General features: G+C 62.6%; 48 protein-coding genes, 1 pseudogene and 1 riboswitch (1 of these 50 running past the window's edge). Of the genes and pseudogenes, 17 read left to right on the forward strand and 32 right to left on the reverse strand.

The window, feature by feature from the left end; genetic code table 11:
- Positions 1 to 696 precede the first annotated feature (696 nt).
- The 7 genes from thiH to aerA all read right to left on the reverse strand — a co-directional run bounded on the left by thiH (position 697) and on the right by aerA (position 9,357).
- The gene (thiH, locus tag PG881_RS16980; protein WP_378011348.1) at positions 697 to 1,932 is read right to left on the reverse strand and encodes a 2-iminoacetate synthase ThiH; all 1,236 of its coding nucleotides are present in this window, start codon (positions 1,930 to 1,932) and stop codon (positions 697 to 699) included.
- Positions 1,933 to 1,952: 20 nt separating this feature from the next.
- A complete protein-coding gene (locus PG881_RS16985) occupies positions 1,953 to 2,720 on the reverse strand; it encodes a thiazole synthase (RefSeq protein ID WP_123173902.1) in 768 nt (255 codons plus the stop codon).
- Between the two features lie 85 nt (positions 2,721 to 2,805).
- On the reverse strand, positions 2,806 to 3,012 hold the full coding sequence (thiS, locus tag PG881_RS16990; RefSeq protein WP_270801550.1) for a sulfur carrier protein ThiS: 207 nt from the start codon (positions 3,010 to 3,012) through the stop codon (positions 2,806 to 2,808).
- Entirely contained in the window at positions 3,009 to 3,785 is a 777-nt protein-coding gene (locus tag PG881_RS16995; RefSeq protein WP_270801551.1) for a HesA/MoeB/ThiF family protein, read from the reverse strand. Before PG881_RS16995 ends, thiS begins: the two co-directional genes overlap by 4 nt.
- Entirely contained in the window at positions 3,775 to 5,391 is a 1,617-nt protein-coding gene (gene thiE, locus PG881_RS17000; protein WP_270801553.1) for a thiamine phosphate synthase, read from the reverse strand. The genes PG881_RS16995 and thiE overlap by 11 nt, the downstream gene beginning before the upstream one ends.
- Entirely contained in the window at positions 5,388 to 7,379 is a 1,992-nt protein-coding gene (gene thiC / locus PG881_RS17005; RefSeq protein ID WP_270801555.1) for a phosphomethylpyrimidine synthase ThiC, read from the reverse strand. Before thiC ends, thiE begins: the two co-directional genes overlap by 4 nt.
- 277 nt (positions 7,380 to 7,656) lie before the next feature.
- A riboswitch (TPP riboswitch) is annotated at positions 7,657 to 7,770 on the reverse strand.
- 105 nt (positions 7,771 to 7,875) lie between these two features.
- Positions 7,876 to 9,357, reverse strand: a complete 1,482-nt coding sequence (aerA, locus tag PG881_RS17010) for a beta-barrel pore-forming toxin aerolysin (RefSeq protein WP_270801559.1) — start codon at positions 9,355 to 9,357, stop codon at positions 7,876 to 7,878.
- Positions 9,358 to 9,943: 586 nt separating this feature from the next.
- On the opposite strand from aerA, the gene PG881_RS17015 reads away from it, so the two are divergent.
- A protein-coding gene (locus tag PG881_RS17015) for an IS5 family transposase (RefSeq protein ID WP_270801561.1) occupies positions 9,944 to 10,797 on the forward strand; the annotation gives its coding sequence in 2 pieces (ribosomal slippage) (positions 9,944 to 10,286 and positions 10,286 to 10,797; 855 coding nt in all).
- Positions 10,798 to 10,814: 17 nt separating this feature from the next.
- Here PG881_RS17015 and PG881_RS17020 read toward each other — a convergent pair.
- Positions 10,815 to 11,700 (reverse strand): annotated as a pseudogene (locus PG881_RS17020) (IS481 family transposase).
- A 248-nt stretch (positions 11,701 to 11,948) separates the two neighbouring features.
- Here PG881_RS17020 and PG881_RS17025 point away from each other — a divergent pair.
- A complete protein-coding gene (locus tag PG881_RS17025) occupies positions 11,949 to 13,481 on the forward strand; it encodes an aryl-sulfate sulfotransferase (protein WP_270801563.1) in 1,533 nt (510 codons plus the stop codon).
- 32 nt (positions 13,482 to 13,513) lie between these two features.
- On the opposite strand, the gene PG881_RS17030 is transcribed toward PG881_RS17025, so the two are convergent.
- The gene (locus tag PG881_RS17030) at positions 13,514 to 13,987 is read right to left on the reverse strand and encodes a hypothetical protein (protein WP_270801564.1); all 474 of its coding nucleotides are present in this window, start codon (positions 13,985 to 13,987) and stop codon (positions 13,514 to 13,516) included.
- 85 nt (positions 13,988 to 14,072) lie between these two features.
- The gene (locus PG881_RS17035) at positions 14,073 to 14,489 is read right to left on the reverse strand and encodes a hypothetical protein (RefSeq protein WP_010635345.1); all 417 of its coding nucleotides are present in this window, start codon (positions 14,487 to 14,489) and stop codon (positions 14,073 to 14,075) included.
- Positions 14,490 to 14,579: 90 nt separating this feature from the next.
- Here PG881_RS17035 and PG881_RS17040 point away from each other — a divergent pair, with 90 nt between their 5' ends.
- Positions 14,580 to 15,248, forward strand: a complete 669-nt coding sequence (locus PG881_RS17040; RefSeq protein ID WP_016349215.1) for a response regulator transcription factor — start codon at positions 14,580 to 14,582, stop codon at positions 15,246 to 15,248.
- A gap of 43 nt (positions 15,249 to 15,291) precedes the next feature.
- Positions 15,292 to 16,068, forward strand: a complete 777-nt coding sequence (locus tag PG881_RS17045; RefSeq protein WP_270801566.1) for a sensor histidine kinase — start codon at positions 15,292 to 15,294, stop codon at positions 16,066 to 16,068.
- 74 nt (positions 16,069 to 16,142) lie between these two features.
- Here the strand turns inward: PG881_RS17045 and brnQ are convergent, their stop codons facing one another.
- From brnQ to metH, 3 genes are all read right to left on the reverse strand, one after another.
- On the reverse strand, positions 16,143 to 17,477 hold the full coding sequence (gene brnQ, locus PG881_RS17050; RefSeq protein ID WP_011704408.1) for a branched-chain amino acid transport system II carrier protein: 1,335 nt from the start codon (positions 17,475 to 17,477) through the stop codon (positions 16,143 to 16,145).
- A 399-nt stretch (positions 17,478 to 17,876) separates the two neighbouring features.
- Positions 17,877 to 18,773, reverse strand: a complete 897-nt coding sequence (gene rimK / locus PG881_RS17055) for a 30S ribosomal protein S6--L-glutamate ligase (protein ID WP_016349212.1) — start codon at positions 18,771 to 18,773, stop codon at positions 17,877 to 17,879.
- Positions 18,774 to 19,012: 239 nt separating this feature from the next.
- Positions 19,013 to 22,696: a methionine synthase gene (metH, locus tag PG881_RS17060; protein ID WP_270801569.1), complete on the reverse strand. Its 3,684-nt coding sequence runs from the start codon at positions 22,694 to 22,696 to the stop codon at positions 19,013 to 19,015.
- 203 nt (positions 22,697 to 22,899) lie between these two features.
- Here metH and PG881_RS17065 point away from each other — a divergent pair, with 203 nt between their 5' ends.
- Positions 22,900 to 24,177 carry a cation:proton antiporter gene (locus tag PG881_RS17065; protein WP_024945658.1) on the forward strand — a complete coding sequence of 426 codons (1,278 nt, stop codon included), beginning with the start codon at positions 22,900 to 22,902 and terminating at the stop codon, positions 24,175 to 24,177.
- Between the two features lie 471 nt (positions 24,178 to 24,648).
- Positions 24,649 to 24,825, forward strand: coding sequence for a hypothetical protein (locus tag PG881_RS17070; protein ID WP_017408838.1), 177 nt, complete (start codon positions 24,649 to 24,651; stop codon positions 24,823 to 24,825).
- 123 nt (positions 24,826 to 24,948) lie between these two features.
- Here PG881_RS17070 and PG881_RS17075 read toward each other — a convergent pair whose 3' ends face one another.
- Positions 24,949 to 25,470 (reverse strand): GNAT family N-acetyltransferase, encoded by a 522-nt coding sequence (locus PG881_RS17075; RefSeq protein ID WP_024945657.1) that lies wholly within the window; start codon positions 25,468 to 25,470, stop codon positions 24,949 to 24,951.
- 117 nt (positions 25,471 to 25,587) lie between these two features.
- Positions 25,588 to 26,409: an HDOD domain-containing protein gene (locus tag PG881_RS17080; protein ID WP_024945656.1), complete on the reverse strand. Its 822-nt coding sequence runs from the start codon at positions 26,407 to 26,409 to the stop codon at positions 25,588 to 25,590.
- 174 nt (positions 26,410 to 26,583) lie between these two features.
- On the opposite strand from PG881_RS17080, the gene PG881_RS17085 reads away from it, so the two are divergent.
- Positions 26,584 to 26,847, forward strand: a complete 264-nt coding sequence (locus tag PG881_RS17085; protein ID WP_005308154.1) for a hypothetical protein — start codon at positions 26,584 to 26,586, stop codon at positions 26,845 to 26,847.
- 107 nt (positions 26,848 to 26,954) lie between these two features.
- Positions 26,955 to 27,800 carry a KPN_02809 family neutral zinc metallopeptidase gene (gene ypfJ, locus PG881_RS17090; RefSeq protein ID WP_270801571.1) on the forward strand — a complete coding sequence of 282 codons (846 nt, stop codon included), beginning with the start codon at positions 26,955 to 26,957 and terminating at the stop codon, positions 27,798 to 27,800.
- A gap of 61 nt (positions 27,801 to 27,861) precedes the next feature.
- Here the strand turns inward: ypfJ and aphA are convergent, their stop codons facing one another.
- Positions 27,862 to 28,572, reverse strand: a complete 711-nt coding sequence (aphA, locus tag PG881_RS17095; RefSeq protein WP_270801572.1) for an acid phosphatase AphA — start codon at positions 28,570 to 28,572, stop codon at positions 27,862 to 27,864.
- 215 nt (positions 28,573 to 28,787) lie between these two features.
- Between aphA and PG881_RS17100 the strand changes: the two genes are divergently transcribed.
- On the forward strand, positions 28,788 to 29,207 hold the full coding sequence (locus tag PG881_RS17100) for a nuclear transport factor 2 family protein (protein ID WP_202003457.1): 420 nt from the start codon (positions 28,788 to 28,790) through the stop codon (positions 29,205 to 29,207).
- Here PG881_RS17100 and PG881_RS17105 read toward each other — a convergent pair.
- On the reverse strand, positions 29,173 to 29,865 hold the full coding sequence (locus PG881_RS17105) for an AraC family transcriptional regulator (RefSeq protein ID WP_270801577.1): 693 nt from the start codon (positions 29,863 to 29,865) through the stop codon (positions 29,173 to 29,175). The two genes, PG881_RS17100 and PG881_RS17105, sit on opposite strands and share 35 nt — an antisense overlap.
- Positions 29,866 to 30,006: 141 nt before the next feature.
- Between PG881_RS17105 and PG881_RS17110 the strand changes: the two genes are divergently transcribed.
- From PG881_RS17110 to PG881_RS17130, 5 genes are read left to right on the forward strand one after another with little or no spacing between them, the layout of a single operon-like run.
- Positions 30,007 to 31,227, forward strand: a complete 1,221-nt coding sequence (locus tag PG881_RS17110) for a PAS domain-containing protein (protein WP_180345490.1) — start codon at positions 30,007 to 30,009, stop codon at positions 31,225 to 31,227.
- 9 nt (positions 31,228 to 31,236) lie between these two features.
- A complete protein-coding gene (locus PG881_RS17115) occupies positions 31,237 to 31,611 on the forward strand; it encodes a sigma-B regulator RsbS (RefSeq protein WP_011704395.1) in 375 nt (124 codons plus the stop codon).
- Positions 31,612 to 31,617: 6 nt separating this feature from the next.
- Complete coding sequence (locus PG881_RS17120) at positions 31,618 to 32,688, forward strand: ATP-binding SpoIIE family protein phosphatase (protein ID WP_270801584.1); 1,071 nt, start codon at positions 31,618 to 31,620, stop codon at positions 32,686 to 32,688.
- Positions 32,689 to 35,355 carry a response regulator gene (locus PG881_RS17125; protein ID WP_270801585.1) on the forward strand — a complete coding sequence of 889 codons (2,667 nt, stop codon included), beginning with the start codon at positions 32,689 to 32,691 and terminating at the stop codon, positions 35,353 to 35,355.
- Positions 35,294 to 36,496 (forward strand): HD-GYP domain-containing protein, encoded by a 1,203-nt coding sequence (locus PG881_RS17130; protein WP_270801588.1) that lies wholly within the window; start codon positions 35,294 to 35,296, stop codon positions 36,494 to 36,496. The genes PG881_RS17125 and PG881_RS17130 overlap by 62 nt, the downstream gene beginning before the upstream one ends.
- Here PG881_RS17130 and PG881_RS17135 read toward each other — a convergent pair.
- Entirely contained in the window at positions 36,493 to 37,164 is a 672-nt protein-coding gene (locus PG881_RS17135) for an ATP-binding protein (RefSeq protein WP_270801590.1), read from the reverse strand. The two genes, PG881_RS17130 and PG881_RS17135, sit on opposite strands and share 4 nt — an antisense overlap.
- A gap of 248 nt (positions 37,165 to 37,412) precedes the next feature.
- Here PG881_RS17135 and PG881_RS17140 point away from each other — a divergent pair, with 248 nt between their 5' ends.
- The 3 genes from PG881_RS17140 to PG881_RS17150 all read left to right on the forward strand — a co-directional run bounded on the left by PG881_RS17140 (position 37,413) and on the right by PG881_RS17150 (position 39,945).
- Complete coding sequence (locus PG881_RS17140; RefSeq protein ID WP_270801592.1) at positions 37,413 to 38,729, forward strand: MFS transporter; 1,317 nt, start codon at positions 37,413 to 37,415, stop codon at positions 38,727 to 38,729.
- A gap of 135 nt (positions 38,730 to 38,864) precedes the next feature.
- Positions 38,865 to 39,581 (forward strand): MarC family NAAT transporter, encoded by a 717-nt coding sequence (locus PG881_RS17145; protein ID WP_016349179.1) that lies wholly within the window; start codon positions 38,865 to 38,867, stop codon positions 39,579 to 39,581.
- Positions 39,582 to 39,741: 160 nt separating this feature from the next.
- A complete protein-coding gene (locus tag PG881_RS17150; RefSeq protein ID WP_005308127.1) occupies positions 39,742 to 39,945 on the forward strand; it encodes a hypothetical protein in 204 nt (67 codons plus the stop codon).
- Between the two features lie 120 nt (positions 39,946 to 40,065).
- On the opposite strand, the gene tldD is transcribed toward PG881_RS17150, so the two are convergent.
- The 14 genes from tldD to mshD form a co-directional block, all read right to left on the reverse strand.
- The gene (gene tldD / locus PG881_RS17155) at positions 40,066 to 41,514 is read right to left on the reverse strand and encodes a metalloprotease TldD (RefSeq protein WP_016349174.1); all 1,449 of its coding nucleotides are present in this window, start codon (positions 41,512 to 41,514) and stop codon (positions 40,066 to 40,068) included.
- Positions 41,515 to 41,664: 150 nt separating this feature from the next.
- Positions 41,665 to 42,471, reverse strand: a complete 807-nt coding sequence (locus PG881_RS17160) for a carbon-nitrogen hydrolase family protein (RefSeq protein ID WP_270801595.1) — start codon at positions 42,469 to 42,471, stop codon at positions 41,665 to 41,667.
- A 19-nt stretch (positions 42,472 to 42,490) separates the two neighbouring features.
- Positions 42,491 to 43,078, reverse strand: coding sequence for a nucleotidyltransferase domain-containing protein (locus PG881_RS17165; RefSeq protein ID WP_227290270.1), 588 nt, complete (start codon positions 43,076 to 43,078; stop codon positions 42,491 to 42,493).
- Entirely contained in the window at positions 43,075 to 43,407 is a 333-nt protein-coding gene (locus tag PG881_RS17170) for a Dabb family protein (protein WP_270801600.1), read from the reverse strand. The genes PG881_RS17165 and PG881_RS17170 overlap by 4 nt, the downstream gene beginning before the upstream one ends.
- Positions 43,408 to 43,441: 34 nt before the next feature.
- Positions 43,442 to 47,341 carry a YhdP family protein gene (locus PG881_RS17175; protein ID WP_270801602.1) on the reverse strand — a complete coding sequence of 1,300 codons (3,900 nt, stop codon included), beginning with the start codon at positions 47,339 to 47,341 and terminating at the stop codon, positions 43,442 to 43,444.
- On the reverse strand, positions 47,342 to 48,811 hold the full coding sequence (gene rng / locus PG881_RS17180) for a ribonuclease G (RefSeq protein WP_011704378.1): 1,470 nt from the start codon (positions 48,809 to 48,811) through the stop codon (positions 47,342 to 47,344).
- A 186-nt stretch (positions 48,812 to 48,997) separates the two neighbouring features.
- Positions 48,998 to 49,585 carry a Maf family protein gene (locus tag PG881_RS17185; RefSeq protein ID WP_045790829.1) on the reverse strand — a complete coding sequence of 196 codons (588 nt, stop codon included), beginning with the start codon at positions 49,583 to 49,585 and terminating at the stop codon, positions 48,998 to 49,000.
- Positions 49,586 to 49,636: 51 nt separating this feature from the next.
- Positions 49,637 to 50,122: a rod shape-determining protein MreD gene (mreD, locus tag PG881_RS17190; RefSeq protein WP_005308115.1), complete on the reverse strand. Its 486-nt coding sequence runs from the start codon at positions 50,120 to 50,122 to the stop codon at positions 49,637 to 49,639.
- A complete protein-coding gene (mreC, locus tag PG881_RS17195) occupies positions 50,122 to 51,027 on the reverse strand; it encodes a rod shape-determining protein MreC (RefSeq protein ID WP_011704376.1) in 906 nt (301 codons plus the stop codon). Before mreC ends, mreD begins: the two co-directional genes overlap by 1 nt.
- 42 nt (positions 51,028 to 51,069) lie before the next feature.
- Positions 51,070 to 52,110, reverse strand: coding sequence for a rod shape-determining protein (locus PG881_RS17200; protein ID WP_005308111.1), 1,041 nt, complete (start codon positions 52,108 to 52,110; stop codon positions 51,070 to 51,072).
- A gap of 204 nt (positions 52,111 to 52,314) precedes the next feature.
- Entirely contained in the window at positions 52,315 to 56,028 is a 3,714-nt protein-coding gene (locus PG881_RS17205) for a DUF6701 domain-containing protein (protein ID WP_270801606.1), read from the reverse strand.
- Positions 56,029 to 56,030: 2 nt separating this feature from the next.
- Positions 56,031 to 56,501: a hypothetical protein gene (locus PG881_RS17210; RefSeq protein WP_016349167.1), complete on the reverse strand. Its 471-nt coding sequence runs from the start codon at positions 56,499 to 56,501 to the stop codon at positions 56,031 to 56,033.
- Positions 56,491 to 57,312 (reverse strand): PilW family protein, encoded by an 822-nt coding sequence (locus PG881_RS17215; RefSeq protein WP_016349166.1) that lies wholly within the window; start codon positions 57,310 to 57,312, stop codon positions 56,491 to 56,493. Before PG881_RS17215 ends, PG881_RS17210 begins: the two co-directional genes overlap by 11 nt.
- On the reverse strand, positions 57,312 to 57,671 hold the 3' portion of the coding sequence (mshD, locus tag PG881_RS17220) for an MSHA fimbrial minor subunit MshD (RefSeq protein WP_270801609.1). It continues 204 nt past the right edge of the window; 360 of the gene's 564 nt are visible here — the last part of the coding sequence; its start codon lies beyond the right edge, outside the window — the gene reads right to left on this strand; its stop codon occupies positions 57,312 to 57,314. Before mshD ends, PG881_RS17215 begins: the two co-directional genes overlap by 1 nt.

Here is a 57,671-nt window from a genome sequence, read left to right on the forward strand (position 1 = left end):
AAATCGGCTCAAACATGAAGAAATGAAATGACTGAGTCAGCCGAGAAGAATTTCCCCGCTTATTCGCACCTTCCCTAACAATAATCATGCAGAGCTTCCAATTATGTTAAAGCATCTTCGAATGCAAGTCGAAGACAAGAGACGTGAAATCCTTGCTGAAATGAAGCTAAATATTGATGCAAGAGATGCTTGATAACACAACGTAGGGTGCAATAAGCGGTGCAATGCGCTCCGCTTATTGCACCCTACGACTACTCCCTGAGGTTATGGCGGGCACGGTTTTGGTTCCCCCTCCAATCCGCCGAGGGGAAGGGGCAAGGTCAGGAACGCCATCAGGGATGATGGCGCAGACGCAGCTGGCACAGGGATGTGCCGTCTGCGGCGGTCCGTCCGACCTTGCACCTGACCCGAGGGCAACCGCGTAGCGGCCGGGTTGGCGGGGGAAAAGACCTTTGGTGACTTTGGGTCTTTCCAAAGTCACTCGCCAAAGCCCGAAGGGCGGGCGAAACCCCGTCGAGGCCGGCGGCCTCGCGTCCTGCACGGCAAGGCCGTGCCATTCCCCCATTACACGGAGCGGACGATTACGCCTGACGGCTAATCGACCCTACGATTGCACGGCGAAGCCGTGCCTGCTTGCCACAGGCACGGAGTCTGGCTGAACGCCCGGATGCCACCGGCAAAGGGGCGTGACCGCCCCTATCGGCCCAAGAAGGGTTCCCAGTCCTTGAACACCGGCTGCAACCCGGCCTGCCGCACCGCGGCGGCCACTTCCCCCACCGGGCGGTCGTCGTGGATGGCGAACTGCTCCAGCTCCTCCGCATCCCCCTCGGCATAGCCACCCGGCTGGGTGCGCGACTCGGCCGACATCTGGGTAATGCCAAGACGCACCGCACCGTTGCGAAAGGTGGCCGACTCGCGGGTAGAGAGCGACAAGTCCAGCGTGGGCGAGAAGAGGCGCCAGGCGCAGATAAGCTGGGCCAGCTGGCGATCCGACATGACCACGGCAGGCTCCAACCCGCCGGTGCAGGGGCGCAGGCGCGGGAAGGAGAGCGAATAGCGGCTCTGCCAGTGGTGGCGCTCCAGCCAGGCGAGGTGCTCGGCGACAAAGTAGCTGTCGGCGCGCCAGTCCGAGGAGAGGCCGATCAGCGCCCCCAACCCTATCTTGTCGATACCGGCGCGGCCCAGCCGATCCGGTGTGGCGAGGCGCCATGCGATGTCCCGCTTGTTGCCGCGCAGATGGTGGCGGGCGTAGGTGGGGGCGTGGTAGGTCTCCTGATAGACCATGACGGCATCGAGGCCGAGGCTCTTCAGCTCGGCATAGTCGGCCTGCGAGAGGGGCTGCACCTCCATCCCTACCGTGCTGAAGTGGCGGCGGATGATGGGCATCACCTCGCGAAAATAGGCGAGCCCCACCTTGTGCTCGTGCTCGCCGGTCACCAGCAACACGCTGTCGAAACCGCGCACCTTGATGGCCAGACACTCGCGCTCTATCTCCTCTGCATTCAAGGTCTTGCGCTTGAGGCGGTTGCTCATGGAGAAGCCGCAGTAGGTGCAGTCGTTGGCGCAGAGGTTCGACAGATAGAGCGGTACATAGAAGCCGATGGTGTTACCAAAGCGCTGGCGGGTCAGCCGCTCGGCCTCGGCCGCCATCTGTGGCAGGTACGCTTCGGCGGCAGGGGAGATCAGCGCCATAAAATCGGCCAGGGTGCGGCGGGGTGAACCCAGCGCCCGTGCCACATCGGCGGCGGTCTTGGCGCGGATCTGCATGCCGATATCGTCCCACTCCAGCTCCTGCCAACGGTCGAGGAAGGAAGGAGCGGCATCATGTGATTCCAGATCCCTCCCCCCCGTAGCCCTCACCCCCAGCCCCTCTCCCAGAGGGAGAGGGGGGCAAACCTCTGGCTGCGCTTGGGACAAGGGGGAGATGTTCATGGTCGCCCCTATTTCATGACTCATAACGCCCCCAGAAAATCGGTCAGCGGGCTGGAGGCTTGTGCCTGCAGGGCGCGAGCGCCGAGGCCAGCTTCATAGGCGCTGCGACCGGCGGTGCAGGCCAGCGCAAAGGCGCGGCCCATGGCGACCGGGTCACCACTGACAGCGATGGCGGTGTTGACCAGCACGGCATCGGCGCCCAGCTCAAAGGCGGCCGCCGCGTGGCTTGGCGCACCGATCCCTGCATCCACCACCACAGGCACATTGGCCTGCTCGACGATGATGGAGAGAAACTCCCGGGTCACCAGCCCTTGATTGGAACCGATAGGGGCGCCGAGCGGCATCACGGCGGCGCAGCCCACCTCTTCCAGCCGCTTGCAGAGCACGGGGTCGGCGCCGCAGTAAGGCAGCACCACAAAGCCCTCTTTCACCAGCTGCTCGGCCGCTTTCAACGTCTCGATGGGGTCGGGCAGCAGATAGCGTGGATCGGGGTGGATCTCCAGCTTGAGCCAGTTCGTCCCCAGCGCCTCGCGGGCGAGGTGGGCGGCAAACACCGCCTCGGCGGCGGTCTTGGCGCCGGAGGTGTTGGGCAGCAACTTGACCCCGAGTTGCAGCAAGGGGCTCAGGATATCGTCGTGGGCCTTGCCCGGTTCGAGCCGCTTGATGGCCATGGTGACCAGCCGGGAGCCGCTCGCCTCGATGGCGGCGGCCATCAGATCCGGGCGGGCAAACTTGCCGGTACCGGTAAAGAGGCGCGAAGAGAAGGTGTGATCGGCAATCTTGAGCATGTCAGCCTCCTGCCACTGCGATAAGAAGAGATGAGGCCCCGCCGCAAGGCAGAGCGCTCGAAGATGGGACTGCGAGCATCATGGGTCAGCCTCCGGCAATGGCGGTGAAGAGGTGAAGTTCGTCCCCGTCATTGAGACGGGTCTCGGCCCAGCGGCCTCGGGGCAGCACGGCGCCGTTAAGGGCCACCGCGACCCCTTGGGGATTGACCCCTTGCGCCGCCAGCAGGTCGGCCGCACTCTGCCCTACCGCCAGCGGCTGGGCTTTATCGTTGAGTCGAATGGTCAAGGTCATGGGGTGATCTCCTTATCGTGTGTCGGGCATCGGCGCTGCCCGCAAACCGGGCAATCGGGGTCGGGAGCCAGAGTGAGGGTCTGCCACTGATGGGTCAACGCATCGAAGCGGCGCAGGGTGCCAGCGACCGGGCTCGGCATCCCGAGCAGCAGTTTCAGTGCCTCCAGCGCCTGCAAGGAGCCCATCACCCCCACCAGCGGGCCGGTGACGCCACTGGTCTCGCAGCGCTCGGCGATTTGGGTATCCAGCGGATAGAGGCAGGCGTAACAGGCGTGCTCCGAGCTGGTACGCACCATCAGCTGCCCCTGCCAACCCACTGCGGCGGTGGAGATCCAGGGCTTGCCCTGAGCCACGCAGGCGGCGTTGATGGCCTGGCGGGTGGCGAGGTTGTCGCAGCAGTCGATCACCAGATCTACCTCGGCCACAAACTCCGGCAGGCTGGCGGCATCGAGTCGCTGGTTGATGGCGATCAGCTCCACCAGCGGGTTGTGGGCGGCCAGGCGCTCGCGGGCCAGCTCCGCCTTGGAGTGGTTGACCGCCTCGCTATCGAACAGGATCTGGCGCGGCAAGTTGCTGGAATCGACGGTATCGCCATCGGCCAGCCACAAGGTGCCCACCCCGGCCCCGGCCAGATAGAGGGCGAGCGGCGAGCCAAGCCCACCCAAGCCCACGATCAGCACCGATTTATCCTTGAGCCGCGCCTGACCCGCCTCGCCCACTTCCGCCAGCATCAGCTGGCGGCCGTATCGCAAATACTCAGCATCAGAGAGCATGAGTCGCCTCCTGCAAGTCGGTCATGAGCTGTGCCGAGTGCGGCTCATCCCCCACTCCCACGGCCGCGAGCAGCCGCTCGGTCGCCCCCTGCCAGTCGTCGCTGGCAGTGATGGCCGAGACCAGCGCAATGCTGCCGACCCCGCTCCCCTTGACCGCCGCCACCCGCTCCTCGCTGATGCCGCCGATGGCCACCGTCGGCCAATCGCACATCAGGGCGCGGTAGCGATGCAGCCGCACCAGCCCCTGCGGGCGCGAAGGCATCGCCTTGGTGTTGGTCGGGAAGATATGGCCCAGCGCGATATAGGAGGGGGCCAGCTCGCGGGCCCGCATCAGCTCGAAGTAGCCGTGGGTGGAGATGCCAAGGCGCAGCCCAGCCGCCTGAATGGCGGCGAGATCGGCCGTCTCCATATCCTCCTGCCCCAGATGCACGCCCCAGGCACCCGCCTCGATGGCCTGCTGCCAGTAGTCGTTGATAAAAAGCCGCGCCCCATGACGGCGACCGAGCGCTACCGCATCACGAATGGCCGATGTCGCCTGAGCGGCAGGCAGATTCTTGATCCGCAGCTGGATAGTCTTGACCCCCTGCCCCAGCAGGCGGCGCAGCCACTTGACCGAATCCACCACCGGATAGAGGCCGAGGTTGTGTTCGGTCGGCGCGAAGGGGCCATTCGGCAGGCGGGCACTGCTTGTTTCATAAAGTCCGAAACGGCGATCGAGCGTTGAACCCGCCAATACGGCGCGGGGGAAGTGGGCAAGATCGGCGGGCCAGCCAAGATGGGCGATGGGGCCCGGGCCTGCCCCCACCCCTTGCGCCGCCGCCAACCCCTGTTGCAGGTAGGCACGCGCGAGGGTGATGGCGTCTTCCACCGGATAATCCTGCGCCACCACGGCGGCGATGGCGCTGGCGTAACAGCAGCCGGTGCCGTGGCCGTGGCGGGTATTCAGGCGCGGCGCCGCCAGCCAGAATTCGCGGGTTTCGTCCTGGTAGTAGTCCAGACACAGCTCCCCGCTCCACTCCAGATGGCCGCCCTTGACCAGCACGGCGCGGGCGCCGAGTTCGCGCAGCCGCCGGGCGGCGAGGCGCACCAGTTCGGGGCTGCTGACCGGCAAGCCGGTCAGGGCCTCCAGCTCGGGGCCGTTGGGGGTGATGAGCGACAGACGTGGCAGCAGCTGTTCGCGCACCGCCGCCAGCATATTGGGCTCCGCCATCGGGGTGCCGGTGCTGGCGATGGCCACCGGGTCGTAGACCACGAAGGGAGCCTCGATAGTTACCAGTCGACGGGCCAGTACCTCGACGTGAAGCCGGGTCGGCAGCAGACCGATCTTGATGGCGGCAGGGGGCAGATCGACGCCGAGGGCGTCGATCTGGGCGGTGAAGGTCTGCATCAACACAGGGTCGACCATCTTCACCGCCACCGAGTTCTGGGCGGTGATGGCGGAGATGATCGAACAGCCGTGAACGCCGAGGTCATGCAATGTGTGCAGGTCGGCCTGAATGCCGGCGCCACCGCCGGAATCTGAACCCGCTATGGTCCAGACCACAGGTCGCGAGTCCGTCACGGGCGGCAGGTCGGCGGGGCTGACAGCCCCGCTTGCGTTGCTCACGCCTCCTCCCCTGCGGCCTGTTTCAGCGCCGCCGCCTGATGGTAGATCTCGCCGCCGGTCTCCTTGAAGGTCTCTGCCATGCGGGCCATGCCGCTCTCCACCTGAGCCACCACCTGCTCCTGCTGGCCATCCATGCCGACCAGCTTGATCTCCACCGCCTCCAGCTTGGCGGCGTAGTCACGCACGTCCTGCGTGATCTTCATGGAGCAGAACTTGGGCCCGCACATGGAGCAGAAGTGAGCCACCTTGCCGGACTCCTGCGGCAGGGTTTCGTCGTGGTAGGCACGGGCGGTGTCGGGATCCAGCGCCAGATTGAACTGATCCTCCCAGCGGAACTCGAAGCGCGCCTTGGACATGGCGTTGTCGCGGATCTGGGCGCCCGGGTGCCCCTTGGCCAGATCGGCGGCGTGGGCGGCGATCTTGTAGGTGATCAGCCCCTGCTTCACGTCCTCCTTGTTGGGCAGGCCCAGATGCTCCTTGGGGGTCACGTAGCAGAGCATGGCGCAGCCATACCAGCCGATCATGGCCGCACCGATGCCGGAGGTGAAGTGATCGTACCCCGGCGCGATGTCGGTGGTGAGCGGGCCCAGCGTATAGAACGGCGCCTCGTGACAGTGCTCCAGCTGCTCGGTCATGTTGCGCTCGATCATGTGCATCGGCACGTGGCCCGGCCCCTCGATCATCACCTGCACGTCGTATTCCCAGGCAATTTTGGTGAGCTCGCCCAGGGTGCGCAGCTCGGCGAACTGGGCCTCGTCGTTGGCGTCATAGACGGAACCCGGACGCAGACCATCGCCCAGCGACAGGGCCACATCATAGGCGGCACAGATCTCGCAGATCTCGCGAAAGTGCTGGTAGAGGAAGTTCTCCTTGTGGTGGGACAGGCACCACTTGGCCATGATGCTGCCGCCGCGCGACACGATGCCGGTGAGGCGCTTGGCGGTCATCGGCACGAAGCGCAGCAGGACGCCGGCGTGGATGGTGAAGTAGTCCACCCCCTGCTCGGCCTGCTCCAGCAGGGTGTCGCGGAACAGCTCCCAGGTAAGGTCTTCGGCGATGCCGTTGGTCTTTTCCAGCGCCTGATAGATGGGCACGGTACCGATGGGCACCGGGCTGTTGCGCAGGATCCACTCGCGGGTCTCGTGGATGTAGCGGCCGGTGGAGAGATCCATGACAGTGTCGGCACCCCAGCGGGTGGACCAGACCAGCTTCTCCACTTCCTCTTCGATGCTGGAGGTGACCGCCGAGTTGCCGATGTTGGCGTTGATCTTCACCAGAAAATTGCGCCCGATGATCATCGGCTCCGCTTCCGGGTGGTTGATGTTGCTGGGGATGATGGCACGACCGGCGGCCACCTCATCGCGCACGAATTCGGGGGTGATGTTCTGGGGCAGGCGGGCACCGAAATCGCGGCCCGGATGCTGGGTGCGCAGGAGCTCGGAGCGCACCCGCTCGCGGCCCATGTTCTCGCGAATGGCGATAAATTCCATCTCGGGAGTGACGATACCGGCACGGGCATAGTGCAGCTGGGTAACCCGACGACCCGGCTTGGCGCGGCGCGGCTTTGGCAGATGCTCGAAGCGCAGGTGATCCAGCCCCTCATCGGCCAGCCGCTCCTGAGTGAAGGTGGAGCTGAGCCCCGGCAGTTCGTCGGTATCATCACGCTCCAGCACCCAGTTCTCCCGCAGGCGCGGCAAGCCGCGGCGCACGTCGATGGCGACCCCCTCCTCCCCGTAACGGCCCGAGGTGTCGTAGACCGGCACCGGCTCGTTGGGCTCGAATTGGGGATTTTCTTTGGTGCCGCCGACGAAGGTGTCGGCCAGCTGGATCTCCCGCAGGGGTACCCGGATATCGGCGCGGGAGCCTTCGATAAAGATGCGGCGGGAGTTGGGGTGAGCCATCCCCTTGAGGCTGTCGATAAAGGCCTGAGCGCTGGAGCGCTGCTCGCGGCGGCTGGATTTGGTGGTATCAGATGCTGAAGTAGACATAGCAAAACTCACATTAACTGGTTGAAGTTATGGGTATTTGCTTGTCTGGAGTTCGAGGAGAAGATGAACTTGCGGCGGGGTATGCTCGGGGGAGTGAGTCGGGCATGGATCTTCCCTGCTCTGCCATCCCGCTGTTTCCCTAGTCTGGAAACCCGGCGCCCAATGGACAACCGGACGGGACAGCCTCCCCCTCTGTGCGCCTGAACCATCGCGGGCGGAACCCTTGATGGGTGGGGCTCTGCTCCTGGTGAGCGAGGGTTTGCCCCGGCGCGGTAACCCGCAAGTTACCCTTGTTTCCCTTCGCAGGTCTTAACCTGATCAGGTTCCACGGATCCCGAATTAACGGTCTCAGCTTAGCGTCGTTCGACGGTCAGCACTCCGACAAGATGGCGCCAGTATAAGTGGGGAAATGGAAAGCACAAGCCTTTAACAAGCCCGACCAGTGCAAACGAAAACCGGGCCAGAGGCCCGGTTCCATCACTACAACGCACTGCCGTTATTGATTGGCTGCTGGCGTCACGCTCAGGCTGACATTGCTGAAGCCAAGCCCGGAGAGCTCTTGCGCATTGAGCGGGATCTCCAGTCGCAAGCCCTGTTCTCCCCCTCTCGCACTGAGAGCTCGAGGAGCCTTGCCATCCGCCGCGAGGGGCACGGGCGCACCGATTTCGATATTGCCGGCAAACTGGCTCTCGGCGCTGAAATCACCGGTGATCCCCGCCCGCACCGGGCACAGCACTCTGGCCAGGTTGTTCTGCATGGTAGACAGGCCGTTCTGCTGGATGGTCCAGTTCCAGTCCCACCACTTCACTTCACCCGGGATGTAACGCTTGTCCCACTGATAACGAATGCTGCTCGCCTTGTCCTTGTACGGCCCGATGACGAAGGTGTGGTTCCAGTTCGGGCGGTTGTCAGGATGGGTATACCAGGCATTGCCGCCCCAGCGCAGGAAGCCGCTCAGGGTCAGGTCATAGCTGACATCGGCCTTGAACTCATAGGGGTAGGAGATATCAGCCTTGTAGAGTTCAATCTTCACCGGGATCTTGGAGCGGGCTGGCACCGTCGGCCGCACGGATTGCGACAGGGAGGTGGTGGTAGAGCCCCCGTTCTGGGATGCCCAGGACTGGTTGGCCGCAATCTCGATGGAGAGTTCGGTTTCCCCTACCAGTGGCCACTTGAACTTGTTCTTGGTGGTCACCTTCTCGCTCAAGCCATAGGTATTGGTCTTGGACCAGTTGGTGGCGGTATCGTAACGCAGGGTGACATCATAACCGGATTGCGGGGTGTCGCTGTCGTTGATCGCCCAGCCCACCACCGTCTTGACCAGCTGGCGATCAGACTGGGTCACATCACCATGTTTGAAGCTGTCGGGGTCCAGGTTGTACGCAAAATTGCTGACCTTGATGGCCGTCTTCTCGCCACAACGATAACCCTCGCAACCGCCGTCATTGTTGCCACGGATCACCCAGCCGTCGCCATCACGGGTCACGTCCATGTCTTCACCGACATATTGGCTGTGATTGCCGCCCACCCAGGCATAACCAAGATAATGCGCCAGATAGCTGGTTGGCTTGATGAAATTTGCGCTGTCGTGTACCAGTCGCCACTGCACGTCCACCTCGTCACCGTCTGGAATATCCAGGGCTGACAAGGTTGGTATTTCTCCGATAACAGGATTGACCGGGTAACACCAGGTATTGGACGCCGAGCCAGGCTTTATTTCACCATTATAACCAGGCCCCATTATTACCCAGCCATTGGCCAGACCGCTTATTTGCCACTGCCCCATCATATTGACAATATTACTTTTAACGCTCTGGGCTTCTTCTCGAGTAATAGGGCGATACTTGTCGCCACAAACCTCCTGGCCCAGTGAGAACAGGCGCAACTGGTCTGGATAGACGGGTTCTGCCGCGTGAGCCTGTGCCATCAGCAGGCCGGATATGATCAATGACAAGTCAGTTATTTTTAGTTTTTGCATAGCAACCCCAATATATTGAACATTGACATACATTCACCAGCGCTTATATATCAGCAGGCGACATGTGAGTACGACAATATCAGTCACATTGGCTTCAATATGCGATTCAGGCCACATTTCAATGCATGTATAAAATTAACAAAACAATAAATTGAGGACTTCCTATATTAACAGGAGTAATATCAGAGCGTTCACTCTACTATTCCATTCGTCATTTATTCATCCCCATGAATATACGTAAAAATGATATTCCTAAATTAGTAATATCGATACAATGGTATTAGACGGAGTGATCCTTATTCCCGTTCATCCTTCGGATTGGCGATCAGAACCCGACCAGCTTCCTCACGCCAGAGTGCCAACTCGGTTACAGGTCGGTGGGGTTTGTCGGCAAACTGCTCTTGAGTGCAGATGATACGGAGAGCATCGAGATCTTCTGCGTCACCGGTCCCACCACTCTGGCCTGCCAGCAATGTAACGGTTCAGGTTTTCCGGATTGACGCTCTCAGCCCGGTGTCGCTAGGCTGTGTTCTTAAAGTGATGAAGATCTAATCTCACATCTTCTCAACAGTTTAAGATCTATGCAGTGTCCCGTCGTTACCAGTTGACCGATGCACAATGGGGACTTATCGAGCCCCTTTTTCCATACCACCACATAAGCGGACGTCCTACTCGCGAGCCACGACAAGTGCTCGATGGCATTCTCTGGATACTCCACACCGGTGCGCCTTGGCGAGATCTGCCAGTACGTTTCGGCCCATGGAGTTCGGTCTACAACACCTTTCGACGTTGGCAGAGTACAGGTCACATCGATGCCATCCTTGAAGCGCTGCAACTGCATCTCAATGAAGAAGGGCTTATCGACTTCGACCTGTGGTGTATTGACGGCTCCAATGTCAGGGCATCCAAAGAAGCTGCCGGAGCGCGTAAAAAAACACTCCTGTGAATCAAGCGCTTGGTCGCTCGCGTGGAGGTTTTGGCAGCAAAATTCACTTGGTCACGGATGGTAATGGTTTACCGCTGGGGTTCTGCCTTTCAGCGGGGCAATCAGCGGAAATCAGATATGCGACAAGTGCGTTGGCCATGGCAAGGATACCGACCTCATCAGGCAGTTATCGCACGCGTCCAGCGCATCTTGCCGCAGATAAGGCCTATAGCAGCAGGACTTTGCGGGCCGAACTTCGTCGCAGAAGGATAAAAGCAGTCATTCCGCAGCGCAGCGACCAGCAGCGGCGCCATAAGGGACGTCCACTGGTATTAGACAAAGCTCGTTATCGCCGGCGAAATGTGGTCGAGCGGTGCTTCGGATGGCTGAAGAAGTTTCGCCGATTCTCAACGAGATATGAAAAGCTGGCGGGAAGTTTTGCTGCTTTTATCAAGCTGGCTTTCTGCCTTCGTTACTTACGGGAACTATTGGTAGACAGAAAACCAGCATTTTGAGAACACAGCCTAGACAGCTAGCTGTGTAAACCCACCAGATTGAAGACGACTAATGGGGGGGGCTGGTAGCCCAGACGGGCATGAGGGCGATGCCAGTTGTACTCATGCAGCCACGGTTGTAAGTGTTCTGCCCGTTGCACTGATAAGTCATAACTCCGGGCATAGGCCTATTCACGTAACACAGTCTGAATGAACCGCTCTGCTTTGCCATTCGTTTGGGGTGTGTAAGGTTTGGTGCGCAGGTGCTTGAGTCCCAAGCGACGACACAACTTCTGGAAGCGTGTCGACCGATAACAGGTGCCATTGTCAGTGAGTAGCCGACTGAAACGAATACCGAGCCCGGCGTAATAGCGAAGTGCTTGTAATAGCGCCAGGCAGGCACTGCGCACCGTCTCATCAGGATACAGGGCGCTGAATGCCACACGGGAGTGGTCATCCACCGCCACATCCGCATACTCCCATTCCGCCCCCGGAGAGTCCTAGCGGCGGTCACCGGTCACCCGTCACCCGATGGCCGGGACGATGGAAACGCCCCAACTTTTTGATGTCTAGATGCAACAAGTCTCCCGGTTTCTCATATTCATAGCGTTGTACTGGAGGGGCAGGCTCCAGATTAGCCAGTCGATTCAGGCCTATTCGTTGCAAGATACGCGCGACTGAACTGTGCCCTATGCCTAGAGATTGGCTGATGTGCCGATAGGTCTGTCGCTGTTTGCGCAGTTCGATAATCCTCTGTTGGCGCAGGTCATCAATGGCATGGGGGTAGGATGCGGGTTGAGAAGAGCGATTGTACAGGCCATCGGGCCCCTCCTGGCGATATCGAATGAGCCACTTGTAAGCGGTGCGGGTACTGACGCCGGCAGCGTGAGCGGCCTCTTCTACGCGCAGGCCCTGTTCAAGGATACGCTGGACAAGAAGCTATCGACCAAAGACGGTTAATCGGGCATTTTTATGGTTGTTCACTGGGGCACCTCGGATGATTGGTTTGGTTGGCGCCTCCAATTTTCCGGGAATACCCCGAGTGAACAACCTACAGAGAGATCACAGTTAGCTCTCCGACAAGATAGGCATGCATGTTAGGCCCACTTTCCAGCCCAACCATGAATTCTTCACTACAATGAAAGCAGTTCATTAACACAAGGATGATGTTTATGATGATGAAGAACGTATTTCTGTTAAGCCTCGTCTGCACCGGACTATATGGTTGCAATGGTAGTGGTGGTGACAGCAGTAAAACACTGGCGGAACAACTTGATTATGATCCAACGACACAAGTCATCGAAGATGATATTCATGCTTCCGTGTTTATCTCCGCCTTGGATCTGACAGGCCTGGATACAAGTAAAATAAAAAACATCTCGTTTAATATAAAAACAAAAGAGGGTAATCATGCCAAGTCGGTCTCCGCAACCTATGACTGGAACTACCTGTCAAACAACAGTCTATATGACACGACAAGTAACAGGATACAAATCCCTATATTTGGTCTTTATAGCAACTACCTCAATGAACTGACAATCAACATACAATTCACTGATAACAGTACCTACTCATTTAATAAGACAATCGCAACGGCAGCCTATGTAGACAGCATAGGAATTTATGACGACGTAGGTATCAGCATCAAGCCGAGTGCAACACCGACCTATAGCTACTTTTATCTAAAGGGGTCAAAAAAATCTCCCATCATCATGGATATAGATGGTGAGGTCCGTTGGGATGCAGACATAAACAGAGCTTCAGGATCATCTGTTTTTTTGAACAATACCTTCCTGACTGGCAGTACAAAAAACAAAGCCGTCGATACATTATCCCTCTATGGAAAAATGGATTCATTTACTGTTGATGGAACGGCCATGGGTAGTGATGCCTATTTCCACCATAATATTGATCAAGGAAAAACAGGTGTGTTGATTGAGCTGGATGGCACGACCAGCGGAGCATTGAAAATAGAGTCGTTTTTAAGTGAAATAGACAACAAGGGCAGAATAATCAAAGAATGGGATCTGGGGAAAATATTTTCTGAGTACATGTTGCAAGAGGGAGACGACCCCAGCAACTTTGTCAGAGACGGCGTGGACTGGTTCCACATGAATGCGGCTACCTATGACCCGGCCGATGATACTTTGGTGATCTCCAGCAGGGAGAATTTTATCGTCAAACTGGACTACACCACCGGCAAACTGATCTGGTTGCTGGGAGACGAGACCAAACACTGGTACTCCTACCCTTCCCTGCAAAAGCTTGCGCTGTCACTCTCCTCCGGGCAGACCCCGATAGGACAGCATGCCGTCTCCATGACCAAAGATGGCAAGCTGATGCTGTTCAACAATGGCCGCAGAAGTTTCAACAACCCTGCCGGGACACCGGCTGGCATAGACCTGGCCACCAGCCAGACGGCCATCTTTGCGATCGACAATCAGAATAAAACGGCTCAGGTAACCTGGAGTTTTGACGATGGAATTTACTCCGACATCTGTTCCAGCATTTACGAAGACAAGCTGGCTGCCCAAGGCGATTTTCTCATCAACTATGCGGCAGCCGACAACCGAACCAGGGTTGTCATTCAGGGGATCAACAAGGACAAACAGAAACTGTTCGAGTTTACCTATCCGAGTCCGACTCCCTGCGCCACCTCCTGGAACGCCATCCAGATCCCTCTCGAAAACATCCATTTTCAATAAACAGCAGAGCAGCGCCCCCGTGGCGCTGCTTTTTATTCATCTTCCGGATTGGCAATCAGGATCTCGGTCAGGCAGCCCTGCTCATTACGACTGAGCACCAGCTTGCGGCCCGGTTGCAGGTCGGCCGGGCTGCCGTTCAGCCAGCGGGTATCGTCATCGAAGGCCAGCATGCCGAGCCCCTGCAGCCGCAGGGCGCGGCCCGTGACCGCCAGCAGGGAGGCTTCGGCCCGGCGCCACTGGCTGGTCGGCAAGAATCCGGCGATGGCGTCGGCCATGCCGATCCGCTCGGCGACTCCGTCACGACTGAGGATGGCCAGACGCATGCCGGGTCTGAGCTCATCGCTGCCTGCCACCCCGCTCAGCGCGGCGTTGCCGAGCTCGAGTTCGGCGCCCTGAAACTGCAGGCGCAGGCCATCGTTGTGTTCCAGCTCCACCAGCCAGAGCTCGCCATCGGCGGCCAGAGCGCAGAGCGGCAGTGTCAGCAGCAGCAGGGAAGTGCGTGTCATAGCAAAAGGCCCATGGTCAAACCGTGCGAGGTTTAACTATGGACCCAGCTGTACCATTTTTCCGCCAGCGCCCCGCCGGCCTGGCTCAGTCATCCTCGCGGCAGCGGCTCAGGCGCATGCCGTCAAACTTGCACTCCAGCTCCAGCCAGCGTCCTTCGAACGGGGCCAGGCTGTCGTCCGAGGTGACATAACCCCAGATCCGCCCCTGCTCTACCGGCCCTTCCAGATCCATCTCGTCATCCTCCTCCAGCTTCTCGACCTCCCGAATAAGCCGTAGCTCGCCCTCGACCACCCCTTCCAGATCAACCCAGGTACCGCCGAGATCGTCCTCTCTCAGCCCGTCCTTGAAGCGAGTCTGTTCGTCGAGCACAAAGGGGATGCCGTTGACCATCAGCTGGCCCAGCTGCCAGGTGGTGCGGCCGGTCAATTTGAACTCCGCCGACTGCGCAGCGCCGAAGGGCAGCAAGATCAGCAGCAGGAGAGTGCAGAGAGACTTCTTCATCGGGGATCCTCGGGGTTACACTGCCACACAGGATGCCTCATCCGGTGTGAGATGACCGTGAAATGCCGGTCAAGACCAGGAGATCAAAGCATGAAAATACTGGTGGTGGAAGACAATCCCCAGGTCGCGGAAACCATCATGGATTATCTGGAGCTGGCGGGCCACCGGCTGGACTGCGCCTACCACGGCCAGGCCGCCCTGCAGTTGCTGGCCGAGCAGCGCTTCGACGTCATCATCATGGACGTCATGATGCCGCGCCTCGACGGCCTCAGCACGGTGGCCCGTCTGCGGGAGCAGGGGATCCCGACCCCCGTGCTGTTTCTCACCGCCCGCGACAGCCTGGACGACAAGCTGGCAGGCTTCAAGGCCGGCGGTGACGACTATCTGGTCAAGCCGTTCGCCATGGAGGAGCTGGAAGTGCGGCTGCAGGCGCTGGCCCTGCGCGGCCCGCGCAGCGACATGGGGGCGCTGTGCGTGGGCGAGCTGACCCTGGATCCTGCCAGCGGCCGCGCCACCCGGGCCGGGGTCGAACTCAAGCTCGGCAAGATCCCGTTCCAGATCCTCACCCTGCTGGCCCGTCGGGCCCCCGCCCTGGTCACTCGCCAGGAGGTGCTCGATACCGTCTGGGGCGACGAGGAGCCGGACTCCGACGCCCTGCGCAGCCACATCTATGCCCTGCGCAATGCCCTCGACAAGCCCTTCCCCACCCCCATGCTGGAAACCCTGCACGGTCAGGGTTATCGGCTGGTGACCCCATGATGAGCCGCCAGCGCTGCCTGACTCAGCCCGCAGGGAGGCCATCATGAGCCTGCCCAGCCTGCGCCGTCGGCTGATCCTCACCCTGAGCGGCGCCGGCCTGCTGCTGCTGATCATCATCAGCCTGCTGATGGTGGTGGCCGAGGACAAGATGGAGGAGCTCAGCCTGCGCCACTGGCTGGAGCTCAGAGACATAGAGCTGGCGCTGCTGGCCGGCAAGCAGGAGGTGGCCGCCGTGTTTGCCCGCGAGCAGGAGTTCAGCCGCTTCGCCAGCCACGAGCTGCGTACCCCCAACATGGTGATCCAGGGCTCGGCCGCCCTGCTCGGCAAGGTGAGCGATCTGCCCGCACCCGCCGCCCGTGCCACCACCCGCATTCGTGCCGCCGCCGACGAGATGGCGCTGCTCACCGAAACCTTTCTGCTGCTGGGCCGCAAGGAGCCGGTGGAGCGCCCGCCCCAGCAGGTGGCGCCGCTCATTCGCCAGGAACTGGCCCGCCTCGCCCCGCTGCTGCAGCGAGAGGAGCTGGATATCCGGTTGCAGCTGGACGATGAGAGCGAGGCGCTGGCCCCCCTCTCCCTGCTCGCCATTGCGCTCGGCAACCTGCTGAAGAATGCCCTCAGCTACGCCGAGGGGCACATCGACATCGAGCTGACCGGCCCCGTGCTCACCATCAGCAACCCCACCGCCGCCGCGCCGGATCAGATCCTCGGCTACGGCTGCGGCCTCACCATCATCCAGCGCATCTGCGAGAAGCTGGGCTGGCAGATAGAGACCCGGCTAGAGGGCGGCATCTTCAGTGCCAGACTGGCAATGCGGGAGTAAAAACGACAAGGCGCCCGAGGGCGCCTTGTTCATTGTTTCAGCCACCAAAACCGGCCAGGAGGCCGGTTTTGCATTCAGGCCGCGCTCTTGCTGACAGACGCCACCTGTGGGCGACCCTGCAGGCGATCCCAGAGGGCCGCCAGCAGCAGGGCACACAGCGAGGGCGGCAGCCAGGCCAGCCCCTGCTCGTTCAGGGGCAGGGCGAGGCTCCAGGCCGGCAGCAGGCCGGCCAGGGCCGAGGCCTTGAGTCCGTCTATCAGGCCGAACAGCAGGCTGATCAGCATGACAGGCCCCACCACCCGGGTGCCGTTGCCCCACCAGCGCAGGGTGAAGCTCAGCACCACCAGCACGATGCAGGGGGGATAGATGGCGGTCAGCACCGGCACCGAGAGCTGGATCAGGTGGCTCAGCCCCAGGTTCGAAACCAGCATGGAGAAGCCGCCCAGCAGCAGCACCAGAGTGCGGTAGGAGAGCGGCAGGTACTGGGCGAAGAACTCGGCGCAGGCACAGGTCAGGCCGACGGCCGTCACCAGACAGGCGATGAAGATGAGCAGTGCCAGGAAGCCGCTGCCCATGTTGCCGAAGGTGTGCTGAACGTAAGCGTGCAGGATCTCGGCGCCATTCTGGGCATGGGGCACCAGTTCACCGCTCACCGAGCCCAAGCGGAACAGGCTGAGGTAGACCAGCGTCAGACCCATCCCGGCGATGAGGCCAGCCAGTACGGTATAACGGGTCAGCAACTTGGCGCTGCTCACCCCGCGCGAGCGCGCCGCATTGACGATGACGATGCCAAACACCATGGCTCCCAGGGTGTCCATGGTGAGGTATCCATTGACGAAACCGTTGGAGAAAGGCTGATGCTGGTAGCTTTCGACGGCAGGGATAGCAGAACCGGCAGGCCACAGCAGAACCGCGAGACCCAGCGCCGCCAGCGCCAGGATCTTGATCGGCGCCAGCACGTGGCCCACGGTGTCGAGCAGCCGACCCGGATAGAGGGAGATGCCGATCACCAGGCTGAAGTAGACCAGGCTGTAGATCAGCAGGGCCGAACCATCGTCTCCAAACAGCGGCGCCAGCCCCACCTCGTAGGAGACGGTCGCCGTACGCGGGGTGGCAAACAGCGGCCCCACGGCCAGATAGCAGACGGTGGCCAGCAGCAGCCCGGCCTTGCGGCCGATGGGCGCACTCAGGGCATCCACACCGCCCCCGACCTTGGCCAGCGCGACCACAGTGAGCACTGGCAAGCCGACTGCCGTCAGCAGGAAGCCGGCGGCGGCGCCCCACACCTGCTCGCCGGCCTGCAACCCCACCATGGGCGGGAAGATGATGTTACCGGCACCGACGAAGAGCGCGAAGGTCATGAAGCCCAACGCGACTATGTCTCTGGATGTTAATTTTTGGTTATTCATGCTGCGTAATCTGCCTATGACAATGTCAAATCATGACGGAAGTCGGCACGAATGGTTTATTCGTGCAAAAAATCCGCAGATAGTTTTATTAAATTTTTATGTTTCGCGACCTGCGAAGGGCGACAAGTAGAGCGTTTGTGCCAACTGGAGGCAAGTGCGGCACGGCAATCCAGTCACTTCATCCAGAAAATAATTAAGCAATGGTGTTTGATATTGGTGTGGTGCAATTTTGCAACAGATGATAACGCCGCAGCCAGCGTCATTTGTTACCTGTCTTGCCGTTCGCTGCATCCGCAGGTTCAAGTCTCCTGCTGACCACACGCCCAGCCGAGCGATCAGCCCAAAAACAACAGGGCGCCCGAAGGCGCCCTGTGTGATGGAGTGGCAGCAAGCCCGGCGTCACTCCGCCGGCTTGTGCTTGCGACTCGCCTTGAGCTCGAGAAACTCGATGATCTTGCCGGCCACGTCCTTGCCAGAGGCCGCTTCCACCCCTTGCAGGCCGGGGGAGGAGTTCACCTCCAGCACCAGCGGGCCGCGGGCACTGCGCAGGATATCCACTCCGGCCACGTCCAGCCCCATGATCTTGGCGGCCTGCACCGCGGTGGCCCGCTCCTCCGGGCTTATCTTGATCGCCTCGGCGGTGCCGCCCCGATGCAGGTTGGAGCGAAACTCCCCCGGCTGGGCCTGGCGGCGCATGGCGGCCACCACCTTGCCGTTGACCACCAGACAGCGGATGTCGGCGCCGTTGGCCTCGCGGATGTACTCCTGCACCAGGATGTTGTTGTTGGTCTGGATGAAGGCTTCGATCACGCTCTCGGCAGCCTTCTGGGTCTCGCACAGCACCACGCCGATCCCCTGGGTTCCCTCCAGCAGCTTCACCACCAGCGGCGCGCCGCCCACCATGGTGATGAGGTCAGGCACGTCGTGGGTGCTGTGGGCATAGCCGGTCACCGGCAGGCCGATGCCGTGGCGGGAGAGCAACTGCATGGCCCGCAGCTTGTCGCGGGAGCGGGAGATGGCCACCGAGCTGTTGAGCGCCATGGTGTTCATCATCTCGAACTGGCGCAGCACGGCGGTGCCGTAGAAGGTGATGCTGGCCCCGATGCGCGGGATCACCGCATCATAGCTCTCCAGTTCCCGCCCCTCATAGTGGATGGAGGGATTGTGGGAGGCGATGTTCATGTAACAGCGCAGGGTGTCGAGCACCTCGACCTGATGACCGCGTGCCTGCGCCACCTCGACCAGACGGCGGGTGGAGTAGTTGTTGGGCTCACGGGATAAAATGGCGATCTTCATGACAATTCCGCTAGAAGGCAGTGCCTGGGCAGGATGGGGCGGGAGAGTATAAGGTGCCACAGCGCCAAGACAACGCCAATTGTTTCTCCTGACAACAAGACAAACCACACAGAAATCTGCGCTGCCATCCTGCCGTCACCAGATTGTCAAACGGCGGCACCAGACTGGTCTGTCCCCCAGTACAGGATGCCGCCGTTGTTCATCCAGGAGCAATCGGGATTGACCCGGTTGCCACCCCTTTAATGCAGGTTCGGCCCCAGCCAGCGCTCGGCTTCGGCCAGCGTCATCCCCTTGCGCTGGGCATAATCTTCCACCTGATCCTGCTGGATCTGCGCCACCGCGAAGTACTTGCTGTCGGGGTGGGAGAAATACCAGCCCGACACCGCCGCCCCCGGCCACATGGCGTAGGATTCGGTGAGCTTCATGCCGATGGCCTGCTCCACCCCCAGCAGCTCCCAGATGCCGCCCTTCTCGGTGTGCTCCGGGCAGGCCGGGTAACCCGGTGCCGGGCGGATGCCGCGATAGTTCTCGCGGATCAGCTCCTCGTTGCTGAGGGCTTCGTTGGGGGCATAGCCCCAGTGCACTTTACGCACCTGTTCGTGCAGGTACTCGGCGAAAGCTTCGGCGAGGCGATCGCACACCGCCTGAATGAGGATGGCGTTGTAGTCGTCGTGCTCTGCCTTGTAGGCCTTGGCGATGGCCTCCTCGCCTATGCCGCCGGTCACCGCGAAGGCGCCGATCCAGTCGGGCTTGCCGCTCTCCTTCGGCGCCACATAGTCTGCCAGACAGTAGTTGGGGAAGCCCTGCTTCTCGCTCTGCTGGCGCAGATGGTGCAGTACCTTGCACACCTCGCGGCGCGACTCGTCGGTGTAGACCTCGATGCTGTCGCCCACCGCGTTGGCGGGGAACAGACCTATGATGCCGGCGCAGCGCACGCTCCGATCTTGCTCCAGTTGATCCAGCATGGCGTTGGCGTCGGCGTAGAGGCGCGTGGCCTCCTCCCCCACTACCTCATCTTCCAGGATGCGGGGGAACTTGCCCGCCAGCTCCCAGCTCAGGAAGAACGGCGTCCAGTCGATGTAGGGGCGCAGCACCGAGACCGGCACATCCTCGAAGGTCTGCACGCCGAGTTCCCGGGGCTTGGGTGGCTGATAGCCAACCCAGTCCAGCTGATGACGGTTGGCACGGGCGTGGGCCAGACTGACTGGCTTGGAACGCGGCTGCTTGCGGGCGTGCTGCTCGCGGGCAATCTCGTACTCCTTGTCGATGCGGGCCACGAAGGCGGGCTTGAGCTCCGGGCTCAGCAGACTCTGGGCCACCCCCACCGCGCGCGACGCGTTGGAGACATAGACCACGGGTTCGGAGTAGTTCTGCTCTATCTTCACCGCGGTGTGGGCCTTGGAGGTGGTGGCACCGCCGATGAGCAGCGGCAACTTGAAGCCCTGGCGCTCCATCTCTTTGGCCACGTGCACCATCTCGTCCAACGACGGGGTGATCAGGCCCGACAGGCCGATGATGTCGGCATTGACCTCCCGCGCCGTCTTGAGGATCGTCTCGCAAGAGACCATGACCCCGAGATCGACAATCTCGTAGTTGTTGCACTGCAGCACCACACCAACGATGTTCTTGCCGATGTCGTGCACGTCCCCCTTCACGGTGGCCATCACGATTTTGCCGTTGCTGGAACCGCCGGACTTCTCCGCCTCGATATAGGGCTGCAGGTAGGCCACCGCCCGCTTCATCACCCGCGCCGACTTCACCACCTGGGGCAGGAACATCTTGCCGGCGCCGAACAGATCGCCCACCACGTTCATGCCGTCCATCAGCGGCCCCTCGATCACGTGCAGCGGCTTCTCGGCACCGGCCCGCGCCTCTTCGGTATCCTCCTCGATGAAATCGGTGATCCCCTTGACCAGCGCGTGCTCCAGCCGCTTGCCCACCGGCCAGCTGCGCCACGCCTGATCCCGCGGATCCTCCGCCTGGGCACCGCCACCGCGATAGCGCTCGGCGATGGCCAGCAGCGCCTCGGTGGCGTCCGGATTGAGGTTCAGCACCACCGCCTCGACCTTCTCTTTCAGATCGCTCGGGATGTCTTCGTAGATGGCGAGCTGACCGGCGTTGACGATCCCCATGTCCATGCCGTTCTGGATGGCGTGATAGAGGAACACCGCATGGATCGCCTCACGCACCGGCTCGTTGCCACGAAACGAGAAGGAGACGTTGGAGACGCCGCCGGAGATCATGGCGTGGGGCAGGTTCTGCTTGATGTCCTTCACCGCATCGATGAAGTCCACCGCGTAGTTGTTGTGCTCGTCGATGCCGGTCGCCACCGCGAAGATGTTGGGGTCGAAGATGATGTCTTCCGGCGGGAAGCCCACCCGATCCACCAGAATGCGGTAGGCGCGCTGGCAGATCTCGAACTTGCGCTCCCGGGTATCGGCCTGGCCCACCTCGTCGAACGCCATCACGATGACGGCGGCGCCGTAGCGGCGCAGCAATCTGGCCTGCTGGATGAATTTCTCCTCCCCCTCCTTCATTGAGATGGAGTTGACCACCGGCTTGCCCTGCACGCACTTGAGGCCGGCTTCCAGCACCTCCCACTTGGAGGAGTCGATCATCACGGGCACCCGGGCGATGTCCGGCTCGCCGGCAATCAGGTTCAGGAAGCGCACCATGGCCGCCTCGGCGTCCAGCATCCCCTCGTCCATGTTGATGTCGATGATCTGGGCGCCGCTCTCCACCTGCTGCTTGGCGACGTCGAGGGCCTCGTCGTAGAGCCCCTCCTTGATCAGCCGCTTGAACTTGGCCGAGCCGGTGACGTTGGTGCGCTCCCCCACGTTCACGAACATGGATTCGGGGGTGATGATGAGGGGCTCCAGGCCCGACAGGCGGCAGGCTACCGGCAGCTCGGGCAGGGCGCGCGGCTTGATGCCCGCCACGGCGTCCGCCATGGCGCGAATATGGGTCGGGGTGGTGCCGCAGCAGCCGCCCACCAGATTGAGAAAGCCGCTCGCAGCCCACTCGCGGATATGCTCGGCCATCTCGTGCGCGTCCAGATCGTACTCGCCGAACGCATTGGGCAACCCGGCGTTGGGGTGGGCGCTGACATGGGTCTCGCTGATGCGCGACAGCTCCTCCACGTACTGGCGCAGCTCATCCGGCCCCAGCGCGCAGTTGAGACCGAACGAGACGGGTTTCACGTGGCGCAGCGAGTGATAGAAGGCTTCGGTGGTCTGGCCGGAGAGGGTACGGCCCGAGGCATCCGTGATGGTTCCGGAGATCATCACCGGCAGGCTGTAGCCCAGCGCCTCGAACACCCCTTCCACCGCGAAGGCGGCGGCCTTGGCGTTGAGGGTATCGAAGATGGTCTCGATCAGAATGATGTCGGCGCCACCCTCGATCAGGGCGTGGGTCGATTCGGTGTAGGCGGCCACCAGCTGGTCATAGGTGACGTTGCGCTTGCCGGGATCGTTCACGTCCGGCGAGATGGAGGCGGTGCGGTTGGTCGGGCCCAAGACCCCGGCCACGAAGCGCGGCTTGTGGGGCTCTTTCGCCGTCCACTCGTCTGCCACCGCACGTGCCAGCCGGGCAGCCTCGCGGTTGATCTCGGCCGAGAACTCTTCCATCTCGTAGTCGGCCATGGCGATGCGGGTGGCGTTGAAGGTGTTGGTCTCGAGGATGTCGGCACCGGCGGCGCAGTACTGCTCGTGGATCTCGCGAATCACGGCGGGACGGGTCAGCACCAGCAGGTCATTGTTGCCCTTGATGTCGGTGTGCCAGTCGGCAAAACGCGCGCCGCGATAATCGGCCTCACCGAGCTTGTAGCCCTGGATCATGGTGCCCATGGCGCCATCGATGATCAGGATCCGCTCCTTGAGACAGGCTTCCAGTTTGTTTGTCACATCCGACTTTTTGTTCGACACCGCTCGTTCCTCTTACATCCATGCAACTGCGTAAACAGCATTCTAACAGCAAACAAATCAAATGGAAATCTAGCCGTCTATCTGTCTATACCAGTGACCCATATACTCATAAATAGGTAATGAGTAACATGTGACCCAAGAGTACCCTATGCCCGTCCTCAATCCGGACACGTGCTTGCTGTTTACTAAAGAGAAAAATAACTATGAGCGTCTACTACACACTCTGCTTCCTGGCAGCGCTGGCGATCTTTATCGCCTTTGCCAATCAGTATGTTGTGAAGATCCAGACCACCATCGCCATCACCGCGGGCTCCATGCTGATCTCCGCGCTGCTGGTGCTGTTCGGTAAGCTGGGCTGGTTCAATCTGGAACCCCTGGCCGTCAAGACCATGGAGAGCATCGACTTCCAGAATTTCCTGCTGAAGGGGATCCTGGGCTTCCTGCTGTTCGCCGGCGGTCTCGGGATCAATCTGAAAGCCCTGCGCAGCCAGAAGTGGGAGATCACCATTCTCTCCATCGTGGCGACCCTGCTCTCCACCTTCATGGTCGGCTACGGCTTCTGGTTCATCGCCAAGCTGCTGGGCTGGGAGCTGCCGCTGGTCTATTGCATGCTGTTCGGTGCCCTGATCTCCCCCACCGACCCCATCGCCGTACTGGCCATCGTCAAGAAGATGAAGGCGCCACCCCAGATCGCCATCCAGATCGAAGGGGAATCGCTGTTCAACGACGGTGTCGGTCTGGTGATCTTCGCCACCGTGTTCGCCGTGGCGTTCGGCGGCGTCGAGCCCACCTTCGGCAGCGTGGCCGGCCTGTTCCTGCATGAGGCCCTCGGCGGCATCCTGTTCGGCGCCGTGCTGGGCCTCATCGCCCACGTGATGATCAGCGCCACCGACGACGGTTCGCTGGAGCTGCTGCTGACCCTCTGCATCCCCACCGCCGGCTTCGCCTTCGCCAACATGATCGGCGTCTCTGGCGCCCTGGCCATGGTGGTGACCGGCATCATGATCGGCAACTGGACCCGTCATTCCGGCTTCTCCGAGCAGAGCAGCCATCACCTGGATCACTTCTGGGAGTTGATGGACCAGTTCCTCAACGCCCTGCTGTTCCTGCTGATCGGTCTGGCGCTGGTGCTGCTGGATCTGGCCTGGCGTGACTGGATCCTGCTGGTCATCGCGGTACCGCTCTGCCTCGCCTCCCGCTTCATCAGCGTGTCGCTGCCCTACATGGCTTTCCGCCGCTATCGCAGCTACAACAAGTTCTCGGTGCGGATCCTCACCTGGGGCGGCCTGCGCGGCGGTCTGGCCATGGCCATGGCGCTGGCGCTCCCCTCCGGCGTCATGATGCTGCCGGAACACGGCGTAGACCTGCGGGAAGTGATCCTGGTGATGACCTACTCGGTGGTGATGTTCTCCATCGTGGTACAAGGCATGACCATCACTCCGATGATCACCGCCGCCAAGAAGGCCAGCGGCCACTATTGAGTCACCGGCTGACGTCACCTGGTGATGAAAAAGGGCTCCCTCGGGAGCCCTTTTTGTGGCCGACAGACGACCCTCAAGGAAAAACTGCAAATAATTGTTTGCTTTTTACGCATGTCGAGGAGAGAATGCGCGCCGGCTAGTTAATCAGCCCTGATTATGTTTACCCTGAAATGCTTCACCTCACGATGAATCCTGCCAGTACCCGCATAACCTTCTTCTGATTTACTCGCCTTGAGAACCGTTCAGGCTGTCTGCCTGCGTTGCCCGGCTCTCACGGTGCAGACCCGATCTGCCCACTCCCAAGTAGCATCATGCATCCGCGTGGTCCTTGGCGCATTCCTTGAAAGTGCAGACGCCCCTGAACCGGGCTGGGTATTCCTGCGCGCTCGTCCGCAATCGTGCTGACCGCGCCCATTGACCTGACATTTGCCAATACAAGGAGCAAACACCTAATTGATATAGAGAAATACCATGATGAAAGCAGTACAAACACACAAACCCCTGCGTCGCAGCAAACCCATCAACCTGCCCGTGCAAGAGCACGATGACGATGGGTTCCTGATCCAGTTCAGCACCCGCTTCAGCGGCGGTTTTGCCATCTCCTGTGACGGCATCGCTGGCGAGTTTTCCATCGAAGACCTCAACTGATCCTGCCTGCCCAACGGCAGCGCCCGATGCAGACAGGCCGCAACTCACGGCGGCCTCTTTGTCTCACTCCCGCAAATTTTCCCTACATCGCCTAGCCAACACCCGCACTCTTGGCCGGTACTCTCAGACCCGGCAGGCCTGCGCACCTTGCGCCTCCAGCAGCAGACACTCATCCGCATCCTCGGCCAGCTTGACCAGCCTGCTCTGCACCAGCCCCAGCTTGGCCAGCAGCGCCACCGAGCGCTCGTTGCCCGGAGTAACGATGGCGACCACCCGCTTTATGCCGAGCCGCTCCCGACCATCCTGCAGCGCTGCCTGCGCCGCTTCGATGCCATAACCCTGACCGCGATAGGCGGGCAGGAAGGCGTAGCCGATGTCTTCACAAGGCAGGGTATCGCGCTTGATCAGCCCGCAGATGCCGAGCTTGGCGCCGTCGCTGCGCCGGGCCACCAGATAGAGGCCATGGCCGTGGCGGGCATAGCTGACCGCCGGCCCCTGCTGGATGTAGTTTTCGGCATCCTGCAGAGTGCGGATGCCCCGATCGCCGATGTAGCGGTGAAAGTCGGGGTCGTTGAGCAGTTCGACAATGAAGGGGGCATCGGCAACGGTCAGTTCGCGCAGTTCCAGGCGCTCGGAGAGGATCATGACAAGGGCTCGCATAGAAGAGACAGGCCCCAAGACTGCCCCCGCCACCGGCTATTGGCAAGGCTGTCACCATGAAAAAGGGCCGCAGCGCGGCCCCGGTCAATGAAATCAGCCGCGTCAGGCCGCCAGCAGCCCGGCATAACCGTTGCCCTGCTCGCGCAGCGCCACGAACACCGCCGCACAGTCGGACCAGGAGAGGCCGAGCCGCTCGGCCACCTGGGCGGGCCACTCGGGCGGCGCCTCGTCCCCCACGTCGGATTGCGCCGCCAGGGCGATGGCCAGATGGATGAGGGCAGCCTCGACAGAGAACTCCTTGGCCAGCAAGGGGTTGTAGTGATACTCCACCGCATGGCAGATGCTCAGGGGGAATTGCCAGCGCCTGGCCATCTCGGCCCCGGTCTGGGCATAGTTGAAGCCGACCACCAGCTCCTCGGCCTTGGCGCGCCCCTTGCTGGGCTCCAGATCCTTGATGTGGTTCACCATGTTCTCCGGCAGCCCCACGTGCATGATGAGCCGTCCCATGTCGTAGAGCAGGGCGCAGGTGAACACCTCCTCCCCCTTCATGCCCTTGAGCTTGGCCAGCCGTCTGGCCAGTTCAGCCACGTCGAATACCTTGCCCCAGAAATGTTTGAGATCGATGCCTGGCACCGCATTGATGGAACCTGTCAGGCCGCAGGCGAGCACCATGTTGCGCACCACGTCGACCCCGAGCCGTACCACGGCCTCGTTGACGGTGGCGACCTGGCGACTGCCGCCAAACTTGGCGGAGTTGGCCAGCCGCAGCAGCTTGGCGGAGATCACCGGATCCTTGTTGATCTTCTTGGCGATCAGCAGGATATCCGGCTCTTTCTCGTTGAAGGTCTGCACCAGTTCGCGCATGACTTCCGGCACGTTGGGCAGGTTCTGGGGCTTGGATAACAGCGAGTCTATGGTGGGCATATTGATATCCGTCCATGCGATTTTATGATGGTTGTCGTTTGCCGACAGCAAACCCACATTAATTATGAATAACAAAAACTGCCCATACCGAAATGATTTTATCGAAATATTTCAATGTGTTAATTGCTATCTCGCTATACTGACACCCTTTATGGCATCACTAGGAAGCAGAGCATGAGCGAACCCACCGAATTCTTCGACGAACAAACCCTGCTGGAGATGGTCGACAACCAGCTGAGCGACGGCCACCCGCTGCAGGTCAAGGCGACCCTGATGCGGCTGGTGATGAAGGGCACCCCCCGTGAAGAGGCGCTGCAATATATCGCCTGTGCCCTGGGGGCCGAGCTGATGGCGATGGAAGCGGATCAGGGCCCCTTCAACCTCGAGCGTTACGGCCAGTTTCTGGACTCCCTGCCCGAGATGCCCTGGGCTGAATAAACGCCCGCTACCACCGCCGGCGACCCGGTCGCCGGCCTGCCCCCGTTAGGCAAGCCACCCCGCCAGCCATTATCATTACTGCCACCGGACAGCAGGGGAGCAAGCATATGCGCTGGCAAGATCGCCGTGAGAGCAACAATGTGGAAGACAGGCGCCAGCAGGGCGGCGGGGGCGGCATCCCCATCGGCGGCAAGGGGCGTCTGATCCTGCTGCTGGTGGTCATGGTGGCCGGCTACTACGGGGTGGACCTCTCCCCCCTGCTCAGCGAGCCGACCACCCAGAGCCAGCCCCAGCGTCAGGAGATGTCTCAGCCGGCCAAGGATCCCCTCGCCAGGTTCACCTCGGTGATGCTCGCCTCCACCGAGGATGCCTGGGGCGAAATCTTCCAGCAGAGCGGCAGCCGCTATCAGGCCCCCAAACTGGTGCTCTATCGCGGCGCAACCCGTACCGGCTGCGGACAGGGCCAGTCGGTGATGGGCCCCTTCTACTGCCCGGCGGATCGCACCGTCTACATCGATCTCTCCTTCTATCAGGAGATGCGCGACAAGCTGGGGGCCGACGGCGACTTCGCCCAGGGCTACGTGGTGGCACACGAGGTGGGCCACCACGTGCAGAACCTGCTCGGCATCGAGCGCAAGATGCGTGAACAGCAGCAGGGATTGAGCCGGGCCGAGCAGAACAAGCTGTCGGTCAAACTCGAGTTGCAGGCTGACTGCTTTGCCGGCGTCTGGGGCCACTACATGCAGCGGGAGCAGGTGCTGGAGCATGGCGATCTGGAAGAGGCGCTCAACGCCGCCCAGGCCATCGGCGACGACCGTCTGCAGCAGCAGAGCCAGGGCCGGGTGATCCCGGACAGCTTCACCCACGGCAGTTCGGCCCAGCGCTACGCCTGGTTCAAGCGCGGCTTCGACAGCGGCAAGCCCGCCAGCTGCAATACCTTCGCCGCCCGCTAGACGCCCAAAAGAAGGGCCGGATCCTGACAGGATCCGGCCCTTTTTCCATTCATGGGTGAAGTCAGTACTGGGAGTTGACGATCACCTCCTCCCCCAACGCACCAGCCAGCGGCAGCGGCCGGTAGGTGGAGTTGGCCGAGCGCAGCAGCCGGATGCCGCGAATGCCGAGCTCCTGCGCCGCCTTGATGTCGCCATCGGCATCGCCGTAGAAGATCTTCATCTGCTTCTCCTTGAGCCACTGCACCTTGGTGTTCTGGCCCGGCTGATCGCCGGCGAAGATCACCGGGTTGAGCTGGTCGGCCGGAATATTCATGGTCTGCTGCAGGGTCTTGCTCACGGTCTCGGTCTTGGTGGCCGAGCGGCCGGTGACGAAGTAGATGTGATCGCCGCGCTGGAGGTGCATGACGATGAGCGCCTTGCCCACCTCCTTCGGCACGCTGAACGCGTCCCAGCCGTTGTTCATCTTCTCCCAGAAGGCCGGGTTCTTCAGGTAGCTCTCGTCGTTGGGAGAGAACTCCTGCTTGCCGCGATAGAACCCCGGGCTGGAGAAGAGCAGGGTGTCGTCGATGTCGAAACCTACCGCCATCGGCGGCAACCCATCCAGGCTCCTGGCAATCTGCGTCACCGACACCCAGTGAATGGGGGCCTGCTGGGCCAGGGTCACCGCAGTGACACCGGCGGGGCTGGCCGGGGCTTCGACCGCCACGGCGGGCAGGGTCAGGCTGGCGGCGACCAGGGAGGCAAGCAGGGCAAAACGGGGGGATAAGGACATGATACGGCTCGTGACATGAAGGAAACAGGGGGCCGATCCTGCCCCATGCCGGCACCGCAAACCGTGAAACCCGCCACAAAACAGGGCCAAGTGACACGCATCGCCACGGCAAGCCCCCATCTTGGCGCAATCGCCAAACAGGATGGCGTGGGCGCCAAGGCCGGAGCCGACGCTGCAACCCATACTGGCCACTCCCATCCGCTCAGGAGCCCATCATGGATTACAAGCAACGGCTGCAAGCCTGCCTCAACCGGGTCATCTGCGACCCCGATTTCACCCCGGCCGAACTCGATCACTGGTTCTGCCCGGACTATGTCCAGCTGGTGGATGACCAGCGGCTGGATCGCGCCGCCTTCGAGCAACATCTGCTGACCCTGCGCCAAAGCCTGGCCCGCTGCGAGATCCGCTTTGTCTCGCTGCTGGCCGAGGGAAACCGGGTGCACTCCCTGCATCGGGTGCGGGCCTGGCGTCACGACGGCGCACGGATCGAGTGCAAGGTGAGCGCCCTGTTCACCTTTCAGGGCCAACGCCTGAGCCACACCGACGAGCTGACCTGTCTGCTGGCGGGGGAGCCAGCAGACCGGGATCTCGGCTCCCGCCTCACGGCCCCACAGGTTCCCGCAAGAAGCGATTGAAGGCGTGAGAAAAGGCGCTGAAATCCCCGTAACCCAGTTCGAGGGCTATCCGCGACAGCGGCTGGCCCTGTTGCTGCAACTGGCGGGCCCGCCCCATCACCACCTGTTGCCGCCATTGCCGAAAGCTGCAGCCCAGCTGCTGGCTGAACAGCCGGTTGAGGGTGCGCACCGAGGCACCTGAATCGGCCGCCAACTCTGCCAACCCGTATTCGATGGAAGGGTGCCGGCAGACCCGCTCCAGCACCCGCAGCAGCCGCACGTCCAGCGCCACGCTCAGCATGAATCCGGCCGCCACCGGCGCCTGTCGCAGCTCGGCCGCCAATACCGTCAGATAGGCATCCCTGAGCCCCGGCCCCGCCATGTCCGCCAGCCGCTCGAACAAGCCGGCCAGCAGCGGGCTCACCTGGCGGGTCGTCAGCTCGCTTCCCCCATCCAGGTCATCCAGATAGATCAGACTGAGCCGGGAGTGACGCAGCACCCTGAACTCATGGGCAAGCCCGGCCGGGATCAGGCAGAGCTGGCCCGCCACCAGCAGCACGCCTGCCGCCTGACTGCTGATCACGCCGCCACCCCGATGCAGGTAGCAAAACTGTGAGCCGCCGTGACAATGGAGGGCGGTGAGCGCGCCTTGCGGGTAGTCGCGATACAAGAGATTCATGACGAACTTCCCAGGCCCAAGGCCCACCCACCAGCAGGCTCTTTCGGCACTTCTTGTCCCCCGCTCTCGTCCCGGTGGGCTATAACTGCTGTACGCCTTCTAATGACATTCAAATCAATTGCACCATTTATTGGAGATGCCATGGACGTGCACACCGCAGCTGCCCATTCGAACACAGTCACTCCCGCGTCACCCCAGGCCAGACTGGAGGCTGTCGACCAGCTGATGGCACGGCTCGAGCTCGCGCCAGACGGCTTGATCCTGGATGCCAATCCCCGTTTTCTCGCCATCATGGGATATCAGCTGGCCGAGCTCAAGGGTCAGCACTACAGCATGCTGCTCCCCGCTGAGGCAGAAGAATCCGCCGACGAGGCCGCCCGTTGGCAGGCGCTGCGGACGGGGCAGGCACAGGAGGGAGAGTTTCACCGGCTCGATCGCCAAGGCCGGGACATATGGCTGCGAGGCAGTTGCAGCCCACAGCTGGATGAACAGGGCGCGCTGGTCCAGGTCATCGAATACAGCATGGATCTGACCGAGCAGAAGCAGCTGAACGCCAACTTCGAGGGGCAGCTCAACGCCCTGAGCCGCGTCATGGGCAAGGTGGAGTTTTCACTGGATGGCATCATCCTCGATGCCAATGCCCGCTTTCTGGAGACGGTGGGCTATCAGCTGGAGGAGCTGAAGGGCCAGCACCACCGGCTGCTGGTCGATCCTGACTACGCCCAGTCGGCCGACTATCGCAGCTTCTGGGAGACTCTGCGCCGGGGTGAATTCCTGGCGGGAGAGTTCTGCCGGCTCGGCAAACAGGGGGAAGAGATCTGGATCCAGGGCTCCTACAACCCGGTGCTGGATCTCACCGGCAAGCCCAGCAAGATCGTCAAGTTTGCCACCGACATCACGGCCCAGGTGGCGCAGCATCGCCAGCTCAAGCGCGCCATGGAGGAGGCCGAAGAGGCCGCCAGGGTGCGCGAGGAGCTGCACAAATCGCTGCAGGAGATGTCGACCCCGGTCACCCCCATCTGGGACGGGATCCTGCTGCTGCCGCTGGTGGGGATCATCGATTCCATGCGCACCGCCGACGTGATGAACAAGTCGCTCACCAAGATTGCCGAGACCCGGGCCCGGGTCTTCGTACTGGACATCGCCGGGGTCGCCACCGTGGATACCGGCGTCGCCAACCAGCTGATCAAGATCACCAAGGCAACCCAGTTCATGGGGTGCGAGGCCATCATCTCCGGCGTCTCGCCGGCCATCGCCCGCACCATGGTGGAGCTGGGGGTCTCTGTCGGTGACATCCGTACCACGGCGACCCTGCGGGATGCCTTCGAGATCGCCCTCAAGCGGGTCGGATCCACCCTCTAGGAGAGATGCATGCTGCTCAACAATGATCTGGGCATCGCCGACGTGGCCGACTGCATCGTGGTCAGCATGCGCCCCGACCTCGGTGACGAGGGCATGCAGCAACTGATGCAGGCCCTCTCCCAGCGGCTGATGCTGGGCCGCCAGCATGCGGTACTGCTCGACTTCTCCGGGGTCATGCTGCTCGATCACCACGAATTCAGGCAGGTCCGCAAACTGGCCGAGGTGTGCCGCCTGCTCGGTGCCGTCTGCCTGCTGGTGGGGCTGAATGCGGGGATCGCCGCCTTCCTGGCGCTGGCCGATGCCGAGCCCGGGCCGCTGCGCTGCTTTCTCGACATGGACGATGCCTTCGCCCATGTTCGCACGACGCTCAAGGATGAGGAGTAGCGCAGCATGCAGCTGGAACAGAGCGTGCAAGAGGCCAGCTACCCGCTGCGCCACGACATCGACCTGCACCTGACGGTGATGGCGGTACGCCGCCTCCCCTTCATCGCCAACCTGTCCGAGGTGGACCGTGCCATGCTCTCCACCGTGGTCTCCGAGCTTGGCAGCAACATCCTGAAATACGCCGAGCGGGGGGAGATCACCCTCACCCTCCACCATCCCAGAGGGCGCCCCTGCATCGACATCGTCGCCCGCGATCAGGGCCCCGGCATTGGGGACGTGCATCAGGCCATGCAGGATCACTACAGCACTTCGGGTACCCTGGGCCTGGGCCTGCCCGGCGTGCGCCGCATGATGTCGGAACTCACCATCAGCACCCCGCCGGGAGGGGGGACTCTGGTGCAGGCCCGCAAGTGGCTGGGCGCGGCGCCTCTGGTATCCAGGCCAATCGCCCCCCTCGCCTGTGCCGGCCAGCTGCACGCCGGCCTGCAACTAACATGGGCCAGCGAGAACCGCCCCTGCTATCCGGAACGGGTCTCCGGCGATCTGGCCTTCATCCGGCCAGGGCCGGAGGGGGTGTCGCTGATCCTGATCGACGTGAGCGGCCACGGCACCTCGGCCAACAAGCTGGTACAGGTGCTGGAGGCGGCGCTGCAGCAAACCCGCGAGCAAGAACCAGCCCGCCTGTTGCAACTGCTGCACCAGCACTGCATCGGCACCCGAGGCGCCGCCGCCGGCGTGGCCCTGGTCAACGGCGAGCAAGGTGAGCTGAGCTATGCCGGCATCGGCAATACCCGCATCTGCCTGCGTGGCCGCGAGCCCTGGCGCGGCATCTCCCGCGATGGGGTGCTGGGAGAGCGTTTCCCCACCCCCTTGCTGCAACGCCAGCCACTCGTCGCCGGGGACGTGGTAATGCTCTATTCGGACGGTATCAGCGAATCCCTCAACCTGCGCGACGGTGCGCTGAATCTGACCGCCGAACCCGCCCAGCTGGCACGCCAGGTGATCGCCCACAGTGGCCGCAGCACCGACGACGCCAGCTGCATCGTGCTGCGGGTGCTGGCAGGAGAGGAGAACTAGATGCGGCAACAGATCGGCGAAACCTTGCTGTCAGGCCCGGCGGCGGCACTCACCGCCCGGCGCAAGGTGATCCAGGTACTCACCTGCCTCGACAGAAGTCCCACCTTCGTGGCACCGCTGGCGGGCGCCACCTCCGAGCTGGTACGCCAGCTGGTGGCGAACGCTGAGCCGCTGCAACTGCAGGTGTGGCTGGAGCCGCACGCGCAGGAGTTGTGGCTCTCGCTCTCGGCTGATGCCCCTATTGCCCCCGAGCCGGACGGCCGCCATTCACGTGGCATCCGGCTGGTATCACACGCGGACAACGCCATTGCCCTGGTCTACCGCCTGCCCCGCTGGCCCGATGAACTGCTGCTGCAACAGATGCAGCGGCAGTTCGCCGAACCGACCCGGGACGAGCTGTTTGCGGTGATGCAGGCCAAGAACCAGGAGCTGGAAGTCGCCTATGAGCTGGCGGAGGGCGCGACCCGGGCCAAGAGCGATTTTCTCGCCAACATGAGCCACGAGATCCGCACCCCCATGAACGCCATCCTCGGCATGTCCCATCTCGCCCTGCAGACCCGGCTCGATCCGCAGCAGTTCGACTACGTCAGCAAGATCCAGCGTTCGGCCCAGCATCTGCTCGGCATCATCAACGACATCCTCGACTTCTCCAAGATCGAAGCCGGCAAGCTGGATCTGGAGCGGATCGAATTCGATCTCGACCATGTGCTGGAGAATCTGGCCACCCTGGTGGGCGAAAAGGCGGAGGCCAAGGGCATAGAGCTGCTGTTCGAGGTCGACCACCAGCTCGACACCCTGCTCTATGGCGATCCCCTTCGCCTCGGCCAGATCCTGATCAACTATGCCAACAACGCGGTCAAGTTCACCGAGCAGGGGGAGATCCTGGTCAAGGTCAGCTGCCTGGAGAAACAACCCCAGGAGGTGTTGCTGCACTGCTCGGTACAGGACACCGGGATCGGCATGAGCCAGGAGCAGCAGCAGCGGCTGTTCCAGTCATTCCAGCAGGCGGACAGCTCCACCACCCGCAAGTACGGCGGCACCGGCCTCGGCCTCGCCATCTCCCGCAAACTGGCGGAGCTGATGGGCGGCGAGGTGGGGGTACAGAGCGAACCTGGCCAGGGCAGCACCTTCTGGTTTACCGCCCGACTCGGCCGGGGCAGACGCAGATCCCGCTATCTGCCGAGCCTGGATCTGCGCGGGCGCCGCATGCTGGTGGCCGACGACAGTGCCAGCGCCCGCACCATCATGGCCGCCCTACTGCGCAGCATGAGCTTTGTGGTGGACACCGCCGAATCGGGCCAGCAGGCACTGCAGATGATCGCCGGCGCCGAGCAGGAGGGGCAGCCCTACGAAGTGGTATTGCTGGACTGGCACATGCCGGGGCTGGATGGCATCGAGACCGGTCGCCGCCTCATCGCCCGCGGCATGGGCCAGCGTCCCTACCGGGTCATGGTGACCGGCTACGGACGGGAGGAGGTCTTTCGCCAGGCCGACACTGCCGGCTTTGATCGGGTGCTGGTCAAGCCGGTATGCGCCTCCGTGCTGTTCGACACCGTCATCGGCCTGTTTGGTCAGCAAGCAAGCCCCCTCACCTTCAAGCCACCCCAGGCGACCCACCACTACCGCTTCGACGGGCTCAGGATCCTGCTGGCGGAAGACAACGAGCTCAATCAGCAGGTGGCGCTGGAGCTGCTGCGGGCGGTCGGCGCCGATGTCAGCATCGCCGGCAATGGTGCCATCGCGCTGGAGATGGTGGCCCAGACCCACTACGACCTGATCCTGATGGACATGCAGATGCCGGTGATGGATGGCCTGGCCGCCACCCGGCTGTTGCGCGAGCGGGAAGACATCGGACAACACACCCCGATCCTGGCGATGACGGCCAACGTCATGGCCGGTGATCGCGAACGCTGCCTGGCGGCCGGGATGGACGATCACATCGCCAAGCCCATCGACCCCGACAGGCTGTATGCGGCCCTGCAGCGCTGGGCAACCTCCTTCAGCCGCGAGGTCAGCAGCAGACTCACTGCCTCGCGCGCATCCCCCGCCACCGCCTTGCTGCCACAGCTGCGGGCGCTCGGCCTCAACGCCGAAACCGCCCTGCAACGCTTGATGCACAACTGGGAGTGGTATCGGGATCTGCTGCAACGCTTCGCCCGCCAGGGGAGTCAGCCGATGGAAACCCTGCTGGCCGCCCTGCAGACGAATGACCGGGAAGAAGCGCATCGACAGGCTCATACCCTCAAGGGCATAGCCGCAACGCTGGGGGCCGGGTCGCTGCAGGAGCTCTCGGCCCGGCTGGAGAGCGCCCTCGCCCGGGGAGACGACGCCGCCAGCCTGCTGCCGCTGGCCGAACTGGGGTTGCAACAGCAGCAGCAACTGGCCGCCGGCCTGCTGACGCTGCTGCCGGCCCCTGCCGCCCCCGGCTTGCCGGAGGCAACCCCCGCCGAGCTAGCCCCCCTGCTGCACCAGCTGACCGGGCTGCTGCTGGAAGACGATGCGGAAGCCTTCATCCTGTTCCAGCGCAATCAGGCCAGGCTCGCCCCCCTGCTGGGCGAGGCGGCACCGGCCATGCACGATGCCATGACCCGTTTTCGCTTCGCCGATGCCCTGGCACATCTGCAACAAGTCCGGGCCCTCAGACCCGATCTGTTCAACCAAGAGTGAGGCCACCATCATGCTCAACTTGCTGGATCCCGATACCAAACCCACCCTGCTGGTGGTCGATGACACACCGGAGAACCTCTCCCTGCTCAGCGCCCTGCTCAGCCCCCACTACCGGGTCAAGGTCGCCATCAGCGGCCAGCGGGCGCTGGAGATCCTCTCGGCCGGCACCCGGGTGGATCTGATCCTGCTCGACGTGGTAATGCCCCAGATGGATGGCTATCAGGTGATGCAGGCGCTGCAGGAGATGCCGCAGGCGCGCGAGATCCCGGTGATCTTCCTGACCGCCAAGGTGGAAGAAAGTGCAGAGGCGCACGGCCTGGCACTGGGGGCCGTCGACTACATCCACAAGCCGATCACTCCTGCCATCGTGCTGGCCCGGGTCAGAAACCACCTGGAGCTGAAAGCGGCGCGGGATCTGCTGCACGACCAGAACGCCTTTCTGGAGCAGGAGGTGGAGCGGCGCACCCGGGAGAACGAACTGATCCAGAACATCACCATCCACTCCCTCGCCTCGCTTGCCGAAACCCGCGACAACGAGACCGGCAATCATATCCTGCGCACCCAGCACTATGTGCGGCTGCTGGCGGAGACCCTCTGCGAGCCCCCCCGCTTTCGTGCCGAGCTGACCCCCAAGACCATCGATCTGCTGTTCAAATCGGCCCCGCTGCACGACATCGGCAAGGTCGGCGTGCCGGACCGGATCCTGCTCAAACCCGGCAAGCTGGATGCGGACGAGTTTGCCCAGATGAAGCACCACTCCATTCTCGGCAAGGAGGCCATCGTCCATGCCGAGGAGGCGCTGGGGGTGGAGGTGGAGTTTCTGCGGCTGGCCAAGGAGATCGCCTGCTACCACCACGAGAAGTGGGACGGCACCGGCTATCCCTATGGCCTGATCGGTGACGAGATCCCCCTCTCGGCCCGCTTGATGGCGCTGGCCGACGTGTACGACGCCCTCATCAGCAAGCGCTGCTACAAGGCCGCCATGTCCCACCAGGAGGTGGTGCCCATCATACTGGCGGGGCGGGGCAATCACTTCGACCCCGACATCACCGACGCCTTTGCCCGCATCCACCAGCAATTCCACGAGATAGCCCTGCGCTACAACGACGACAAGGGCGAGCGGGAGTCCAACCGCGACTAGGCGGTGGCGGGCAGCAGGTCGGTGAAGACGAAGCCGTCCCGCTCCACCGTCTCCCCCACCCGGATGGCCAGCGGCCGCTGGAACATGGGGCCATCCCAAGCCAGGGTATGAAACTCGCCGTTTTCGCCGCAGGAGTCCACCCCGGCGGGCAGGGCCGCCAGCAAGGCCGCGTCAAACTCATGCCCGCCGAGGGTGGCGGGCAGCTTGCGCGGATCCAGGGTGCTGATCCTGGCTCTGAGCCCTGCCGCCATCATCTCGCCTGCCAGCGAGTCGGTCTTGCTGCCCCACAGCGGAAACAGCGGCGTGATCCCCGTCCCCGCCAGCTGCCGCTCCCGATAGGCGCGTACATCCTCGAGGAAGAGATCGCCAAACGCCATGTGGCGGATCCCCTGCGCCACCACCTCTGCGATGAAGTCGGTCATGATGCGGGCGTAATCTTCATTGCTGCAGGGCCAGGGCAGGTCGATGGTGGTCAACGGCAAGCCCACGCACTCGGCCTGCGCCAGCAGCAACTGCTTGCGTACTCCGTGCATGGCCACCCGTTCGAACGCCTGGTTGAGGGTGGTGAACAGTCCCACCACCTCGATGGCCGGATCCTGCCGCAGTGCGTGCAGCGCCCAGGCGCTGTCCTTGCCGCTGCTCCAGGAGAGCAGCACCTTGGTCTTCATATGATTTCTCCAGCTATCTTGAGGTCGGAGCCGGCAAGGCGCCGGCCATCGTCCCGATTATTCGTCCGGGCGAGGAGCCCGGCGCTTGAGCGTGTCGCTCCGTCTCACTGCACCAAAAAGCTGCAAGACAGTGTTGCGAATTGTGCGATTTACATCACGGGATGCAAAAGCATACCCTCGGTAATGAGCGTGTCCCCTGCAAGGATGGGGGAACAATAACTAAAAAAAACGATGGGAAACATAAGGATATGACGACAGTCACACCAGCTTACGACCACAGCCGTCCCCTCAACCGACAGGATTACAAGACCCTGAGCCTGGCCGCCCTCGGCGGAGCCCTCGAGTTTTACGACTTTATCATCTTCGTCTTCTTCGCCGTGGTGATCGGCGAGCTGTTCTTCCCGGCCGACATTCCCGAGTGGCTGCGCCAGTTCCAGACCTTCGGCATCTTCGCCGCCGGCTATCTGGCCCGCCCGCTGGGCGGCATCATCATGGCCCACTTCGGCGATCTCATCGGTCGCAAGCGGATGTTCACCCTCAGCATACTGCTGATGGCACTGCCGACCCTGCTGATCGGCCTGCTGCCCACCTATGCCACCCTCGGCATCGCCGCGCCCCTGCTGTTGCTGCTGTTGCGGATCCTGCAGGGAGCCGCCATCGGCGGTGAAGTGCCCGGTGCCTGGGTGTTCGTGGCAGAGCACGTGCCGGCCCGCCGGGTCGGTGTCGCCTGCGGCACCCTCACCGCCGGGTTGACCGCCGGCATCCTGCTCGGCTCCCTGGTGGCCACCGCCATCAACCGCGGCATGAGCCCGAGCGAGGTGAGTGACTGGGGCTGGCGGCTGGCCTTCGTGCTCGGCGGGGCATTCGGCATCGTCGCCATGTACCTGCGCCGCTGGCTGCACGAGACCCCGGTCTTTGCCGAGATGCAGGCCAACAAGGCACTGGCGGAAGAGCTGCCGCTCAAGACGGTGCTGCGCAGCCACAAGAGCAGCGTCGTGGTCTCCATGCTGCTCACCTGGCTGCTCTCTGCCGGCATAGTGGTGGTGATCCTGATGACCCCCACCTACCTGCAGAAGGTGCACGGCATCAGCCCGGCCGATGCGCTGACCGCCAACTCGCTGGCCATTCTGGCGCTCACCTTCGGCTGCATCGTCTATGGCCGGCTGATCGACGCCCTCGGCAGCGGCCCCACCTTCATGCTGGGCTCATTGCTGCTGGCCGGCGCCAGCTACGCCTTCTATCACGGGCTGGCGACCGACACCAGCCAGCTGGTGCCGCTCTATGCGCTGGCCGGTTTCTCGGTGGGGATCGTCGGTGCCGTGCCCTACGTCATGGTCAACGCCTTCCCGGCGGTGGTGCGCTTCTCCGGGCTGTCGTTCTCCTACAACGTGGCCTACGCCATCTTCGGCGGCCTGACGCCCATGCTGGTCACGCTCTGGATGAAGGAGGACGTGCTGGCCCCCTCCCACTACGTGGTCAGCCTGGCTGCGCTCGGCTTCGTGCTCGGCCTGCAGCTCTGGCTGCAGCAGCGCAGCCAGCGCCAGAGCGCGCCGCAGGCCGCCTGAACCATTCCGAGCCCCGCCCAGTGCGGGGCTTTTTTCATATGGCTGGTGTTCAGCCCGGCCGACATAAGATAGCCTCCCTCTCGGGCCCATCGACGGCCCGGGACACTCCTCCACCCTAGTCATCCGAGGTTCATGATGTTCTTTCAGGTCGTATTTCTCGCCTTGCTGGCGCTGCTGCCCATGGTCAACCCGCCCACCACGGCCACCCTGTTGCTGGGGCTGAGCAAGGGCATGTCGCGCGAGCACGTGCGCCGCCAGATCAACCTGGCCGCCATCTATCTGTTCTGCACCCTCTGCGTCAGCTTCTTCATCGGCTCCTCCATCTTGGATCTGTTCGGGATCTCCATTCCCGGCCTGCGCCTGGCCGGCGGTCTCATCATCGCCTTCATCGGCTTTCGCATGCTGTTCCCGGCACCGAGCCAGGCGGCCGGGGTCGACATCAACCAGAGCATCGCCTTCGTGCCGCTCACCATGCCCAGCATGTGCGGGCCGGGCACCATGGCGCTGGTGATCAGCGGCGCCGCCCAGATCGCCGAGCTGCCGGACGAATACAACCGCTTCACCATCTATGCCGCCATGGTCACCGCCTTCGCCCTGATGAGCCTGCTCAGCTGGGGGGTGCTCAAGCTGGCGGATCCGGTCTGCAAGATCCTCGGCGCCACCGGCATCGATGCCATGACCCGGATCATGGGCTTCTTGCTGGTTTGCATGGGTATGCAGTTCTGCATCAACGGCATCAAGGAAGTGGCGCAGGATCCGGTGTTCCACGGTGCGCCGGCGGCACAAACGGCCCCCGCGTTGCCACACGTATCCGGCGCTCTTGATCAATTGCCGGACCCGCGCCAGCCCTGACTGAAAACGGTGTCATAAAAGCGCAGGAATCGTCGCTGATCTTGCGCCTGATCATGTTGTTGACACATAAATGAGTTAGTGTGTTTTTCATACAGATTCGATTCAGAGAGTGCTTGGTAGGTTTATGGATGGACACCCACTCACTTCAGGAGATGTGCAAATGGAAAAGATGCTGACCGAGATTGGAAGCTACAGCCTGTTTCATGAATATCTGAACGTGGTCGGTGCCGCCAGCCCCGCTCTGACCCGGATCAAGAGCCGGTGGGAGTACAAGCAGAGCGATCGTCTGGTTGCCCAGATCAGGGTCGATCAACAAGGCAACGCGCGCTTCTTCATCGACGCCCGCGCCATTTCGGTCAACTGACCGAGCCCCGTATCTGCAGCCCCGGCCCTTGCCGGGGCTTTTTGTTTCCCATGACCCCGGATAGCAAAACCCCGGCACTTGGCCGGGGTTTGGCGATCACGGGAGTACCGCTCGCTTCCCTTACTGGGTGCCGCCCACGGTGAGCTGATCCAGCTTGAGGGTGGGCTGGCCGACACCGACCGGCACGCTCTGCCCCTCCTTGCCACAGACCCCGACCCCGCGATCCAGCGCGAGATCCTTGCCCACCATGGAAACCTGGCTCATCGCCTCGGGGCCGTTGCCGATCAGGGTCGCCCCCTTGATGGGCGCGGTGATCTTGCCATCCTCGATGAGGTAGGCCTCGGAGGCGGAGAAGACGAACTTGCCGGAGGTGATGTCCACCTGACCACCGCCGAAGTTGGGGGCGTAGATCCCCTTCTTCACCGAGGCGATGATCTCGGCCGGATCATACTGACCCGCCAGCATGTAGGTGTTGGTCATGCGCGGCATCGGCAGGGCGGCGTAGGATTCGCGGCGGCCATTGCCGGTGAGCGGCACACCCATCAGACGGGCGTTCTGCTTGTCCTGCAGATAGCCCTTGAGGATGCCGTTCTCGATCAGCACGTTGTAGCCGCCCGGCGTTCCCTCGTCGTCGATGGAGACGGAGCCGCGCCGACCCGGCAGAGTGCCGTCATCGACGATGGTGCAGTGCTTGGAGGCCACCTGCTCACCGATGCGGCCGGCAAAGGCAGAAGAGCCCTTGCGGTTGAAATCCCCCTCCAGACCGTGGCCCACCGCCTCGTGCAGCAGCACACCGGGCCAGCCGGCACCGAGCACCACCGGCATGGTGCCGGCCGGTGCATCGATGGCGTCGAGGTTGACCAGTGCCTGGCGCACCGCTTCACGCACATAGCCAAACGCCCGGCTCTCCAGCCCGTCCAGCTCGAGGAAGTAGTCGTAACCGAAGCGGCCGCCGCCACCGGCACTGCCGCGTTCGCGACGATCGCCCTTTTCGGCGATGACGGTCACCGAGAGGCGCACCAGCGGACGCACGTCAGCGGCCAGGGTGCCGTCGGTGGCGGCCACCAGCACCTCTTCATAGACGCCGCTGATGGAGGCCATCACCTGATTGATGGCGGGATCCAGACTTCTGGCAAACTTGTCCATCTGCTCCAGCAGGGCGATCTTCTGCTGCTTGTCGAGGGTCTGCAGCGGATCCAGCGCCGGGTAGAGCAGATTCGCTTCGGTACGAGCCCACGCCTTCACCTTGCCCTGTGCACCGGCGGCCGCGATGCCACGGGCGGCGGTCACCGACTGTTGCAGCGCCAGCAGGCTCAGCTCATCCGAGTAAGCGAAGCCGGTCTTCTCGCCGCTGACGGCGCGCACCCCCACCCCCTGATCGATGTTGTAGCTGCCATCCTTGACGATGCCGTCCTCCAGCATCCAGGACTCGTGCCAGCTGCGCTGGAAATAGAGATCGCCGAACTCCACCTGATGGCTCATCAGGCTGCCGAGCAGCTGCTGCAGCCGCCCTTCGTCGAGGTCGTGGGGGGCCAACAGGGAGGCACTAACCTGGCTCAATAGACTCAATCTTTCTCTCCACTCTCGATGCGAGATGTCGTAACGGTTAAATCCCAGACCGTGGGTTCGCTTGGCGAAACGCCAGCGGACGTCCAACCCACCATCGGGTTTGCAAGCGTCCGACTCCCCCGCCACAGGGCGAGTCGAACCTGCACATGTTCATAGCAGACGGGCATGGTCCAGCACCGGCATGGTGCGTTGCAGTTCGTCCATAAGACCGGGGTCCAGCGGCGCCAGCACGGTGCCGCACCCGCTGTCCAGGCTGGCCAGCACCCGACCCCAGGGGTCGATCACCATGCTGTGACCCCAGGTCTGGCGCCCCGTCTCGTGGGTGCCGCCCTGATTGGCGGCCACCAGGTAACACTGGTTCTCGATGGCGCGGGCCCGCAGCAGCGGCTCCCAGTGCGCCTCGCCGGTCACGGCGGTAAAGGCGGCAGGCACCAGCAGCACGCGGGCACCGGCGCGGGCCAGCCGGCGGTACAGCTCGGGAAAGCGCAGATCATAACAGATCGAGAGGCCGAGGGGACCAAACGGGGAGTCCACCAGCACAGGCTCCTCGCCGGGACTGAAGGTTTCCGACTCCCGGTAGCGGCCGTGATTGTCCGCCACGTCCACATCGAACAGGTGGATCTTGTGGTAGTGGCCCTTGCGATCGCCGCTGGGGTCGAACACCAGGGTACTGGTGTGGATATGGTCGGAACCGGCGATGGTGGTCGGCATGGCCCCCGCCACCAGCCAGATGCCGTAGTCACTGGCCCATTCGGCCAGCTGCTGCTGGATCGGGCCCTCACCTATGGTCTCAGCCCCGTCCAGATACCCCTGCCGCTCGCCAAACAGGGCGAAGTTCTCCGGCAGCAACACCAGCAGCGGCCGCTCACTCGGCAACAGGGCCAGCTCGGCGGCAATCTGCTCCCGGTTATCCTGCCAGCGACGGCCCGATACCAGCTGTATTGCAGCTAACCACATGGTTCTCTCCTTGTCCGCGTTACTCGCGATCCACAATATCCGGGTCTTTATCCATCTCTGCCAACAGTTTACGCAGATGATGTCTGACTAATCCCCGTTGGCCCCGCTCCGCCCATTTGAGGCAATCGAACAGCTCCCACACCAGACCATTACCGTCCCCCATGTAGGCAGGGAAATCCCAATGGCTGGGCGCGGGCCCCGCGACCTCCAGCGCAGATAGCGAATGGGCTTTATCAAAAAGAGGCATGTAAGGCTTGGCAAGCGGGAAACCGGCATCGCGATCAAGGATATGGATCTCGATGCTGGACATATCCAGGAAGATATAGCGCCAGTAGGAACAGACATCTTCATGTCTTCCTTGCCAACAGTGGAACACCGCACGTTCACCGACAATGGAACGAACCAGCGCTTCCCCATGCTGATGAAAGCCCGGCTCGGCCAGCAACAAGACATCGACATCAGAGACCCGGTCCGCCTTTCCTTTGGCAAGCGAACCAACCACCACCCCGGCACCAATGGCGGGATGAGCTTTGCCGTGTTCCACCACGGCTCGCAACAACGCCAATTGCAGCGGTGGAATCTTGCCCCAGCGCTCATCCTCCATCATGACAGCGTCCCAACAGCAACCGCATCGCCGGCCTGCAGGGTGTAATCCAGCACTATGATACGTTCCAGCACCGGGCGGAAGATGGCCTTGAGGGCATCGTGATCCGGGTGGGGCAGATAGCGCTGGCGGGCCGCCTCGTCGGCAAAGGTCATCAGCACGCTGTGGGTGAAGCCCTCGGCCCGTCCCTCCGGGCTGTCATCCCGCCCCCACTCCACCGCCAGCACGCCGCTGACCTGATGGGGGATGGCGAGAAAGGCGGCGCGCACCGCGTCTATCTGTGCGGGCTGGGTGCCCGGCTTGAAGGCGATCAGCAGGATATGTCGGATCATGGCTCACTCCTTGTGATGGTGCCGGGCCGCTCGTTCAGCGCTGGGCGGGCCCCGCGTGTTTGGGGGTCAGCAGGAAGGGGGTCACCTCCTGCGTCGGCAGGTTGGGGGCCACCGCGTCGACCGCCTCCTTCTGCTGCTGGTTGAGCTTGATGCGGGCCCGATCCCGTCCCGCCTCGATCAGTTTGGGATCGTCGAGCGGGCCTGAGACCCGGAAATCGATGCGGGTGACCACGTCCACCACCGGCTCCAGCAGTTTGGAGAGCGCCAGCACGTAGAGCCCGGTGATCGGGGTCAGCGAGAAGGCCGCCACCACTGGCAGGGTGCCACCCAGGTTGGGGGAGAAGCTCAGCTCGTAGTCGAGCCGCCAGCGCACCAGATCGGCGATGCCCTCGCCGCGCAGGTTGCCGGCCGCTCCCTTCATGTAGAAGTCGCGGTTGTCCACTACCCCCTGCTTGATCTTGGCGGAGGCCGACATGGACTCGAAGTAGAAGCCCTTATCGAACACGTCGCGAAAATCGAGCCGCAGCTTGCGCAGCAATGAATCCAGGCTGAGCAGGGAGAGCAGTCGTGCCCCCTTGTCGTTGACCTCGCGCAGGGTGCCACCTTCCAGCTGATAGTCGGCGGTGCCGCTCAGGGTCGGCACGTTCGGTCGGTAGGGTACATCGCGCCAACTCAGATCCAGCGCCATCTTGCCGGGCGCATCGCCGATGGGCGAGGTGTAGCCGAGCCGCTTGAGCAGCAGCTCGCTGTTGTTGCTGCTGATGTGGGCGCGGGCGCGGGTCTGCATGCCGTCCGCTCCCGCCAGCCACTCGGCGCTGCCGTTCAGCTGGCTGCCCGCCAGCCGCATCTCCAGCCCCTTGAGGCTCAGCTTGTCGGCCCCCGGGATCAGCTCCCCCTTCACCTCGCCCAGCGGCAACTCGCCGAAGCGGCAGTCCACGCAGCTGAAGGTGAGCCAGGGGATGGCATCCATGATGGCTCTGTCCTGTCTGGCATCGGGATCCGGGCTCAGATCCGAACTCTTGCCGGACCAGTGGATGCGGGCAAATTTCGCGTCGATGGGCTGACGCTCGGACACCGGCAGGCGCACCACCCCCATCACGTCCGGGCTGTCGATCATCACCTCGGTGGCCTGATTGACCGGCCCCACGGTGAAGTGCACCGCCTTGAGGTTGGCGCTGCCGATGTCGGCGCGGGCCAGGCGGCCGTCCACCCACCACTCCTGCGGCAAGAAGGAGGGGCCCACCACCGCATTGCCGCTCGGCGCCGTGCTGGCCGGCAGCCACTGCTTGAGACGGGCCAGCCAGCCAGCCACGTCGGCCTGCTGCTGGTTGATGGCAAGCAGCATGGGCCGGTCGCGCAGCACCCGGGCGCCGGGCTGCCCCACGTCCACCCGCACCCTGCTGAGGTAGGGCACGCCGTCGCCGTACACCAGCCGGCTCTGCATATCCACGTCGGCCCCCAGCACGGCGCGGATGTCGGCACTGCCGTCGCGACCGCGCGCGGTCACCTTGAGCGGCAGCCGGCTGCCGGCCGCCTTGGCGAGCGGGACGGGCAGATCCAGCCCCATGCCCTGCAGGTTGGAGTCGAGCGCCAGCTGGAAGCTGAACGGCTGATCGCTCGGCAGGGTCAGCCCCAGGCTGCCGGCCCAGTTGCCGCGCCCCTTGAGGATGTCCAGCGCCGGGATGTCCTGACGCTGGCGGCGGCTGTCCCACTGCCCCTTGAACTTGAGATCGACCTGATAGCGATTGGGCTGCTGGCGGCCCTGATAGTCGAGGGTGATCGGCTGGTTCCACAGGCTCGCCTTGAGGTTGCTGAAGCGGGTCTGTTCGTTGTCATACTCTAGCCGCCCCTGCACCTGCTCCAGCGGCAGATCCAGGCTGGTGACCCGCACCTTGTTGTTGCTGAACAGAGCGTCGCCGCTTGCCTTGACCTCGCTCTCGCCATCCAGCGGAATATCCAGCTTCACAGAGCCCTTCATGGGGCCGCGGATCTCCACCTCCCGCAGCGCCTGACCGACTGAGCCGCCGAGCGGCGAGTCCTGCAGGTAGTCGCTGATGGCCTTGCCCTCACCCTCAACCTTGGCATCGACGTAGAGGTGGGCCCCCGGATAGAGGTCCGGGATCCAGGCGTGCACCGAGTCGGAGCTGGCCTTGCCGAGCTGGGTGGCGCGGCTGTTCATATCGAGGCTGGCGTTCTGGAACAACAGATCGATCTGCAGGTCGGTGAGCGGTTGCCAACCGGGGAAGAATTCGTAGGAGGCCTGCTGCAGCGGCACCGCCACCTGGAAGATGCCCTCGCCCTTGCGGTAGGGGAAGTCGCGGAACTCGCCGTACCAGAGCAGGTCAGCCCCCTTGGCCTTGCCCCCCTTGATGGCTCCGCTCAGGTAATCCACCAGGCTCTTGTCCATCACCTGCAGCGGATAGTAGCGATCGGCGTTGGCCGCATTCTTGACGTCGATGCGGCCAGTCAGGGCGAGGAAGGGGTGCTCGAACAGATCGAGCCGAAAGCGGCTGGCGAGGCTCAAGTCCGGGTTGTCCAGCACCAGATCCTGGCCATAGAGCACCCAGCCCTGCGACACCTGCCACCAGTCGAGCCGCGCCGAGAAGCGATCTATGGGGATCGGCTCCTTGAAGTGGCGGGCCGGATCTATGGCATCGTTTGCCAGTTGCAGCCGGGCGCTGCCGCCGGTCGGGGTGAGCCAGAATTCGCCGTTGAGGTCGCGCACGCCGGGCACGTCGTGCCAGGCGTTGACCCGGATGTGGGACAGCTGGCCGCTGACGGAGAGCCCCTGCCAGCCGGCATCCGCCTGCAGGATCAGATCCTGGATCTTGCCGGTCGGGCGGGTGCGCTTGAGGGTCTCGGTCAGCTCGGGATAGATCCCCGACACCAGCTGGCTCAGGTTGGCGATCTGGTCCAGATCGATGGCCGGTACATAACCCTGAATGCGATCGCCGACCCGCTCGAGCTGCAACCGGCTGTGCAGCCAAGGCTTGCCGTCGAGCTTGAAGGTGACGTCGTGGCTGGCAAACTGCCACTCCTTGCCGTCCCGGCGCAGCTGGATCTTGCCCCCCTGCAGCCCGAGCCGGTGCAGGTCACCCTGTTTTTCATCCTGCCAGATCAGATAGTTGTCGCCGAACGCCAGCAACGAATCCCCCAGCTGACCGGCCTTGAACTCGCTCCAGAGCTGAAAGTCGAGCTGGCCGCTCACCTTGGGCTCCCCTGAGTGGGTGCGGGCCAGCATGGGGCTGATGTCGAGCTGGCGGGCCCCCAGGTAGAGCTGACCCTTGAGCCGATCGAGCCGCACTTGGGGGGCATCTACGTCGACGATGAGATCGAGGGTGCTCTCGCCCACCCCGTTGATGAGATAGGCCTTGCCGACCCCCTGATGGCGCTTGCCGCGGTTCTGCCAGCGCAGCTGGGCGATGTCGAGGGCACGCACCTCCCCCAGCGCCGTGGTGAGGCTGAGGCGGGTATCGTGAATGTCGAAGGTGGAGAGCTGGGTCAGCAGAAAGCGCAGCAGGGCCTGCTGCTGGTCGCTGCCGCTGCCGGTTTCCGGCTCCGCGGGCTGGCTCAGATCCAGCGCTATGTCGCCATCGCTCAGGATCAGCTGGCCAAATACCGGCTTGAGTTCGTTGAGGGAGCGCCAGAAGTCGAGGTGGGCCCATACCTTGCCAAGCCGCAGGGCGAAGCGACCCGAGTTCGGCGCGATCACCAGTTGCTGCAGCTCGAGGGCCGGGCCGCGCTGGGTCCAGTCCAGCCCGATGCGATCGACGCTGGCCTCCAGCTTGCTGTCGGCCAGCAGAGTATTGAGCAGCGCCTGCCGGTGCTGATTGAGCAAGGGGCCGCCAAAGCGCACCAGGCTGACCAGGATGGCCAGCAGCACGAAGAAGACCCCGAGGGCCAACCAGCCCCGACTCAGCCAGCGATAGACCAATTACATCATCACCACGTCGAACTGCTCTTGCCCGCAGAGGGGCTCGCTGACCACCCTGACCTGCTTGCCGATGAACACTTCCAGTTCGGCCAGACTGTGAGACTCCTCGCCCCGCAGGTAGTCGGCCACCGCCGGGGCGGCGTAGACGGTGAACTGATCAGCGTCGTAGGCCCGGTTGACCCTGATGATCTCCCGCAGGATCTCGAAGCAGACCGACTCCACCGTCTTGACCCGACCGCGCCCCTTGCACTCGGGGCACTCGGAGCAGAGTACGTGCTCCAAGCTCTCCCGGGTGCGCTTGCGGGTCATCTCCACCAGGCCGAGCTGGGAGAAGCCGTTGACGTTGGTCTTGGCACGGTCCTTTGACAGCGCCTGCTCCAGACTGTGCAGCACCCGCCGGCGGTGATCCTCGGACTGCATGTCGATGAAGTCGATGATGATGATGCCGCCGAGGTTGCGCAGGCGCAGGTGGCGGGCGATGGCCGCCGTCGCCTCGACGTTGGTGTTGAAGATGGTCTCTTCCAGGTTGCGATGGCCGACGAAGGCGCCGGTGTTGATGTCCACCGTAGTCATGGCTTCGGTCTGGTCGATGATGAGGTAGCCGCCGGATTTGAGCTCCACCTTGCGCTCCAGCGCCCGCTGGATCTCGTTCTCCACGTCGTAGAGATCGAAGATCGGCGACTCGCCGGAGTAGTACTCCAGCTTGTTGGCCAGCTCAGGCACGTACTCCTCGGTGAAGCGCTTGAGCTGATCGAAGCTCTGGCGCGAGTCGACCCGGATCTTGTCGAGCTCGGCCCCGACGAAGTCGCGCACCACCCGAAAGGCCAGGCTGGGATCCTCGTAGAGAATCTTGCAGGGCGGGTACTTCTGCTTGCGCTCCAGGATCTTGCGCCACAGGCGCTTCAAGAAAGCGGCATCCTGCTCCAGCTCCTGCTCACCCACCCCTTCGGCGGCGGTGCGGATGATATAGCCACCCAGCTCGTCCACATAGCCGGCCACGGTGCGCTTGAGGCGCTCGCGCTCCGCCTCGGATTCGATGCGCTGAGAGACGCCGACGTGGGCACTGCCCGGCATGAACACCAGATAGCGGGACGGCAGGGTGATGTCGGTGGTGAGGCGGGCGCCCTTGGTGCCCAGCGGGTCTTTCACCACCTGCACCATGATGTCCTGCCCCTGGCGCACCAGCTCGGCGATGTTGCCGGCCTGGAACTGCTCCTTCTCCTTCACCGCCACGCACTCGGTGTGCGGCACTATGTCGGAGGCGTGCAGGAAGGCCGCCTTGTCCATGCCGATATCGACGAAAGCCGCCTGCATGCCGGGCAGCACCCGGCTGATCTTGCCTTTGTAGATGTTGCCCACGATGCCGCGCTTGGCCTGACGCTCCACGTGCACTTCCTGCAGCAGACCGTTCTCGACCAGGGCAACCCGGGTTTCGGAGGGGGTGACGTTTACCAGCAGTTCTACCGACATAAGTTACCTTGCCTTTCTAGTTTTAAATTCTGGCAGCCAAACCGGCACGTGCCCGGTGAGTAACGCAGTAAGAAACAGCCGGTGCATGTCACCGACCTATGCCTTGCCTGTGATGGCTTCAAATTCTGATCGCCTTGCTGCGAGCGGTTCGCGGAACCGGCCCTGCGCAACAAGGCAGCGGTTGGATTACCGGGATTGTTCCAGATGATGCTTGATCAGCAGGTCGGTTTCCAGCAGGGGCAGGCCGACCACGGCGCTGTAGCTCCCCTCGATGCGGCTGACGAACTTGCCGGCAATCCCTTGAATCGCATAGGCACCGGCCTTGTCACAGGGCTCACCCGTGCGCCAATAAGCCTCAATCTCGGCCTCGTCCAGCTTGCGAAACGCCACATTGGTAGTGACCAGTCGCACGTCGCAGCGCTCCGGGGTGGCCAACGCCACCGCCGTCATCACCTGATGCACCTTGCCAGAGAGCGCCTCCAGCATGTCCTTGGCGTCGAGCAGGTCGGACGGTTTCTCCAGCACCCGCTCCCCCAGCACCACTATGGTGTCGGCGCCCAGCACCGGCAGCGCCGTGGGCGCAGCGGCCACGCCAGCCATGGCCTTGTCACGGGCCAGCCGGCAGACATAGTCCTGGGGCTTCTCGCCCTCTTCCCGTTGTTCCGGCACATCCAGCTTGAGCACCTCGAAGCGATAGCCCAGTTGGGTCAGCAGTTCATGACGGCGGGGTGAGCCCGAGGCGAGATAGAGTTGCAATTCGTTGTGCTTGTTCATAATCATTTCGCGAGCCAGGGTACGGTTACAATGAGTTGTTTTTACTCATATTCACTTGATATTGAAGCGCCGGCGCACCTTGCGCAAGACCAGGAAAACCCAGGGCCATATTAGCATCGTGCTCAGGGTCGACCAAAAGTAGGCAAAATTGAGGCTGGCGCGGCTGAACAGGTGCTCGGCCCAGAAGATGGTCACCTTGCCCACCAGCGAGAGGCAGCCGATGATCAGCGCCTGTTGCCAGAGGGAGAAGTTGCGGATCTTCTGGAACTGGAACGCCGCCAGATAGGTGGTGATGGCCATCGCCATGGCCCGCACGCCGAGGGTGCTGCCGAGCAGCACATCCAGCAGCAGGCCCGCCACCCAGGCGGTGCCGACGTTGGTCCGGTGCGGCAGCGCCAGCGCCCAGTAGATGAGCACCATGGCGAGCCAGTCCGGGCGGAAGGGTTCGAGTTGGAAAGGAAGCGGCAGGATCGACAGACTAAGGGCCAGCAGGATCGAGATCCAGATCCAGATCCTGCCGCTGGCGGGTTGCAACATCAGCGCGTCGCTCCCGCAGCCGAAGGCGCCGCAGCCGGGGCTGCCGCAGGGGTCGGCGCCTCTTCATCGTCATGCACTTCCGGTTTCTTGTCGGTCCACAGCAGCAGCAGATAGCGCAAGCGGTCCAGCGCCACCAGCGGCTTGGCCTCGACCTGGGCAAAGGGCTTGCCCTCCACGTAGTCGGAGCGGGTCACGGTCGCCACCGGATAACCTTCCGGGAAGCGGCCGCCCAGGCCCGAGGTGACCAGCAGATCGCCGACCTGGACGTCGGTATTGCGCGGCAGGTTGCGCAGCTCCAGCTTGTCGAGCTCGCCGCTGCCAGAGGCAATGGCGCGTAAGTCGTTGCGCAGCACCCGCACCGGGATGCCGTGGCTGGAGTCGGTGATCAGCAGGACGCGGCTGGTGGTGGAACCCACGTGCAGCACCTGACCGATCACCCCCTGATCGTTGATCACCGGCTGGCCGTTGTAGACACCGTCCAGCGCCCCCTTGTTGATCAGCACCTGATGGCTGAAGGGGTCGGAATCCACTGACAGCAGCTCGGCCACCATCTTGCGGGACTCCTTGTGCACCGGCGAACCCAGCAGCTCGCGCAGACGCTGGTTCTCGTGCTCCAGATGGTCCATCTTGAGCAGGCGCGAGCGCAGGGTGAACAGCTGTTGTTCCTGCTGCTTGGTCTGCTCGATGAGGCCGGCCCGGGTCTGCACCTGGGTCGACATGGTATCGAGCATGATACCCGGCGCATTGGCCATGTATTGCAGCGGGCTGACGAGCGAACTGAGGTAGACGCGGACGTGGCTGAACACACCGAAGCGGGAGTCCGCTACGATGGCAGCAATGGAGATGATGACGGCGAGAAACAACCGTAACTGAAGCGAAGGGCCTCTACCAAAAATGGGTTTCATGGGTCGTCAAAAAAGAGCCGGCACGCTGGCCGGCTTTGGGTCTTATTCGTAGTGGAACAGATCGCCACCGTGCATATCGATCAGCTCCAGTGCCTTGCCGCCACCACGGGCCACGCAAGTCAGCGGATCTTCGGCAACCACCACCGGGATGCCGGTCTCTTCCATCAGCAGACGGTCGATATCTTTCAGCAGGGCACCACCACCGGTCAGCACCATGCCGCGCTCGGAGATGTCGGAGGCCAGCTCGGGCGGAGACTGCTCCAGCGCCACCATCACGGCGGAGACGATACCGGACAGCGGCTCTTGCAGCGCTTCCAGGATCTCGTTGGAGTTGAGGGTGAAGCTGCGCGGCACACCTTCAGCCAGGTTGCGACCACGCACTTCGATCTCGCGCACCTCTTCGCCCGGGTAGGCGGAGCCGATCTCGTGCTTGATGCGCTCGGCAGTAGCTTCACCGATCAGGCTGCCGTAGTTACGGCGCACGTAGCTGATGATGGCTTCGTCGAACTTGTCGCCGCCGATGCGGACGGACTGGGAGTAAACCACACCGTTCAGGGAGATGATGGCCACTTCGGTAGTACCACCACCGATATCAACCACCATGGAACCGGTCGCTTCGGAGACCGGCAGGCCGGCACCGATGGCGGCAGCCATAGGCTCGTCGATCAGGTAGACCTCGCGGGCACCGGCACCCAGAGCGGATTCCTTGATGGCGCGACGCTCAACCTGAGTGGAGCCACACGGTACACACACCAGCACACGCGGGCTGGGGCGGAAATAGTTGTTGTCGTGAACCTGCTTGATGAAGTGCTGCAGCATCTTCTCGGTCACGTAGAAATCGGCGATCACGCCGTCTTTCATCGGGCGAATGGCGGAGATGTTACCAGGGGTACGACCCAGCATCTGCTTGGCGGCATGGCCGACGGCAGCGACCGATTTGGCGTTCCCGCGCTCTTGGCGAATGGCGACAACTGAGGGTTCGTTAAGGACGATCCCTTGATCTTTTACATAGATCAGGGTGTTGGCAGTTCCCAAGTCGATCGACAGATCGTTGGAAAAGACGCCTCTGAGCTTTTTGAACATGGCTACGGGAAATCCTAAGAATTTGGAGGTGCAGAAAACCGGCTAACTTTACCAATGCCCACCCCAATCGGCAAGCGCTCAAACTGTCGCCAACCCATCGGGCGCGACAAAAATGCGAGTCATCACTCACCCGCACAAGCCGACAAACGCTAATAAACAAGGGGATAGGGGGGCGAAGTTGACTGATCCGCCCCAACTCCCCGCTCAGTGCATCACTTCGCGCCGATAAATAATTCTGTCATTACCCCGGCTGGAGCCGAAGATGGCCTCACCCAGCAGGCTGTTCGGGTCACCCGGATCGGCCAGCCAACGCGGCTGTTGCGGTTGTTTTTCCAGCACGATGCGATATGGCACGCGTACCGCGAACTGAGGAGCAGCAAAGTGGAACAGCAACTCACCCTTGTCGGCCTTCCCTACGACGGCCCCTGGCGAAGGGACTCCCAGTCCCACTCTGATCCTGGCCGCCGCTCCAAGTACCAGATCGCCACTGGCCGCATCATAGTGCTGGGTATCATTGGTAAAGAGCACACCGTCATTGGCCAGAGAGAGCGTGCTGCACACATCTGCCTCATTGCGGCTCCAAGCACCGTTCTGGTAGTACTGCATCAACAAGGAGAGCGACAGCGGCTCGCTGGCAGCGCCACGCCCCGTGCCGGCAAGCACCCTGCCGTAGTAGGCAACCATGGTGTCATCAACCACTGCCGGGATGCTCAGCTGCTTCGCATTGCAGGTCACACCGACCTGGCAGTCACCCGGCACGCCAGTGTTCATGTTCATTCCGGTCAGGGTCGTGATCGACGGGTTTTCACCATCGATGACACGCAACCCGAATCGCAGCTTGAAAAAGGGCTCTTCCGGCGTGGTGAGCGACGGCGTCCGCTCCGCCAAGCGGGCAAACCGGCTGCTGCCATCGAAAATGACTTCGCCAGCCTGCCAGTTGGTTGCTAGGCTGCCGATCCTATTGGTTCGATCGACGCCGTCCTTGTTGTCGGCGCCGACCAGATAGACCAGCCCTCTGGCAAAGGCGTCGCGGTAATTGAGGGTCACCCCGCCCTGCTTGTTGCGAGCCTGCAGGCGCATCTTCACGCCAAACGGCTGACTCATGTAGCTGAAACCGCCGCAGGCGGGGGTCACGGTCCCGCTGACCAGATTAAAGTCCCAGGGTACGAAGCGTCCCACTGGCGCGCTGCTGGCGGGAGGGATGGTGTAGCCGAAATAACCCGTAGATACAGTGCTTCCCTCTGGCGGCGTTGCCACCGGTGACGTCGCCGTCATCCTGAACACCCCCACCTCGCTCACCGTCTGGGTGACGCTGTTGAGGCTGTTGCTCGCGGGAACATGGCTATAGGTAGCCGTTCCCACCGCGGCATTGGTGCCGGGGTTTGGCGCGACCAGGGTGCTGCCCAGGGCAATCTTGGGCAGGACAAAGTTGGGCGTGGTCTGATTTCCGGCACAGATATCCCCATCGTTGGCAGATTCCCAAGCCATGGCCTTGATATCTACCTGGAAGGTCTCTCCCGCCTTCTTGAACACCGGGCAACTGCTGTCCCCTGCCGCACAGACGCCTTGCGGGGGCGTAATGCACAAGCCGACCGGACGCGCCACAAACTGATCCGAACCGAGCATCACCAGCCCCGCTTCATTGCCCGTGCCGTCGTAGCGAGCATCCAGCTGGACCTTGCCGGCATCCGGATACTTGACCGTGATGTTCGACTGCCCCTGGGCATCGAAGTTGAGGGAAAACGCGGTGGCATTACCCTGGCTGGAGCCGATCAGGGTGTTGTTGACGCTCATTCCGCTGTTGAAGCTATTGCTGGCCGGCGAAACATAGCTGCTCCAGAACTTGACACTCTTGCTCTGATTGGCAAAACCCGGCACGCACTGCTTGGTCACGTCGCTCTTCTTGACCGCCTTGATGGCCACCGTTTGCGGCTGGTTCGAGTAGGTGTCTGGCACGTCAAAGACGAAGCCGCTGTCGGCAAAGTTGAGGGTGCAGGCGGCGCTGCTGAGCGCCCCGCCGCCCGACCGGCAGAGGGTGGTGCTGAGCGGCTTGGTAGTCGGGACCGAACCGGATACCCCTATGGTGACCGCAGTGGCGGTGTTGTTGCGCAGTTGAACGGTCGTGGAACCGCCACTGAAGGTCACCGTATTGCCGCCAATCCAGCCATTGCTGGTCGCGGTCGGCGTCAGACTCAGGGTCGCGGTCACCGGATCTTGGATAAATGTGGTACAAGCCGCATCGGCGCAGGCCTTGACCGTCACCGTCTCCGGATTGCAGGTCAGCGCCTGACCCGAGTGATCGAGCTGGAAGTGGTCGATCTGCACCCCCACCGGGTTGGAGCGCAGGGCGCAAATCCGCACGTTGTCGATCTCGTGGAAGTTGGTCACCGAGCCGGTGGAGCCGGTCAGGGAGAGCAGGAAATTGGCAGGCACCGCCGCCTGACCGCTCTGGCTCGTCATGTTGATGGGGCCGACCAGGGTGCTGTAACCCGAGCCGGTATCCCGCTCGACTTTGGTCAGTGAGCTGCCCGCGGTGCGGGAGTCGACCGTGATGCGGTAACGGTGAGGGCGGTTGCCGTTGGTACCGCTGTCGACGGGCGGGTTCAGGTTGCTGGCGGTACCGGCGAGATAGTTGTAGCCGGAGGTGCCAGACCCCGAGCCACGGATGGAGACTGCCTGCGGCCGCGACCCCAGGTTGGTACTTCCCCCCTCGTTGGCATAGTTGCCGTACTCGTCGAGCCCCACCCCGAGCCAGCCGCCGGCAAAGCCGCTGATCCCGGTCTTGTAGCCATAACCCAGCGGGCCGCCAAAGGCCCCCGGCTGCGGTGTCAGGGTGGCATCCGAGAGCACCACCGCCATGCCGTCCGCCCCGCTCGTGCCAAAGGTCTTGTAGGCAAATTGATCGAATTCGACCGTCACCAGGTTGCCAGCCCCCGGGAAGAGGCGCTGGAAGGTGGCCGAGGTGGCCTGATCGGTCACGTTCTGGGTGAGGCGCAGACGGCCATTCTGCACCGACGGCAGGGTACTGTTGTTGCGCTGGGCCACCACCCAGTTGTCCGGGTTGATCTGGGCGCTGTCAAAACCGTCGTCAAAGCAGCTCAACGGGGGAGGAACGGCATAGTCGTTGATGCTGGACTGGGTATCCATGCTCAGATAGCGGGCCGTCACCCGTCCATAGACGGTGGCATTGTTGTTCATGGTCAAACGGCCGTCAGTGTAGAGGTAGCCATAAAACTTGGAGTTGTTGTCGATGGTCATGTCGCCATAGTTGACCCAGACCAGGCTGCCCTGATTGATCGCATTGATGTTGACCGTGTTGAGCAGCTTCACGTCCTGATTGACAAAAATGCGGGTGGTGCCGCTGCCGGAGAGACGGATGGTGGCGTTGTCGAGGGTCAGCGAGTCGATAAAGTAATCCCCGTCCCCCAATACCAGCACACCGTTGTTGCGCACGCTCAGCGACTTGATCTGGTAGGTGCTGCGACTAGGGAAGGTCACGGTGCAATTCTCGACTGCAGCGGACCCATAGTCGGAAAAGAGGGCGGTTTGCTGACCCTGCAGACAAAGAAGCGGCATCACCGAGGTAATGGTCGGAAACGTGTTGTTCCCTGTCAGAGGGAGGCCACGAATATCGCTGCCGGTGATGGCACAGACCTTGTAACCGCCGGCTCCATCATCGCAACGGGGAGTGTTGTTCTGATCGGACCGGATGGAGCAGAAGTTGAGCGCCAGCCCGCCGGTACCATTGATCTTGGGATTGTTGAGCTGGCTCAGCTGATAACCGCTGATCTGGTGGCAGCTGTTGTTGTTGTTGCCATGGTGACCCTGCGCCACGGCCGGAAAGATGGTGCCGGTATCGATGGGATCGAACGCCCAAACCTGGCTGGCAAAGAGGGCCAGCGCCCACAACCATTTCATCTTCAGCCTCCGTCATACGCTTCGACCATCAGAGTGCGGCTCACCCTGAAGTCTGGACTGGCACTGGTCAGGTCATTGCGCAAACCGCAGGTACCGACACTCTGGAGGCGATAACCGGTGCTGACCACGCCGTTGTAGGTCGCCGAGACACTGCGGCACTGCACCACCGCCTGACAGTCGACCAGCCCCGGATTGCCGGTGAAGCTGATCGTTCTGCTCGACTCACACACCGCAGGTGGCTGAGGTTGGGCCACCGTCCGGTTGGGAAACAGCCGATAGAGCGCCACTTCCAACCCGCTCTGGGCCGCCAGCAAGGCACGCACGCTGCGCACCTCCACCGTATTCTTCTCGCTGCTGTCGAGCAAAAAGCGCCCCATGACCGCCGCCAACATGGCCATCACCACGATCACGAACAGGGCGATCATCAGGGCACTGCCCCCCATCTTCTTGCTCTGGCGCCGCTCAGGGAACATTGAAGACCCCCAGCTTGTGGTTGAAAGTGACAGCTTCCCCTTTGCGCTCGAACACCAGCCGCAGACCAAATTCCCCTTCGGCGTTGAAGGCCGAGACCTCCCGATAGAAGTTGCCGGCACGGAGCGACTCGGCCATCAGCACACCCGTGGCAACAGGGGCATCGATCGCGGCGCTGGATCGCGTCATCGTGCTGCCTTCCACGCAGTAGCGTACCTGCTGATTGGCAAAATAAACCCGACTGCCGGGCGAGAGCCCGGCCAGGGTCTCGCCACTGGTATAACGAACGGTCTGCGCCCCCGATACCGGCGCCAGCACCTCGGTGACCCTGGCGACACAGCGGCCATAGTCGCAACCAGCGGTCAGTGAATCCACGCCTGAATTCGGCACAGGGAAGACGGCCATCAGATCCCCTGCCTTGACCGCATTGGCATCCTGGTTCAGCGGATTGGCCGCAGAGGCGGGGATTGCCATCACCAGCTCCAGGGTGGATGTGCTGCCGGACTGGGCTCGGTTGAGGGCAAGATAGCGGCTGGAGGCGCTGATGGGCCAGAAACGCAGGCAGGGACCGCTGTCGCTCCAGGTACCGTCCAAGGTTTCAATCCGCTCGGAGCCCGGCAGCGCATCGCGCACCTCGCGGTTGAGCCGCTCCATGGCGAAGCGGGCATCGCTCATCAGCTGCTCGCGGCTGCTGGCATCGCCATAGATCTGGGAGCCTATACCGATGAACTGGCTGGCGAAGGTGGCCATGATCCCCAGCAGCAGGATCACCATCACCAGTTCAATCAGGGTAAAACCGCCCGCCGTCCGCATCAGTAGTTTCCCCGATAGAAGGAGAAGTCGAGCACGCTCTCGTCAGGCAGGCGCACCTGCAGATCGATGCGCTTGCCCACCGAACAGGGGGTCGTACAGGTGTTTTTGAATGTTCCATCGCTGAAATCGACCGGGCTCACCGCAATCCGGACTTGATAATTGCGATACTCGTCGCTGGCGATGATGCCGCCACTCTGGGTGTAGAAGCTGGCATCTTTCCAGCTGCCAGCAGTATCGAAATCGTCCACATCGTTGAACGCGTAGGGGGTGGCTTCACCGTCCGGGCCATAGTGGGTCGAGCAGGCGGGGATGGTGACGCCGGCCACCACCTCACCGCAACGATAGCGGCCACCGTTGTG

Source organism: Aeromonas sp. QDB54 (genome assembly GCF_027707385.1).
In the GTDB taxonomy this organism is placed as follows: Bacteria; Pseudomonadota; Gammaproteobacteria; order Enterobacterales; family Aeromonadaceae; genus Aeromonas; species Aeromonas hydrophila.

Coding starts and splice junctions, on each gene's coding strand:
- PG881_RS17045 (WP_270801566.1), top strand. CDS start 15,292: ATGAGCCTGCCCAGCCTGCGCCGTCGGCTGATCCTCACCCTGAGCGGC.
- PG881_RS17215 (WP_016349166.1), bottom strand. CDS start 57,312: ATGCGGACGGCGGGCGGTTTTACCCTGATTGAACTGGTGATGGTGATC.
- thiH (WP_378011348.1), bottom strand. CDS start 1,932: ATGAACATCTCCCCCTTGTCCCAAGCGCAGCCAGAGGTTTGCCCCCCT.
- rng (WP_011704378.1), bottom strand. CDS start 48,811: ATGTCGGTAGAACTGCTGGTAAACGTCACCCCCTCCGAAACCCGGGTT.
- mreD (WP_005308115.1), bottom strand. CDS start 50,122: ATGTTGCAACCCGCCAGCGGCAGGATCTGGATCTGGATCTCGATCCTG.
- thiS (WP_270801550.1), bottom strand. CDS start 3,012: ATGACCTTGACCATTCGACTCAACGATAAAGCCCAGCCGCTGGCGGTA.
- PG881_RS17145 (WP_016349179.1), top strand. CDS start 38,865: ATGTTCTTTCAGGTCGTATTTCTCGCCTTGCTGGCGCTGCTGCCCATG.
- PG881_RS17030 (WP_270801564.1), bottom strand. CDS start 13,987: ATGACACGCACTTCCCTGCTGCTGCTGACACTGCCGCTCTGCGCTCTG.
- PG881_RS17185 (WP_045790829.1), bottom strand. CDS start 49,585: ATGAACAAGCACAACGAATTGCAACTCTATCTCGCCTCGGGCTCACCC.
- PG881_RS17125 (WP_270801585.1), top strand. CDS start 32,689: ATGCGGCAACAGATCGGCGAAACCTTGCTGTCAGGCCCGGCGGCGGCA.
- PG881_RS17080 (WP_024945656.1), bottom strand. CDS start 26,409: ATGCCCACCATAGACTCGCTGTTATCCAAGCCCCAGAACCTGCCCAAC.
- PG881_RS17130 (WP_270801588.1), top strand. CDS start 35,294: ATGCCCTGGCACATCTGCAACAAGTCCGGGCCCTCAGACCCGATCTGT.
- PG881_RS16995 (WP_270801551.1), bottom strand. CDS start 3,785: ATGCTCTCTGATGCTGAGTATTTGCGATACGGCCGCCAGCTGATGCTG.
- PG881_RS17100 (WP_202003457.1), top strand. CDS start 28,788: ATGGATTACAAGCAACGGCTGCAAGCCTGCCTCAACCGGGTCATCTGC.
- PG881_RS17085 (WP_005308154.1), top strand. CDS start 26,584: ATGAGCGAACCCACCGAATTCTTCGACGAACAAACCCTGCTGGAGATG.
- aphA (WP_270801572.1), bottom strand. CDS start 28,572: ATGTCCTTATCCCCCCGTTTTGCCCTGCTTGCCTCCCTGGTCGCCGCC.
- PG881_RS17135 (WP_270801590.1), bottom strand. CDS start 37,164: ATGAAGACCAAGGTGCTGCTCTCCTGGAGCAGCGGCAAGGACAGCGCC.
- PG881_RS17120 (WP_270801584.1), top strand. CDS start 31,618: ATGCAGCTGGAACAGAGCGTGCAAGAGGCCAGCTACCCGCTGCGCCAC.
- PG881_RS17110 (WP_180345490.1), top strand. CDS start 30,007: ATGGACGTGCACACCGCAGCTGCCCATTCGAACACAGTCACTCCCGCG.
- PG881_RS17040 (WP_016349215.1), top strand. CDS start 14,580: ATGAAAATACTGGTGGTGGAAGACAATCCCCAGGTCGCGGAAACCATC.
- PG881_RS17205 (WP_270801606.1), bottom strand. CDS start 56,028: ATGAAATGGTTGTGGGCGCTGGCCCTCTTTGCCAGCCAGGTTTGGGCG.
- PG881_RS17105 (WP_270801577.1), bottom strand. CDS start 29,865: ATGAATCTCTTGTATCGCGACTACCCGCAAGGCGCGCTCACCGCCCTC.
- PG881_RS17170 (WP_270801600.1), bottom strand. CDS start 43,407: ATGATCCGACATATCCTGCTGATCGCCTTCAAGCCGGGCACCCAGCCC.
- PG881_RS17150 (WP_005308127.1), top strand. CDS start 39,742: ATGGAAAAGATGCTGACCGAGATTGGAAGCTACAGCCTGTTTCATGAA.
- rimK (WP_016349212.1), bottom strand. CDS start 18,773: ATGAAGATCGCCATTTTATCCCGTGAGCCCAACAACTACTCCACCCGC.
- PG881_RS17075 (WP_024945657.1), bottom strand. CDS start 25,470: ATGATCCTCTCCGAGCGCCTGGAACTGCGCGAACTGACCGTTGCCGAT.
- PG881_RS17035 (WP_010635345.1), bottom strand. CDS start 14,489: ATGAAGAAGTCTCTCTGCACTCTCCTGCTGCTGATCTTGCTGCCCTTC.
- PG881_RS17210 (WP_016349167.1), bottom strand. CDS start 56,501: ATGTTCCCTGAGCGGCGCCAGAGCAAGAAGATGGGGGGCAGTGCCCTG.
- mreC (WP_011704376.1), bottom strand. CDS start 51,027: ATGAAACCCATTTTTGGTAGAGGCCCTTCGCTTCAGTTACGGTTGTTT.
- PG881_RS17165 (WP_227290270.1), bottom strand. CDS start 43,078: ATGATGGAGGATGAGCGCTGGGGCAAGATTCCACCGCTGCAATTGGCG.
- thiC (WP_270801555.1), bottom strand. CDS start 7,379: ATGTCTACTTCAGCATCTGATACCACCAAATCCAGCCGCCGCGAGCAG.
- brnQ (WP_011704408.1), bottom strand. CDS start 17,477: ATGAATAACCAAAAATTAACATCCAGAGACATAGTCGCGTTGGGCTTC.
- PG881_RS16985 (WP_123173902.1), bottom strand. CDS start 2,720: ATGCTCAAGATTGCCGATCACACCTTCTCTTCGCGCCTCTTTACCGGT.
- PG881_RS17025 (WP_270801563.1), top strand. CDS start 11,949: ATGATGATGAAGAACGTATTTCTGTTAAGCCTCGTCTGCACCGGACTA.
- PG881_RS17140 (WP_270801592.1), top strand. CDS start 37,413: ATGACGACAGTCACACCAGCTTACGACCACAGCCGTCCCCTCAACCGA.
- PG881_RS17115 (WP_011704395.1), top strand. CDS start 31,237: ATGCTGCTCAACAATGATCTGGGCATCGCCGACGTGGCCGACTGCATC.
- PG881_RS17160 (WP_270801595.1), bottom strand. CDS start 42,471: ATGTGGTTAGCTGCAATACAGCTGGTATCGGGCCGTCGCTGGCAGGAT.
- aerA (WP_270801559.1), bottom strand. CDS start 9,357: ATGCAAAAACTAAAAATAACTGACTTGTCATTGATCATATCCGGCCTG.
- PG881_RS17070 (WP_017408838.1), top strand. CDS start 24,649: ATGATGAAAGCAGTACAAACACACAAACCCCTGCGTCGCAGCAAACCC.
- ypfJ (WP_270801571.1), top strand. CDS start 26,955: ATGCGCTGGCAAGATCGCCGTGAGAGCAACAATGTGGAAGACAGGCGC.
- PG881_RS17200 (WP_005308111.1), bottom strand. CDS start 52,110: ATGTTCAAAAAGCTCAGAGGCGTCTTTTCCAACGATCTGTCGATCGAC.
- PG881_RS17065 (WP_024945658.1), top strand. CDS start 22,900: ATGAGCGTCTACTACACACTCTGCTTCCTGGCAGCGCTGGCGATCTTT.